Below are 57671 nucleotides of genomic sequence, written 5' to 3'. Positions count from 1 at the left end.
ATTTAACACTAGTTTTTGGCAGTCTATTATGAGAGCCCATTAAAAAATGTTAATAGACCTCTAATAAGACAAAATAAAAAAGCTGTATAACCTTTAGTTTAATGGGTTTTTTTGAAAAAATCGTTACCTTTTGGGGATTTTGAAATTTTTTGAAGATATTAGACTGCTGAATTCCACTAGGCGTATAGGGTTGTTGGAGTTTCTTAGGGGTAACAAAATTGATTTTTGCTTCGGGTAAGTTGGGCGAGTGTTACCCCGTAAACGAGTAAAACTAGAGAAATAAAGCATTACCCCGGCTAACGAGTCTGCTGAATGAGTGAATGAGAGAAAGATTTGAGAGTTTACTCGAGGATCTTGAAGGAATGGAACGAATGGTTTGTGCACTCCATGCAAAGATATGTGGGGTTGGGATTTGCATATTTACGAAAGGGAAATTGGAAATTAGCGAGATGCTGAGAGAGTGAAATGATGGATAAATCCCGAATAGAACGAGGGAAGTATGGAGTGGGTACCGGGCCTATTTTATGCGAGGAAAGGATGTTCAAAATGGGGGTAAAGCAGGAAAGGATTTATGATCAAAATGATGTATTATACGAAATTTACCGTATGAGAGGATTAACAATTGGTCAGTTGTGTGAGGTGATTTTTCACAGTAAGCATTATGCGTACAAATTCTTGAAACGTTTAAAAGACAAAGAGTATTTAACAGATTGGATGGATATGAATGGGAAGAAACGAGCTGCAAAGATATATATGTGTACTGATAAGGCAATATATGCTCTTAGAAAAGCTGGATACATAGATAACGGCATAGAAGCGCGCTATAATGCTCCACTTAGAGAAAAAATGAAGTATACAGTGCTGACTAATGAAGTGTATGCAGCTATGATGCCCTATGGAATTCATATGTTGGATTCTCGTGAATGGAAACGAATTTACGAAATGGATAGGAATGCACTAGTTAGAGGAGGCTTGCGAATGGCTGACGGGCGGGAATTGGCACTTTATCTCTTTTTTAGTGAAAATCAATTAAGTGGAGCAAAATTAACTGCGGCCTTATTAAAAAAATTTCAGCATGAAATATTAAAATTTGCTCAATCAAATAGAATTGCAGTAATTTGTTATGATGAAAAAATATATAAAACTGTAGTAGATGAAATCACAAAGCATCCTAATTTAATGGTATTCAAAGAGTTATTAATCATCCCCTTCGGTAAAGATGATTTTGGGTATCATTTGTTACATTTAACTAGAAGTAATGTTGAACGTAGATCTGATTTAGAAGAAATTTTAAACGCTCGTTTATATGACAACCACCCTTCTCTAGCTGGTAATAAGCAAAATTTTGCTGGATATGTTGCTGACTATGGGAGTCATGAAACGTACATAGTGGATTTTCTAAGCATGAACTATCCAGTCCTGCACCATTTGATGACGCATTATCATCATGAGAACTTTGTTAAAAATGGTCGTGAAGTTCAAATTGTATGTTGGAAAGCCAGTGAGAAGGAATTAGAACGGAAATTTGCTCGTTATCCTCATGTGAAGGTTATTTCTGTATCATTAAGAGAAATTAAAGACAAATATATGCCGAGATTGGGGAAAAGGAAGTTGCATGAACTTATATGAGCCTCGGCTTTGTTAAAGATTGTGTATATTCAATCCTGATGTTACAATTAATTGAAACAATGATAGTGAGAGGAAGATTAAAGTGGATTATTCTTACGTTGATTTAGAAAAAAATATGACCTTCACAGATGATCAATTACACTATTTTAGACATAAACTTGATGAGAATTCTATACGTTGCTTAAGGTTGGTGGCTGAAGCTACAGGTCCTTACGGACTCTTGCGTACTAAAATGCCGGACTTTAAAGAAAATCGGCGTATCTATGATATGGGATTTAACACCTTAGAATCACAAGGTTTTATTCGCTCTGAGGGTTTTGGAAACATGAGACCTTATTTTATAACCGTTCGGGGTGAACAGCTTCTTAAATTGCTAGCGAATGAAGAAAAGTGACAATATAGAAATCCAAAGCCAGCCTCTTTATATAGATGACTGGCTTTTTACTTAATTGATATTATTATCCCGTCAAATTAGAAATCTATTTCATCAATTTCTTCTTCGATCCCGCCGACGATTGTCTTAGATACCTTTAATTCGCCCTTTGGGATGATTTCTGGTTCAATGGGTACCTTCGTATTAGGTTGGATTGTTAGAGAGCTTGAGTGCTTAATTTGAGCCTTTAAATCGGTCATTTGTTTTTCAACACTATCGACTTTAGATATTAGTATAGTTAGATGATCAATTAACTTATCCATCATTACTTCTTTTTCCACCAAGCTTACTATATAAGGAGTCAGCCTTCTAGTGGCACCCAATTGTTCAAGCTTGTCGTATACGTCTTCTGGCATTTTGTTACCGGTTAAAGTCAATCTCTTTTGCTCTTTCATCGGGCAACCCTACTTCACTTGTTTTTTCGTTCGTTCAAGCTCAATATCTCAAGTGCGGTTACATTAAGAGTACGGGCAGCTGGACGGAATACTTCAGAAGAGTCCTCTGTAATTAACTCATTCAAAATGTGATGATTATTTTCTGCAATATCTTCATTTGTCATTCGTTCTACGCAGTCTTTAATATAAGGAGCTAAGATTGGTGCTAATCCTCCAAAATAAATATATTTAATGACGCCCTTTGAACTGCTGAATGTTTCCATCACCTTGTATACAAGTAAATCAGCGTATTCTTGCAGCATTTCAGTGATTGGTTCAGTTAAATCGTATTTTTTCCCTGTATTAGGGTTTTTTAGAATGTATTTCGAATTAGTATAATTCTCAACAATAAAAGTTTCTAGAGAACGCAAATCGGAAAAACGTTCAATTAGTTTTTCTTTTAGAAGTTTTTCTAAACGCCCTAAGAATGGTTGGATTTGGATGACTTGAAAGCTATCTTTTGATACAGGTGTAGACAAGCCTTTAGCCAGTCGGACAGCATCGGTAGATCCCCCACCGATATCAATTAACACGGTCTCAACGTCATCAAATTTTTTGGCTTCAGCACGCTTTTCAATAATTGTTACATCTTTATCCATATCATTCGTAATTTTGTACTTTATTGCCCAGCGTCCTACTTCACTTTCTATGTAACATTTAGCATTTTCAACTTTTATAGTAAGTTCTGTCTCCATACCGGCTGTAAGCAATGTAACCTTGTGCTCTCCGATAAAACGATTCGCCATTTTTGATTGGCCGTTTGAGAACTTTTCTTCCTTTTTCAGAAGCCATATTGGTAACATCATTTTCATTTGGTCAATTTCAATTTCTGCTACATTTTCGCCATTAGGATTTTTCACTTTGTAGTAGTATGCCATTGCTGCCAGGAAAATAACATAGGGAATATCACTTTTGATTTTATCGTGCATTTGGCCAACGTGTGCATTTGCATATGGATTGTTTTTGGCGATATTACCCACTAAGAAGTAACGATCCTCACCATCTATATTTGTTGAAATTAGCAGTCTATCTAATAGATCCTCTACATCTTCTACTTTATTTGTAAAAACGCTATTTGCCTCTTCTTTAGATAACTCTGCCACACACGCTAAAATTTCATAGTAAAAGCTATCGGCTAAAAAATTGTCAGTTGAATTCCCGAAATCGGCGTTTAATCTCTCTATTTTCATTCATTTCCACTCCTTGTTATAATTCAAGTCAACAACGTTGTTGATTATTGATATAATTATCTCATATTCAGCATATAAATCAATAGAATTTCTGTATTAAACTCACAACGTTGTGTATTTAAATGGTAGTTCAATGATGCTGCTTGGATTTTAGTACACAACATTGCGTATTTGTGAGTTGTATTGTTGCTGCAAATGTACTCATGAAGATTATTTGCGGAATAAACTACTAAAAAAGCCTTTTTTCTCTTTGGTAGTTGAAATTGTGTCTTTCATAGTCTCATACTCATCCAATGCTTTATTCCGCAGTTGAACTTCTAATTTAAGGTTCTCACTTAAATTCGCGTTTTCATTCTTGACTTCCTGCAACTCTTTCTTCGTTTCAACTAATTCTTGGGTTATTAATTTGAGTTGATTGACTAATTCCATATTAAAATCTCGAATATTATTAGTTGCTTCTAATACTTCTGCTGTTTTCTCATAGTTTTTCTCTAATTGCTTCTCGATTCTAGTTTTGGTTTGATCCACTATAAATTCGGTTTCTATCCCTCTGAACGCCATTTCGGCAGCGTCCCAATCCATTTTTTTATCTACAATTAACTTTTTTAACTGTAACACTTCTTCGATATTTTCTTTTGTATATCTACGATGCCCCTTTTTTTCACCTAAGGTCCACTCTGTATCCAGATTAAATCGGTTAGCCCACTTATTCAGTGTGGAACTTTCTACACCGGTGATTTTACTTACTTCTTTTGGTTGGTAAAGTGTCTTTTCTTCGAATTCCACGATTTAAAACCTCCTTTAATAGTTTGTTATTGAAAAATATCCTTTAAAACCTAGTGTTAAAATGATTTGCGAATTTAATTGATTCTTGTTTTTAAAGTAATATGCCTTCTTGGTTTGTTTATTGTTTTTTTTGAGATAAAAGAATATTTTTCGAGAATTAAATAAAATGAATTTAAACGAAAGTTTATTTGATTCCTATTATATAGGAGTTTATATGATTTGAGAATTTGATTCGTTCGCAATTTTTAAAAGAACTTCATTTCTCGTATTGTTTCTGGATTTACAAAAGAGTGAAATCTATATAAAAAATTGAGAATTAATGCGCGAATTTTTCTGAGATTTATTTTGAGGAATCGCTATTTTAGTAATATAAGAAGATGCTACTTTTTATATTATCGCACTTTATTTGTTGATTTATCAACGCTTATCAAGAATCAGGAAAATGATTGATTCTTAAATTATAAAAAGGTAATGATTCCTACTTTTTTTCTTGAATGATAATTTGTTTGAGATTTTAGAATTTAACAAGGGTTGTAAGCTTTTCGAAGGTTATGTATAACAAAAATTGAATAATGACGATAAACCAAAGAGAATCTGGATTTTAAATTTTAAATTCTATTTAGATCCTCAGATACGTAGGGATGTGGGAATGTTATGAAAAAATGAATATCGAAATGCTTGAACAGCATAAGAAACTAATTGTTAAAGAGTTAATGCTTGAAAATGTTCCACCTGTTTTATATAAAGAAGAAGCAGTACAATTTTTGAAAGAGCATGTAGATAAGTATAAGTATAGTATTCCAAAAGGCCTTCAGGGGTATTTTTGTTATGAAAACATCCCTGATCTTTTTAAAGAAACTGGTGTTGTTTGTATTATTAAAGGTAAAAATCCCATAGGGACAATTGCCCATGAATTGTGTCATGCTAAACAATATGAAAATCATAATGCATGGCTTCATATGGGACCTATGAAAAAGGCTTTGTATTATTGGGGATACTATTTTTATCCTGCAGAAATTGAAGCAAACTCTTATGCTGGAAAGTATCTCAAAAGTGTTAACCGTAAACTCTTTATAAGGTTCAAGGTGTCTCGAATAAAAGTGTTTTTGAGTACAAAAATTATTATGCTATTAATTCTGGGCCTCCTTATGGCTGCAACTTTGAAAATTATAATTTCGATGTAAATCCTTGAAAAATCCTTGAAAGCTGACTAAAAAAGGTCAGCTTTTCATTATTGTCAGTTACAATAAAGCCTCCTTCATATAATCTTTAGTTAATTCAGAGATATGGGGAGCGATAAAATGGATATAATCTTATTTCTTCTTAGATTATTCTTAGGACTAGTAGGAGCATTATATATTGTCAGTTTTGTGTATAGTTCAGCTAAACCTAACGGAAAAAAATATAAATTTATTTTGATGGGAATCATCAGTTTCGGATTTTCTGTCACTTTAAGCGCGATGGGGTATTAAATGAAATAGGGAAAAGGGGGCTGCCAGGTGAAGACAGATAAGGAGAAAATAAAGGCGAAATGGCGTGCGTTCAAAATTAATAAATCTCCTAAAATTATTACTTTTAACAAGAAGAGCTACGTTAGAGTAGTTCGTTTAGCAGATGAAGGATTTAATATAAAACCATATAAGAGTTTTAATGGAAATGGAATATTAAAGGAAGAAGATTTTGCACATAATGGTTTCTTTTATAATGTTCAAATAGAGGGTGAATATGGAGAACAAATAAATGATCTACCACTTGAACAGCTTATTATACCGGATACGAATGAGAACTTGATGGAAGGATGTTTTTGCTATTTATATGAATTTGATTTAAGTGAATCAAAAAAGAGATCATCAGTTTTAGGTTTTCGTCACAATCACAAAGTGAATATAGGATATCTTCCTATAGAAGAAGTAGTGTGGGTCAGTAACATAAGGGCAAATTTAAAGGGGAAATATGTTGCTGGAATGCATGATTCAATTTTAGAACGATCACCTTGCAATTATGATTGGGTTAAAATGACTGTTATAAACATGATAGAGAGATCAAAGTCATATCTATGGTCACATTCAAAGGTGGAAGAAAGTATAAGTCAAATATATTTGACGGAAGAACAAAAAATGAAATTGAAATTCGTTTGGTGATATTGTGAGTGAAATGAGGAACAAAGATAATGATAAGTATTTTTTGTACACTAGCATAATTCTATTACTTATAATTATCATTTTAAGTATATGGATGATAAATGGAGATTGTCATCAAGGCAGTAGTGATACTCAAGAAAAAGCTAAGTATGCGTTTAAACAGGAAAATATAAACGTTGTTGTAAGTAATCCGGGCTTATACGAAATCAACACTGAAGATCTTCAGCAACTTTTAGAGAAAAATTCAATAAGTTATGTGTATATTGGCCGCCCAACGTGTCCGTATTGCGCTAAGTTTCAGCCAATATTAAATCGATTTTTAGTAGGGAATGGACGTTCGATGCCTTACTTTAATACTGATAATGTTAAAGACAAAGAACAGAATTTGTATGAATCTTTAGTAAAAAAGCTTTGTGTTACTATGATTCCTATCGGATTGAAGATTAATAAAGGTCAACTTATAGATCGATATATTGATGGATTCGATGAGCCTGGATTGCAAAATTGGTTAAGGAAGAATAAGTAAAGAACCTGTATAAATAAATACAGGTTCTTTACTTATTCAATGCTTTATTTCCCGACAGTTCCAACCAATAAGCTTGCTATTGCTAATAAAGAACATGTGAAAAAAGTGAATATATTCAATATAATATTGATCAACTTTATCTTACCTTTTTTGGATAGGGTACCAAAAAGAATTCCTAATATGGGGGAAATTATCATTGATATAAATAATACTCTCATAATTACATCGGTTTCTACAGCCCCGTTTACATTAATTAAATACCAACGTGAGAGAAAAGTCATCAAAATTGTTAAAACGAAAAAAAACGATGAAATTATATTTTTAAAATCCATAGAATTTTACCTGACCTTTCTATTAAAATGTCAAAATAATACAATATTCCTATTTATTATTGGAAATATAAGGAGTAGTCTTGTCCGTATGGATGAGTTTGATACTAATATTATCAAAAATATCCAAAAATATCATCTTGGGAGGAATTATAATGGCCAAAAAAAGTCTAGGGAAACTCTTTTTAACTATGTTAATAGCTTTATGTGGAATTATCGTATATCTATCACCCACAAAAGCAGATGAAGCAGCTACGAATACTCCTACAAGTAATTCATATCAGTCAAGTGACATTTTAGACATGGTATCACCTAATGACTCAAATCTAGAAGACTATGGACTTACAACTAATGCGAATAATGAGGTCATATCGATTCCTGGAGATCCATATGCAGCTTATAATGATGAACAAAATCCGAATACAAGAGCAGTCCCACCAGGTGACACCGGAGGTTCTGTTTATACATATCCGGGTTCTAATATTACCGCAAGACGTGGTGATATATTAGTAACAGATACTACTGTTGATGGAAACAGTAATTATGTCGGACACACGGCTGTAGTAACATCGACTAACACTGTTTCAATGTCTGGTGCTACATATGGTCCGAATTTAGAAGCGCTCTCAACTTTCTTGAAAAGAAAAAATGTATATGTAATTAGACTTGCCGATGTTAATGCAGCTACAAATGCAGCTAATTGGGCTTCTAGAATGTACAATGATACAAGTGTAAAAATAAAATATAGTGTATTAGGTTCAATTGGAGATCCAGATTCATTAAGCCCAAGTTATTGTTCCAAATTCGTATATCAAGCCTACAATAAAGGGAATAATAAAAAATTATTAGCAGGTGTTGGCGTGAATGGCTTAATTATTCCGAGTCAACTAATTGATAAAAATAACTATCCAACCAATACAAAACTTGTTTATAAAAAAGGAACAATGGTTTCAAACTTTAATTAATAAATATTATCTGAATGTAGATTTGAGATTGAAAACACCTTCCATTGAAAAATCAATGTGAAGGTGTTTTTATTTGTTTTTTATTTACCTTTATAATTTTTACTGTTCTTATCTGTAATAAATATTATATCTATTTAATTCTGTCAGTTATTTTTATTTGGGCTTTTGTTAGTCTTAGATAAGAAATTACTTCTAAAGGGGTGCGGTTTTAATGGAAGATATTAGACAAAAACTTGAAGAAAATAATCTAGAAAAAACAAATTGGATACTGCTTAAAAAAAATAAAAATTTAGAAGAAAAAGTAGCTCAGTTGAAAATGGAGTTAGCATTTCAAAAAGATGAGGCGATGTTAGCACGACTGGCTACAAAAGAATATTCTACGGCTCTGACAAGATTGAAAAATCAAATGGTTGAACTACAGAAGAGGCATTCAGGAGTCAACTTAGAAAGAGTTGGAAAGATACTGAGATTAGTTAAAAACAAAGGTTAAAAAGGAAAGGAAGGTGGAACTTCTAATGAGAAGCATAATTTACAAAGCTAACAATGAACGAGAATTAATTGAAGGTTTAACCAATTGCTGTTTTTTATACAGCAATATATAAATTCAAAAAACAAAATTGGTTGCTAAAGTAAAAAAATATTGAAGTATGAGGGCCTTTCATAAGAAAGGCTTTAAACATATTTTTGTATTGTAACAATTAATTGTAACATATCGAAAAGTATTATATAATTGAAATAGGTAATAAATGGAGGAGGGTGGGGGAGTTATGAATGATTTTGAAAAAACATGGGTTACATTGGAATTAATGGATGCGTTAGAACCAAAGGATGAAGATGATAGACAAGGCTGCCTGACAGTTTTTTGGTGGATAGTAGGTACATTCTTATCTTTTTGTGTATTAGGCAAATTTGGATTTGAGCCTCATGAAGTGTGGGGTTTTATAAAAAAACTGTTTTTTCCCTCCTTTTGGGATTATCAGGGGGATTACGGCTACGATCAATCGACGAGGATCGCTTTGGTTGTCATTTCAGGGATAGGTTTGTTTTTAGTCTATTTCATTATTGGTATAGTCATTGAGTACATATCGGATTTTGTAAAACGATTTGATAACTTTATCTTAAAAGTAATTTCTTTATTGGTTTTTCTAGTGGAAAAAAGTGTTTTGTATTTATTCATTATTAATCTGTTTATTTTGATATTTCGTTTCATTTTTCATTGCTGTGCAGCATTTCTTGTGTGGTTATGGTGAATACGATTAAAAAATAAAAATAATATGCAAAAAGCGCCTATTTTAAGGGTGCTTTTTTTTCTGTCAGTTACTTTTTTTGAACACTCATTTAAGCTATGGGTAGTAATCGAAACACAATTATGAATGAAGGGATGAAGTATACATGGCTAAAGAACAATTGACTGAATTTAGCGTAATGCTCAGAAAGAGAATAGAGGAGTTTGGGGTGAATTTACCAACCTTACATTATATAGATCAGCTAACTCCAGATACACAGAATATGATCTATAAGTATTTAGTAGAAATTATGGATGATGAATTACTGTTTGTCATCACAAGATGCAACAATGAGGAATCGGAAGAAAAATTGAAAATGATCATTGATAGCCAATCGTACAAATTAAATTAATCAGGAGATGAATCAAAATGGGACTGATTATAGGTCTAACGCTCATTTTTAGTTATGGAGTCTCGATTGTATCAGCCATTATGGTTCTTCCCTTTATTTGGCTTGTTATAGGTGTTATATTGGCCGTTTTAGGTGGCAGCTGGCTCTTTGTCTATAAATACAACCATAAAAGTGTACCGGCTATTGCGATCTTTACAAACGGAGTGTTTACTGCACTTGGCCAATATTTGGAGAGTGTTTTTCCGGCCAGTTCCATTTTAATCAATACTCTTGGGATGGTTTTGACCATTTTTATGATGTTGCTTTGGTATTACTGGAAAGAAGGACAACGACATGTAGAAGTTAGAGTAAAAAAAGAGAAGGTAATCGATGAACCAGCTGAAGCTAACTCCATTTTTGAGAGGTTACGATTTTTATTATCTCTTAGAAAACGCCAAAAACAATTGATGAAGGAAAAACAGTACCCTTCGGTTCTCGCATTTCAATTTGCTTATGTGGAACATAAAGAAAATGAAATGAAGAAAGAAGAAAAAAATGCATTGGATTTCATATTAGGGCAGGAGGTGGAACTTAAACGCAATGAGTATGATCAAAGTCCGATCGATTAAAAAAAGAAACAAAATGAAGTCTGAACCTAAGCCTATTCGTTGGGGTGGTGATGATCCCTTTACCCATACCCTTTGCGTGGGACCAACCCGTTGCGGAAAAACCGCAACTGTCCTAAAACCGTTAATCTATAGTATTTTACTAGCCAAGAAAAAGGGAATCCCTGTTGGACTCTCTGTGATCGAGCCAAAAGGCGATGTGGCAAGGTTGGTGAAAGAAATGGCGCTAGAAATGGATTTGTATGATGAATTGGTATATATAGATCCATTGTATCCTGATGAAACACATCGCATTAATGTCATGAAGGGTGACAAAAATGATGTGGCAGAAGCGACGGTCGCTGTTCTTAAATCACTATTTGGAAAGCAAGATCCGTTCTTTGCGACGGTCCAGGAGTTATCCAGCCGCAAAGTCACACTGCTCCTTAAAGAGCTCTATGGAGATAATATGGACATCATGGATGTACTGGCCAATCTAAGAGATGAGGGATTGCTTAAGAATAACGTAGAACGTCTTCGTCAGATGCAGGGGACGAATGATCTCGTTCAATTCTTTGATAACGAGTTGTTGGGAAGCAGTAATTTGGCGGAAAAATACCGTCAGTTCATAGTTGGTTTACGGGCACAGCTTGAAAATATTACTTCAAATGAGCATCTAAAGACCATTTTGACAGGGAAAAGTGACATTGATTTGGATTGTCATTTCCTGAACGGACATATATTGGCAGTCAATACAGCCTTGGGTAAACTAGGTCGGGCAGGAGATGCCTTTGGAATGTTCATCGCTATGCACCTGCAGCTGGCTACATTTCGAAGACCGGGAACTGAACGTACACGTATTCCTCATTATGTAATCATCGATGAGTATAGCCGATATATTAATCCTGACGTGGAACGATTTCTCTCTATTGCGGCAGAATATAGGGTGGCCTTAATTGCAGCCATACAATCTTTGGGCCAATTGGAATTAGAAAGTGGCCAACTCTCAGCCAAGGCGATGAAAAAAGCCATCTTAACGTCTACCCGAAACAAGATCATCTTTGGCGGCCTTGAATATGAAGATGCGGATGAAGTTGCCAAAATCATGGGGAAGAACGTCATTAAAGAGCGTTCTAGAACGTTTGGTGGAGGTATCTTAGACAATATCCTTCCAAAACATTATAAGGAAGAAGAGAATGAAAAGGAGCGCTTTTATTCTACGTTCGTAATGGATGGACTGCCAAGGTTTCACTATATTCATAAATTGCTGGTGAACGGAACTCCACAGGAACCAGGAATTGGCGTAGGTACTTTTGTCCCTCGTGATTGGAAAGAACAGTTGGAAACAGAACAAAAGACAATGAGAAAGCCATCTATCCTTGACTGGAGGAAACGGGCTGAATATGAAGTGAAACAACAGCGCTTGAAAGAGGCTGAAGGGCGACGTAAGAAGATGGAATCACTTAATCCATTTGGAGAGGAAGAGGAGCCTTTCATTCCGATGAATTCGCTGAAAACTGTGAAAAAAACAATTTTTATTGACGAAGATCAGTTGATTTCTGTGCCTATACAGGCCGCGTTACCGGAGATTCCGGAAGAAAAAATTAATCAGGATGAACATGTAAATAGGCCGATAGCTAAAACGCAGCTCAAAAATAATAGTGAGAAAACTGATATTGTTTTTTCTTTGGTAAAAGAGCGAGAGGAGGATCCATCAGTAGATCTGACTAATGGGAATAAAACAGAAATGAAACCAATTCAAGAGGCTATTTTACAAGAAAAGCCAATAAACCCATCGGAGCTGCCTCCTAATCCATTTACTGAAGTGTTACCGAAAAATACTTTATCAAAGTCATCGACTATAGAGAGAAAAGCGAATAAGGTCGAATTTGAAGCCCCAGTAAGAGAAGAAATAAGCCAAAACTGGCAAGAAATTTCGAAGGAAAAAGAAGGGCTCTTATCCTTATCAAAGGATGAGGGGGCATCAGTTGAACCGATAGAAAAAAGAGATAATCAAAATATTGAAATAGAGGAAGAAGAATTTTGGTGATTCGTCTGAAGACGCATCATTTTAATAAATAATTCTAAAATCGAAAGGGAGTAAATGGAATGAGTCATGTATTAAATGTATTAGTAGAGGGGTATGACGCCGAAAAAGCCAAACATATTCAGTTAGAAGAAGACCAGGTAAGCCAAGATTGGATTGATATTTATTCTTCTCGTCAAAATGGAACTATTCTTCAATCAACGGTCAGAGGAGTAGAAGAAAAAGTATATTCTTATGCGGGTAATAAAAAAATGGCATGTGCTGTTATTGAAATTGGAGAAGTAAGAGGGTTGATACCTTTGGAGTTTTTAGGCGCGACTGATCGGAATGAAGCCCGACAGTATATTGGTGAAAAAGTAGCCTTTATGGTGATCGCCATCGATAAAAATAATGACTTTTTTGTTGGGTCTCGAACGGCTGCCCTGGAAGAAATGAAAAACATCACCCTCAAAAAAATAGCTGTGAATGACATTACGATAGGGGTTGTACGCAAAGTCTTTAATTCGGCCTTGTTTGTTGATATTGGTGGATTAGAAGTAAGGGTACCAACTAGTGATGTTTCGTATGGCTGGATTGATACGTTGCATGATTTTTACAAGGTCGGAGATCATGTCAAAGTTCGTATTATGGAAATCGACAAACAGAATAAAGAGGTGAAAGTGAGCATCAAGGCCACAAAGCCAAATCCATGGGACACTATTTCTAAACATTTTACGGAACAAGCTGAGTACGTGGCTAAAGTGTCAGGAATCAGCGAGTTTGGAACATTTGTAGAGTTGAAAGAGGGTATTTCGGGTCTAGCACAACATTTACGTCATGAAGTCCTTAAAAAGGGCGATAAAGTCCTTGTCAGGGTCATGAAAATTCGCCCAGAAGATCACAAGATCAATGTGAAGGTTGTTAAGGTGCTTTCCTAATGAGTTTAACAGGGATGCAGGATAAGAAGCTTAGTCCTTTTACGATGAGCCTTAAAACCGAATTGAAATGGCAGACCCTGACCACTCGTGAACAACCCATTCAGAGCGCCTTATTAAATTGTTCTCCAAGGCTTGAAGACTTCTGTTTGGACTTATCCGCCGTCGGTGTTATAGGCAGCGTTCAAGCGCTTAAATTATACTTTAATAACGATAAGAGCAAGTTGAAGAAAGCACATGAACTGAAATTTATAAAACGTCATGAAATTCTGAGAGGTAATAAACTGATCCCTTTGTATACATTGGGAGCAACAGGTTTATTTCTTGTAGGAAACCCCTTGGAGGCGAACTATTGGAAAGAGTACAATGCTCAGGAAGTCCTTCGCTGTTTAGTATTTTTTCAATTTCTATCGCACATGAGACAAGGTAACAATAAAATAGATGTTTTGCCAAGCAAGCAGCCATTTACAGCTGCCATCAGGATGAATGAAAAATTGTTTGATATTCTGATTGTGCGAGGGAATGAAAATCAAATCAATCAGCTCTTTCGATATGAATCTGAGAAGCTACCTAAGCGAATGTTGGTAATTGTAGAAGAGATAAGTCACCTTATGCCTGTTCAAGAACAAATGAAGCCCTTTTTAAACCGTATTCGGTTGACAACAGATCTTGAATTAGCTTTGCCACTTAATCAAATGTTCTATAAGTTTCATGAGAATGCATGGATTAAAGAATATATTTAGGCGCTATTTGTACTTAGAATGTAGAAAATGCTGGATGAAAAATCGATATAGTGTATTTAAACGAGCGTTCTGTTTTTTTATTAAATTTCTTGTTTTTTCTTGTTCATGGATATTTAAATTGGTAAAATACGTATATAATCTTTTTTCACTTTTAGTTTCTCTCTTTTGAAACTGAGAAAAAAGGATGAACTTCATTTTGATTTTTTTGGATAGAAAACGCCTCTGCGGAAACAGGGGCGTTTTCACTTTTTAATTAACTACTTTTGTATTCGTATATCAATAACGTCTTTAATGGATATATGTTCATACTGATTAAAGCGATCTTCTACTATAAACTGCTGAGTATGTGGATTTACATAACGAATGTGGCCAACCATTATATACGGTTTATGCTGATCAAAATACGTAATGACCACTTCCAGGTGAAATTCCATACTCGTAAAAATAATAGTAATAGTTTCTTCTAATTGCTGTTTATCCAATCTGATCTTGTTATATTTTTCCTTCACCTTAATTCCCATGTTTAAAATTTTCATTTCTATATTCGTCCCACCTTTTAGAGAACGCTTGTTCTTAAATTGTATGTTAAATATTATTTATAAGCAATAGTTCTTTCTAGAAAAAAAGAGCCTTAGAAGGCTCCACTCTAATCATTCTTAACGTTTGGCTCTTTGGTTGTGATTTTCTTTAGAACAAGGAGTAAAAAATAAAGAATGAAGATGTTCATTAAAAGGTTAGGTAATCTAAAGTTCATTTTATCAATTAGATTTAAATGGAATAATAAGATCTTATACTCACCCAATGAATGACCATAATAGATTATCCAAGGAAAGGGAAATCCAAATCCTTCATTAAAAAGTGGAACAAAAAATCCTGCTAATAAAGCAATTAATAAGCTTGTGAGTAGTAAAGTAATATGTCTCATTATTCACCTCACCGAAAAAAAATAAATTTTATATCACTTATTTATTTTGTAAAGAAAAATTCCACAAAATTGATTACTTTATGAATTATTCGGCTTTAAGAATGGTACATTTAGTTTTGTTCCAATCTCTTTTTCTATTCAAATAACGAATGAACAACAGTTTATCATAGCTATTATTTAGACTTTCTTTTATATAGTTAACACAACAATAATACTGAAAAAAAGGTATTTACAAAGCTTTGTAGAAAATAATTAAGAGTTTCTATTAAATAGTAAGGTATGAATTTGGACAAACAAACTAGGGACTATAATTGTGAATAATAACATTTATATGTTAATACATACGGCCGTGGTACGGAAGACAGAGGGGGCGTAAAAATGATGTGACCTTATTATGGATAATTAAGTTTAGGTGCATAATACTATTCTATTTTAAGGAGTAAGTATGATTAATAAAAAAAAGCTCGCATTTTTTTCATTACTTTTTTTAATTGTTTTCAGTATTATTGGAGATGCATATATTTATTATATTGATGGGAAGGTTTTTGAGAGTGATTTTAAGTATGAAACAGACATAAAGAATAGGGATTTAAAACAAGAATATGTTCATGATTTGAAGAAATACAGTAAAGATTTTAATTTAAAAATTTATGTTATTTCATCTGTAGTCACTTCAAAAAAATCTGCTATATATACAGTGTACTCCGCAGACGAAAACAAAGAATTTTTTAAAAATCGAATACTAATAAAAAAAAATAAATCGAAATTCAAATCGTTAGTTAGTGGCGAAAGGGAAATCGTATTTAAGTCACTCAATGATACTATTTATTTAAATGAAAAAAGCTATTACGTCTTTGGTACCAAAGCAAACGTAGAGAAATTACGATCAGTAACCAATGATAAATATGGAATGAGTAAACCAGAAGACAATAGCTACTCAAACGATGCCCTTTTTATGATTGCTGGCGCTTGGATATTCATTTTTTTAATTATATTAATATATATTTTTTTTGAAGTTAGTAACTTTAAAAAAGAAGCTTTGATTAGATACCTAAATGGCACTGATAAAAAAAATGTAGTAATTCCATTAATACTTACAAATTCATTTACAATCGTATGTGCAGCAATAATAGGAATGTTAATTGGAATGACAATAACGGAACCATATAAGTTTATGTTCATATCGGTTATAGCAGTAATATTTATTATACTTTGTACAAATAGCTTTTATCTTTTACTTTTCAAATTGGATGTTAAAAAGACGTTTGTAAGAAGCTATTACACGTTAGGCTATAAAATATTAGCTTTTTTTGTATTATCAATAATATCCATTACATCGATTTTGATTTTGACATTCAATTTTAAGACAATACACGACGCAACACTAACTATTAATCAGAAAGATAGTTGGGAGAAGTTCTATGGTTATGATAATGTTTTATTCTTTTTTAAAGATTATACCGAAGATACAAATATGGAAACGGATGAAAAGTACGCGGTTCAATTTTATAACAAGAATCTCGACAAGTATCAAATGCATCTTTCTTTTGATTTTTCAAACAATGGCGGAATCTCTTCAACTATTGTGAACACTGACGAACCAATCGTATACTTGAATAAATATGCTAAAAAGGATATTGAAAACTTAGATATTAATCTAGATCAATTAAAAAAGGATACATATTACATTATTTCTAGATATTCAAAAGATGAATTGAAACAGAAAGGTATATATGATGAAGTACACTATGTATTAAATAAAGAAGATGGAAATTTTGAGACAGTTACTATTCAGGACCCTTATAAAATATTGGTATATGATATCAATATGGTGAATTTAGCTGATAATTACAAGAAGAACCCGATAATAATTCTTGATACCCACAGTGAATTGCCTAGTAAAGAATTAAGCGGTTTTGTATTTAATTCATTAGTTAAGTTTAATAAAGAAAATGACTTTAATAACTTTATTAAAAATATAGGATATCAGAATGAAGTGTATTATAAAAATAATATTAAAGATTTGTACTTAAAAAAACAGGCAGAAAAAATTTTAACACTAATAATAAATGTTATTTTAAGTGTAATGGTTATGATATTGTTTAATATTTCCTTGTCGGCAATTTTAAAAATGGATTTTGATTCACGGGCAGTTGAGATAGCGATTGATAAGATATTTGGAAAAACCTTATTAAAGAGATATAAAGCATTATTCAGATTGTTAATAAGTGCTTTTATTATAGGTATAGTTACTGCATTAGCGGGAAAATTGTTATTTCAAAACTTCTCTTTATTATATGTAGTTTTTGCTAGTTTAATTGTATTTATTAATACCAGTGTCATTCTTTCATTGTTTATAAATAAATACGAAAAGATCAGTATACCACGTGTATTAAAAGGCGGGCTTTAAAATGATAAAAATCGATAATATATCAAAGGTTTTTGGTGAACATATAGTATTCAAAAATTTCTCTTGTTCTATAAAGCAAGGTGATTTTGTTGTATTTAGTGGGAACAGTGGCAGTGGAAAAACAACACTATTAAATATGATAGGTGGAATAGAACAGTTCGACTCTGGCAAAATTATTATTGATGATTTAGATTTATCGAATAACAATGACATTATTAAACTATACAGAGAAAAAATGGGATTTTTGTTTCAAAACTTTGCTTTAGTAGAATATAAGACTGTTGAGGAAAATATCCTTATGATCGATAAGAAGTATCGTAACGATATAACCATTGCATCGGTTTTGGACAAAGTTGGATTAAGCGGGTTTGAAAAAAGAAAGATATTTACCTTGTCTGGCGGTGAACAGCAAAGAATTGCCATTGCACGCCTGTTAATGAAAAGATGTAGTATAGTTTTAGCGGACGAACCAACAGGAAGTTTAGATAGCTATAATGCTAATATAGTTATGAAACATGTCAAAGAGCTAAATGAATCAGGAAAAACAATTATTATGGTTACACATGATGAAAAGCTAAAAAAGTTGGGAGGATATATGATTGAATTATAAGAAAATTTTTATTGTAATCATCACCGGAATTATCGTAATTTTCGCTTTATATTTCTGTATTCATAGTTATGCAAATGGCAAAGTAATAAAACGTTATGCTGAGGGATTTAAAAAAAATCCTTTAGGTGATTACTGTAAAAATACATCAAATACGGTACTCTGTGTGTATGATGCTCCATTATTCAAAACATATACCAACCTTTCAGTCAGCAATAGTACGGATAAGATAGATTTAATTATATGGGTACCACTTTATGGAGAAAATTTAAAGTTTGGTTTAGTAATCACGGATGATGAAGCTAAAGAATCGTATGAAATTGAAGTAGATAAAAATTTAGAAACAAACGAAAAAGAGTATCAGGATATTCTTAAAAAGAATCAAGATGCTATCGATGCACTAAAATCCGTTGTAAGAGAGGAATGGGGTACGGATTTATAAATTAAGTTATTCTAGGTATTAGCATAGTCAGCTAAGTTCGTTTTCTTTGATACCTTTTGGAGCTAAAAAGTAGTTTTTTTACTTATTTCTTAGCTCCAAATGTTCTTTTATTTTACAACAAATATTAATTGATTATTTAGCAATCTTTCTAATTTAATATAAATTAAAAGAACCAAGTTCTATTAATAGAATTTGGTTCCTTTAATTTATATATATCTAAAAATTCAGATATTTAATAACTTTTAACTTCATTTGGTATGTAACTCACTACACCCTCATGAAAAATAAAATCTAATAATTAGCGTGTAAAACTATAGTAAACAGTACCAGAGTGATGCTGGATCTCAGCTTTTGCATAACTACCAGCACTGCCTTTTAAAGTTTGTGCAGAACCGGTATTTTTAACATATGCAGAATGAGATTTGTCCTTTTGAAAAGTATGCGTATAATCTTCATTAATCAAGGTTGTATTATACCCAACTTTAAAAGTTTCAGTGGATGAATTTATCCGAGTTGAAGACCAATCGTTTGAGAAACTTTTACCTAATGTTGCTGAGTCAGTTGAATCAGTCGCAGCATGCGCCGAAACCGTACCAACCGACATTGCAAGAACTAATGCTGCCATTACAGATTTCACTTTTTTCATAGAATACCCCCCCCCCTCTTTAAATTTAATAATTAGACAAAAGAGATAAATATCCTTCTTTTTTTAAAAATTGCATTTATTTTCGTGAGGGGCGGTAGTTGTATAAGACAATATTCCTTGGCATAACGAGAGGGCAGGAAAAAGAAAGTTTGTAAAAGCGAAATAGGAAATAAACATTTAAAGATTTGGGTGAAGATTATTATGTTAAACAAAAACAAGTTTTCATTGTCCGTAACTCAGTAGGTAGACTTGAAAGCTTAGGTTATTAAGTAGCTCGCTTATTATCTTTTTATGGGTGTATCGTTGGAAATTTGCATTTTCTTGACGCTACCCCTATTTATACTGAATGTATTGTCTTGCATCCATTTTCTATCTGTTCTATACTGACAATAGTTAATGAATTTTGAAAATCCCTGTATCTTCCCACCGTTAGGTGAGCAGAAGAAAGTTGGATGTGCGTCTGTTGTTATCTCGAATGTTTCCACCTTATTTGGTGTGCAGAACAATGGAGATATGAAATGTGTAAATGAGTAAATAAATCAAAAGTCTAATGATTATACCTGCTATAGGTGTACCCATTGGGCTTTTTTGTTGTCAAAAATTAAATAAGTGTTATCTAAAACCCAATGAACCCTCGTTTATTGGGCTTTTTTTATATATCAAAAATATCAAATGGAGGTCATTAACCATGACAAAACTAAAAACATTTACGGAAGAACAAAAATCACTTATTTGGACGACTAAACTTCAAGCTGCAAGAGCGACCGAACATGATTCGCGTGCATTTATTGAAGTATGTGAGGAATATGGTCTCAATCCATTGCTTGGGGATATCACCTTTCAGCGATTTGAAACGAAGTATGGACCAAGGGTTTCGTACCTAATTTCAAGGGATGCCTATCTGAAATATGCTATGCGACAAGATGATTTTCAAACTATCTTATCGGGCGTAGTAAGGGAAGGCGATCATTTTGAAGTGGATGTCGTAGAAGGCGTGCCAATTCATAAATTTGGAGCGAAAAGAGGAAAGATTATTGGTGCCTGGTCAGTTGTTAAGACGAAAACACGTGGAAATACGCTTGTTTTCCCTGACTTTGCTGAATATCATGCAGCCCTTTCCCCTAAAAATCCAGTTTGGAATACCATGCCGTCTGCAATGATCGAAAAAGTGGCTCAAAGTACAGCACTTAAGCGTACGTTCCCGTTGGGTGTGGTTTTCTCATCTGAAGATGACATTATCCAAGATGACTTCACATCTCAAACAACGAGTCAACAGAATGTGGAAGCTTCGAGTTCCTCTGTCTCTATGGCGGATGAACTGGAAGCAGCTCGTAAACAAAAAGAGAGTAAACAGAAGGATCAACCATCTAAAAGAGAAGCTGCCGAAACCGAGAAATACGAAAAGGAAGTAAAAAAGCCTTCTGAAAAAGTGAAGCCGGCTCAAACTAAAGCTGAAAGTCAACCTGCAGAAATACCTGTAGAGAAACCGAAGGCTGAAGAAAAGCCCAAGGCTCCAATTTCTAAGGAGGATTTTGAGCCTCCTATCATTCCCATTTCGGAAGAAGAAACGGATGCTGGTCAAGTAGATGAAAAGCAACCAGTGAATCCTCCGGTGACAGAGGAACAGGTAGAAAAGGCTGAAACATCCGCGATCCCATTAGAAAACGTGCTTGAATTTGTGAGCGCTCATATGGGTGTATCAGGAAACCAAACGAAGTTTTTGCGTGTTCAATACAAGCAAGGAAATGAACAGCGAGAATTATTCGCTCGTGGAGACGATAAAATCGCTCTTTTCGACGAATACGTGCCTGGTACTACTTTTATGGCTGACATTGAAGAGATTAATGGGTTTGCATTCGTTCATACGGCCAAAGCAGTGTGATCGTAAAGGAGATGAATATCATGTGCTTACCGTCCATTATTGACATTGCACAAAAGCAAGGGTTGGAAATCAACCCTCGCTCTCTTCATAAAAAAGAGGTTTACGCCAAGTGCCCTTTTTGTTTAAGTGATGCCAATAAAAAAGGGAAGTACAAACTGTCCCTTAATCAAGATGCGAATGTCTTTAAATGCTGGGTGTGTGGTGAACATGGAGGAGTATTGGATTTTGAATCCAAATTGACTGGTGTGTCTTATTTAGAGGTTAAGCAGAAATACTTTGGTCAAAGAAAAGATACACATCCTGTTGATATGCTTTCACCAAATCAGCTGAAAGAGATTGGCTGGGCTGAATATAAGCGAAAAAACCGGGTAGATTTTTTTAAGAAGCGAGAAGCAGTCATCAAAGAATGGAAGGACCATGAGCGTTTTGAAAAAATGAAACATTATGCCATGCTGCAGGTTATTTCATGCCTTGAAAATCAAGAGGACCGAAAGGAAGAATTGCTGGTTTATTTATCAAAGTCATGTGAACAATCACAAGTCAACATGCTGTTTTCTTTTATTATGGCTGAATTTATTAAAGAGCCTGAAGAAAAGGCTGAATGGGTAGAAGAAGCGATACACATTGCTCGAGCTGCCTGGAAGACATGTTTGTTAACACATGATTTTGATTTTGATCAAGTGCTGTTAAATATCATTTTTTTGCTTTATACAAAAGAAATGACCATGAAGCACATGAAGATAAACGGCCATTTAAATAGAAGAACATCGTAAACAATCCAGTCTTAAAAGGGAAAAACAACTCCCTTTTAGGGAGTTTGTTTGAGGTGAACAAATGGATAGTCATCTAAAAAAATTACTAGAGCAGCCGGTCTCTTTTTCGAGACTGACTTTATTTGAGAACTGCCCTTACCGGTGGTTTCTTAAATATGTTAAAAAAAAGGAAGAGAGCGACTCACTGCCCTTACTATTAGGGAAGGCAGTGCATAAAGCCATTGAAGAAAAAATGCTTGGAAAGACGGATAAAGAGGCTCTTTTAGAAGGATGGTCCGAAGTGGACTATTATCCGTTAGATTTGGTGGAGTATGAAACATTATTCCGTCGGTCAAACGTAGTTAGAGGAGAAGCTCACAGTCTGAACGTTGAAGTGGAGAAACACTTCACATTGCCTTTAGACCCGAAATATACCATTCGTGTCCAGGGGTATATAGACGTATTCAAGCAGATTTTCGGGACCTATTCATTTACGGATTGGAAAACCAATCGTTTCATGTATGATCCCATGGACAATAGGCAGTTGGCTTTGTATGCCTGGGCTATATCGCAAATGTACAACGTAACCGAAGTGTCAGGGACGTTGTTTTTTTTGCGCTATTTTAAGGACAATGCCAAAACGGTCTTATTTAAACAAAGGGAAATGGAAATAGCTCGGCAATGGGCATTCAATCTTGCGATGGACATCCATGCAACGTTAATTAACTTCTTTGAACAGAAGAAATCGTTAGCGGCCTGCTTTCCGGCAACATCAAATCCCGGCTGCAGCAATTGTCCATTCTCCGTTCAATGTATCAGTACGTATCCACATATATCAAAAGGTGAAGGAGTGTTTGTCAGATGATGAATAACACAAATCAAAAAGTAGAAAAGATGCAGGTAGAGGATGCAGTAGCGATCGCGCAACAATTGGAGCGATATGAACAAGCCGTTAAGCAAATGAAAGAGAAATTAAAGGCGTATGTAGAGCTTAATGGACCTATTGAAGCGAACGGTAAAGTGTGGGATCACTTTGTTTCTGCCTCCACCTGGGAGTTTAGTGCAGAACGTCTGAAGATTCTGGCGGGGATGATTGCGGTCGATGGATTAAATCCATTTGATTATCTTTCTATTTCAGCCAAAGACTTAAAACGGTTGAACTATAGCGATCAAATGCTTAGTCAATACGGTTCTCAAAAGACTGGAAATAAGTCATTCAGAAGTGTTAAAGCAGAAAACTATCAAAAAAAGTAAGAGGGAGATTTTTAAATGTTAACGATATATAAAAAATCTAAAAATGTTGCAGGAAAATTGTTCTATTCAGCTGTCTATTCAAAAGAAATTCTAGGTGTGATGTATGGAGAGGGTGAATTCCTTCTTCATGCACGCATCACGATTTTGAAGAAGACATCATCCTTTATGGCTGGCGTAGCCTTCAGACAAGATGATTCGCTACACTTTGTGGCCAGTCATCCACAAGTGATGGCTCACATTGAAGCAGAGGGAGCTGTGCCGTTAGTTCAAGGCCGGCATCTTTGTTTCTTTAAGGACAAACGAAAAATGAATGAGTATCTAAAATCTACAAAGCTTTAAAAATCGAAAATGTAAAGGGGAATGATGATGACTAGTCAAACACTTACAAAAGAAATCGTTGGAAAAGGAAAATTCACATCTTTAAAAGAGCGAGGTTATATGTGATGACAACAATCGAAAAGTTCTTAGAAGGAAAAATAAATTCGTCACAACCACAGACACGCTATGTAGCGATGCTTTTATTATCTGCTAGAGGCCGGGAAGATCTTTTAACGACTTTTACGTACGAAAAGATTCAGCAAGCCTTATCAGAGCGTAGAATGCAGAAGTGGGGGCAAATACGATGAGTAGAGAAGAATTCCAAAAAGTATTAGCAGAAATAGACCAAGTTGTTGCAAATAAAGAACTTGTCTATCCGTTTTAATTTTATCCAAAAAAATCAATTTAGGGAGTAATCAAAAAGTGAAAAAAAATCATTCATTAATAAATAGATTACAAGGCTATTTTAATGCCAATAAGAGTGAATTTCTAAAAGTTTTGAAGGAAAAAGGAAAATACCTAGAATGTTGCCAGGAGAAAGGCTTTCTGTATGCCATCACGATTGATGCATATCAGTTGCAGTATCGTGTGACAGTTGGTCTTAAAAATGGATTAGTGCGAATACATTCATTGAAATGTTTAGCTGAGGACAATTTAATAGAATTTCAAGAGTCATTTAGATAATGAAAATCTTAAAGGAATGAAGTAATAAATATATGGAAAAAGAGATAGAAAAATAAAGTAATCTATATAACGAAATAGAACAATGATTGTCTGAAATATAAAGGATTTAAAGAGTGAAGTAAGGATGCTAGATTAAGCATCCTTACTTTTTTTGGAGATTATTTGGAACTGTCAAGTGAAAAGAGTATAAGAAGGACTACATTCTTTTAATATAGCATATAAAACAGGGATCATAGATACGGTCTGTACAGGCGTTAGAAGAGTAATGTTACATCTTTATGCAAATCAAATGTACTCAAAACAGGAACCGTGTTTAATAAAGTATACAGAGAAGAAAATACAGTGGCAATCGTATCCTAACGCTGGAAGAGTAAAATATTCTTTCGCCAGAGGAAGTCAGCAATCACTACAAATGTTACGGCTCTAAAAGGAGCAAATAATATACTGATTGCGGTTTATGGTGAAGTTTCCCAGGGAGGGAAAGATGCTGCCTTTCATTTAACGAAATATATAGTAAATGAAAACACAAGGGGTATTTCGCACGGCATATCAGATTTAATAACCGATTATGACGTCAAAGGTTTCGAAATCATCGGTAATATTTATGACAATCCAGAACTTTTGGAAACAGAAGAGTAAGTTTGTAACTCAATTTTCAAATAATCATATGGATAAAGAACTAAGCAGTATATAAGGCGAAAAGGTAAAGTGGTGAATGGAGTGCAGTCTTTAACAAGTCAGAAACAAATGCTTGAAAATCAAACAGTTGTAACAACGGTTGGTTTGTGGATAGAGGCATTTGGAACCTTTTTGTCTGCTATAGGTAACACTCCTACCGAAGTGCTATATGAGGAACTATTGTATAACATAGATGCTATTGGTGATGTCTTGCAAGTCGGGGGAACTGCAATACAAATAGACGATGAAAAATATTATACATTGAATAAGTATGGCAATATTGTTATTGCGGGAGGAACATTAGAAGAAATCTATGCAAATTTTAGACCAGATAGAGGTTCTGAAAAACAGGAACTTTTATATACTCAGTCTACTGCCATCCAAGCACTTGGAACCAACCAGTCTCGCACTTATTGAATCAATAAGTCAAAGTGATTCATTGATAGGCTTATGTGATGTATATGCAGACGCTTTGCAAATCATTGGATTAAGTATTGAGAGTATTTCAGGAATTTATGAAGGAGAAAAAGGCCAACTAATAAATTCTGTTGGACATTGGATACAATTTTTAGGGGCAACTCTTGCAGCCCTTTGCCAAGAAATCAATAATCCATTTTTTACAATTAAGCGTTTGGACGATTCCTTAGATAAATACAATTATTCCTTTTATTTATCTTATAATTTATATAAATCTTGAGATAAAAAGCCAACACTGTATTAAGTGCTGGCATGATAAAGCTTAGTTACTGTTTTCCTTAATCGTTTTCTTAGGGGAATTTAATAAACATTCACATAGTTTATCAGTACAACTTGATAAGTTAGAGATGCTTTCCGTTAATTTTTGAGAAGGTTCAACTTTTGCCGCTAGTTCCAGTATATTTCTTTCGATTCTTTTAACTAAGTCAATTAAATCAATATTTTTAGTAGTGTGCATTCCATTTTCCTCCTGAATAAAAGTATATGTATATATATGTGAAAAATCTGTCTATGTTCAAAACTTCCGTTGAAAGATGAACGAATCTGAACAAATAATGCGAATATGTATACACTGTTATAGGTGATTTAGATGGTGATCAAAGAGACAGTTACAGAATTAACAACTTTTGCTTTATGGATGGAAGCAATCGGAACAATCCTATCTGCGATTGGAAATACACCCAGTAACTTTTTTACTCAAACATTTTTGAATGATCTAGATAACATAGGGGATATTCTTCAAGTTGGAGGAACAGGAATTCAAATCGATGATGAAAATGTATTTTCCTTAAATAAATTAGGAAATTATATTATTGTCGGAGGGAACTTAGAGGAAATAGGTGCTGATTTGATCCTAGAAAGAGGTTCAATCTTACAACAGACTTTGCTTAACCAGGGAAATGCGATTCAAGCGGTCGGAACAGGATTAGCTCTAATATATTCGTTGGAACAATATCCTTCATTGTCAAATATCGTTGGTTTATACGCTAATTTACTTCAAATAATTGGTTTATTGTTCCAAGTAGTAGCAGGTAAATTTCCATCGGGTAATACTTCAGGTACTATAATAAATACGATTGGGAACTGGCTGCAAGCAATGGGAGCGGTATTGGCGGTAATAAGTCAAAAAATTGAAACGGCACATCCTACTAGTAGTTTTTCAAACTCAAAGCAAGATAAATATAACTATGGTTATTATTTGCAAAACACTAGCGCATGAAATTTTTATATCACAATTGAAAAAACCTATCCCGGGATTTGGATAGGTGAGTTAAAAAAGGTAATTTAAATGGAAGGTATGTATATTATGTGGTTTTTTCCTCCTTTGTGAATAAAAAAGCTTCCTCCGTTTTAAAGTAAAAACAAAAAATCATTCGGGGAATGGTTTCTTGCTCCTCGATTTGCATTCTTATCTAACCCCTGCTTAAGCATTATATGCATATAAAGGAGCTTTGGAACACTTGGAACACCCATTGATAAATTAAACAACCTACCCAATGATCTGGATAGGTTGAAATGAACAATGGTGATGTAAGAGAAGTAATGTATTATATGCAGTTTATTATCCCTTTGTGAATAAAAAATCCCATCTATAAAAGATGAGAAACGGGATTTAAACTTAAAATACCATATTTTCACGAAGGACACTACACTTTTTATCTTGGAAGGGAAGCAGTATTCCCCTCCTTCTGATATACAGCACTTAGATGATGTTGCTAAATACATTATTACCTTTATTTTGTTGTTTATGCAGTGAAAAACAACCGAAAAGAAATTTCCTTGGATAATAAAAAAATTCCCGCCATTTCAAAGTAAATCGGAGGGAATTCTATGCCAATACCAATATATGCATCGGGCAAAATAAAATGACAGTTTTAAACTCTTCCCTAGGTTAAAGGAAGAGCTTGAGCGAAGCAAATTATAGTTGTTATCAGCAAATCCCGTAATGGTGTAAGGAATTGCTGATAATAGGTGGTCATGGCTGACCTATTTAAATTTTAACCATTCGGTGGAGTTTTATACGAAAAGCCATTCAAAAATCGAATGGCTGGGCAAGAAGCTTTTAGGAGGAGCTTTGAACTACTTTAACAAAGGTATCCATAATACAACATATGCAATCGCAATCAGATGGAAAATTGATACAAAGTTTGTCCTTTAGACAGCTTTTTCTTTTGCTACTAACGTGGCAGGATAGTTCAATAAGGAATTCTGAGTTTAGGATCGATTTAATATTAGTTTCGATGAACCGTATCATAAGTAAGTGCGGTTTTTACTAAAATAGGATAATTAAATGTGGTATCAACATATATACAAAGTTTCTTAATAGCAAGATTTAATGCTAAGAGAAGCTTTTATTTTATTATCTATAGCGAATTAGGATGGTATCATAATGATTAACTCTCGTCACAATTGGATGTAGAGTTTTTTTATTGCAAAGGAGTGGAAGTCGATTACGTGGAAGCAGCAGAGTATAGATAGTAATATGTTATCATTTAAGCATTTAAGTATTTAAGCATATAAGCAGTATCTCCATACCAGTTCCATATCTGTAAGTTATACTATAATATGAGGTGATAATATGGCAACAATACTAATAGTAGAAGATGACAAAAGAACTAACGAAGCTATTTGTGAATATTTAAAACCAGCAGGGCATGAAGTGATTCCTGCTTATAATGGTTTAGATGCTCTGGAGTATTTCAAACATGCAAATATAGACATAATTGTGTTAGATATTATGCTTCCTCAAGTTACAGGGCTATCTATTCTGCACCAGGTCCGTCAGACTAGTTCCATACCTGTTCTGATGCTTACTGCAATTGAGGACGAGAGTACCCAGGTTACGTGTTTTGACGAGCAAGCCGACGATTATTTAAAAAAACCTTTTTCTATGGTTTTACTTGGAAAACGAATTACGGCGCTATTGCGGAGAAGTGGTCAGACAAAGCCACTAGATGTGATAACCATTGGTGATGTTACTGTTAATTTCTCCGGTTATACAGCAAGTGATCAAGATGGGAGAATTGATATCACTCCAAAGGAAATTGATTTGCTCCGACTTCTAGTTGAGCATAAAGGACTTGTTTTAACACGTTCCCAAATTTTAGATGTTTTATGGGGGGATGAGAATCCTATTATTGATAGAACAGTGGATACTTACATAAAAAATTTACGTAGAAAGCTCCGACTAAACTGTATTGTAACAGTTAAGGGTGTTGGTTATAAATATGAGGTATAAAGATGAAACGTCTAAAACTATTTCATAAATTTTTTCTTTATACATTTAGCGTTATGCTATTCTTTGTTGTTCTTATACACGGTTTAATTTACATACTTGCTCCTCAGATGCAGCTAGAGTTTACACCTACAATGGATGTGTCTGGTGATTTGACAGTTACCATTGCTCGAGAAGAGATTGTTACAGAAGCAGTGCAAAGGGCTCTGCCAATTTCTTTGAGCTGCTCCCTGATAATGTCAGTTATGTGTTCATTCTTGCTAGCTAAAAGGATTGCTAATCCTATTCAATCAATTTCTATTTCCACCGAGCGAATGAGAAAACTAGATAAATCAGTGAGATGTACGATTCAGTCAAAAGATGAGATTGGCTTATTGGCAATGAATATTAATGAGTTATATTTAAACCTTATGTTCACAATCGAACAATTAGAACGTGAGAGGGATTATATTAGTGAATTAGAACGATCAAAAGTCGATTTCCTGCGGACTGCATCCCATGAGTTGAAAACACCTGTAACTGCATTGAATGCCACGCTTGAAAATATGATACTCGGTGTTGGTAAGTATCAGGATTATGCATTTTATCTGCCAGAGTGCAAGGAAATGGTCGAACAGCTGGCTACTATGATTCATGATATTTTGGACACTTCTAAATTGAATATGATAGTGCAGCAGGAACAACCGGTTGAAACTGATTTATCAGAAATTATAAAAGAGCTTTGTGAACCATATAAATTGATTGCAGAGGCACAGCAAATAACATTTTCCTTAAGGCTTCCTGAATCCTTGACTGTCAATATTTTGGTGAAAGAATTTAGCAAAGCAATATCAAATATTCTTGCAAATGCTGTTGCATATACAGAAGCGGGTAAATCTGTATCTGTGTATATATCTGAAAATACTTTGATAATTGAAAATGAGTGTGTCCCAGTCGATAAAGGGGAAATACCCCGTCTATTTCTACCATTCTATCGACCTGACTATTCACGAAGTCGTGATAGCGGTGGAAATGGTTTAGGTTTATATATTGTAGATACTATTTTTAAATCGCTACAAATAAAATATACCTTTGCTCAAATGGAGAAACAAAATGGAATGCGGTTCACAATACAGCTATGATTTCTTTATCAATCATTTAACATAACTTTAGTTATAATTTTAAGCAATCTGACAACAGATTGCTTTTTTAAATTTATTACTACTTGATATAAATAATATTTTAATTTCATATGTGTTCCACATTGAGATGTTATCCTAGCGATAGTTGATGTAGGTAATGAATATTTGCATCTACATAGGAGGTATCAATAGATATGAATTTTACAAAACGAGCAATCTTATATGTCACAAGAAAAAAGGGGAAAACAATCCTTTTATTTGCTATTTTACTTATTATGGCAACATTTGTTTTAACCGGACTATCTATTTGGAGAGCATCTGAAGTTGCGCAGTTAGGACTGCGTCAAAGTTTGGGAGCTAGTTTCAATGTAGGGGTTGATTGGAGTGATGATAACCCATATATGGTCAAACAACGACTAGATGAGAAACAAACTGGCAATGATGAAAAGCAATCAATTAATTATTTGATGTATTCTAGAAGGCAGTTCACACCAGAAATTGTAAATGAAATTAGAAAAATAGATGGAATAAAATACTGCGATGCATCTACAGAAGGACTTGCTACTTTCAAAGGCTTATCACTGTTTGCAGGTACAATTCCTATCGATGAAACTTATCGTAAGCAGACAAAAGTCCAAGGAGTTTGGAAATTACAAGAGAATGAGCTTTTTACATCAGGTGCACTTTCTTTAGTTGAGGGTGAGTACATAACTGCTAATGATGCTAAGAAAGCTGTAATAAGTCAGGACTTGGCAGAAAAAAGTGGCTTGAAAATAGGAGATATGTTGACCACACATAGCGTAAGTGGGAAAAAAGTCGAAGTACAGATCGTAGGTTTTTTTGCGGCAGCTAAAATTGAAGGTATCACAGATATGGTTACGGGCTACGATAAAATACAGAATCGGGTTTTCGTTGATTTGGATACAGCTATTCATATCGAGGATAGTCCTGCAGTACAAGGATTTAGTGTAATTAAAATCACTGTGAATGATCCGCAAAATATGGAAGAGGTCGTGTCCAATGTCAAAGAGCTATCCTCAATAGATTGGAAAGCGTTTACAGTGGATGTGAATAATGAAGCATATGAAAAGGCAGCTCAACCTCTAATGGCATTGAGCGAATTAATTATTACTCTCTTAGTTGTTATCATTGTCGTAAGTGCTATCATACTAGCTTTAATTCTTACGCTATGGACGAAGACACGCATTCATGAAATTGGTGTTTTTCTATCAGTTGGTATTAAGAAATCTGCTATTTTCGGGCAGTATTTGTTAGAAGTGCTAATGATTGCTGTAATTGCTTTTGGAATCTCCTTTTTTACAAGTAATGCTATTGCAGACCAGATTGGTGATCGACTTTTATCACAAAGCGTACATGACGAATCGATGAGTCAGTCGCAGGAGGGGGAAACTACAGGGGCCATGGGTAATTCAGTTTCTATCGGTAGAGATGAGAATTTAGCGAATCCAGCTACTGATATAGGTATTCATGTTTCTGTGGGATTGGACAATCTAGGGCTACTCTACTTAATTGGGTGTTTTATCATAATCATTGCTGTTGGCGTCTCATCTATTACGGTTATGCGACTGAAACCAAGAGAAATATTATCAAAAATGAGCTAAGGAGGAAAGAGCATGTCAATAATAGAATTTAAAAATGTTTCCTATTCCTATACGAAAGGAAAGATGATATTGTCCGATATCAGTACAGTCTTAGAATCAGGGAAAATTTATGCGGTTTTAGGTCCATCAGGATCAGGCAAAACAACTATGCTTTCGCTGTTGGGCGGACTTGATACCCCAACAGAGGGAAATATCTTATTTGATGATAAGGACATATCGGAAAAAGGGCTTGAGTACCATCGAAGAAATCGCGTTTCGCTTATTTTTCAAAACTATAACTTGATTGATTACATGAACCCTATTGAAAATACGCTCTTAACAGCAAAGCAGGATGTTCAGCCCATTTTAGAACGTTTGGGGCTTACGCAAGAAGAAATGCGACGTAATGTACTACAGTTGTCTGGTGGTCAGCAACAACGAGTTGCTGTTGCTAGAGCTTTAGCAAGTGATGCACCAGTTATTTTAGCTGATGAGCCCACTGGAAATCTGGATGAGGAAACTGCTGCAGAACTTACAGATATATTGAGAGAAAGTGCCCACCAATTTGGAAAATGTGTCATTGTGGTGACACATTCGACAGATGTGTCAGATAAAGTCGATGTTGTTTTAGAGTTGAAGCATAAAAAATTGAAAATGAGGGAAATTATATGAAAAAACTAATTAGTATATTTACTACATCTTTGCTTTGCTTAATGGTTTTCTTAACGTTATCTGCTTGTTCAGAAAAATCTAGTAAGGAGAATGAAAAAACTACGCCATCTTCTGTGGAGATTAATGATGAGAATAAAGATTATTTACAACATTCCGAAAAATCAGATTCATATGAGTTGAATGTACAATTCAAGGATTCAAATAATAGTGAAGGAATGGAGTTAACTCCGAAGAAATAAAGAAAGAGTCAATTAAAAGAATATACGTATTTTAGAATCAATTAAATCATTTGTAAATCAACTAGATTTTGCTGTATCAGCAGTAGCAAGAGATTTAATTATTAAAACTATTAAATTTAAAGTACTTAAATAAACAGGTGCATTACTTTAATAACAAGAGCTTTGATCAGCTCTTGTTTTCTTATGCAACAAAATGGGCAGTTTAAAGGAAGAATAATCTTAGGAAACACAAACTTGAAAATGAATATTTAAGAATTTTTTAAGCTTCAAGGAGATAAACACATTTATTGTATAAGAATTAAGCAACAAAAATGTAGCAAGGTTCTTATATTTTTAATTGAATAACTTTATTATTACTTTACTGTTATATATTTATTGGTTCATACGTAAAAAACCAGGCGGAAATCCTAAGTTTTTATAAAATTAAAATTTATTAGTTTATTTTAGTTTTTTATTTTTTTAACCATTCTCCAATAGAATTAGCGTTTAATCTTATTTCCTCAGCTAAGTAGGATAATAAATTACTCCAGGATATGCGTTCTTCATAAGGATTATTTTGGTTAATAAATTTCATAACTTTTTTTAGTTCTTTCATTCGTCCTGGATCAAGATTTTGTTTTAAATATTCTTTTACATATTTATTAATGAATTCAGAGTCTTTTAAAGTTACATCTAAGAGGAGAGCTGTTACCCTAGCCGGAGGTAAATCTAAGGCATAGGAGAACATTTTAATATTTTCTACTGTTTCTTGATGAAAACGAATTGTAATTCGCTCTCTATCAGGGGAAGTTTCTCGTTTGGGAAATGGCTGGTTCTCATTTGATCCAATATAAAGAGTATTATTGACTCTAATGGTTCTTTTAAAGCGCAAAGATAAAAAATCATGTAAATGTCAACATAAATATGTACACTTTCGCTTGGATAAGGATGTACAGAATTACTCGTTCTCTTTTGCTAAATGATCCTTTAATCGGTATGAATCACCTATCATAGGCACAACTGTCGCATGATGTAAAATGCGGTCTAATATGGCATTGGCCAGTTTAGGTTCCTGAAATATTTCATCCCACGCTTTGAAATTCACATTGGTTGTTAAGATGGTACTTCTTTTTTCATATCTTCGATCAATCAGCTGGAAAAACAACTTAGCGTCTTCGTGATCAATCGGTAAATAACCGATTTCATCGATGATTAACAGTCTGTATTTGCTGTAATGCTTCAAACGGCTCTCTAACCGATTTTCTAATCGAGCTTTCCTCAAATTTTGAATCAAGTCATGGCACTTAATAAAATAGGTACTCGTCCGTTTCTTTGCTGCCGCAATCCCTATTGCTGTGGCCAAATGGGTTTTACCGACACCACTTGGTCCTAAAAACACAATATTTTCATTCTCCTCGATAAAACGCAATGTAAGGAAGTCTAGAATCTGCTGTTGGTTAATCGATGTTTGAAAGGTAAAATCGAAATCTTTCACCTCCTTAAAATGAGGGAAAGCTGCGACCTTCACCATCGATTGCGTCATGTTTTTCTCCCGTATGTCTATTTCATACGCAGTCAACTTGATTAATGTGTCGATAAATGACATCTGATGCTTTACGCTGAAGTCTACGATTTCATTTAAATGTAAGCTCATTTGCTTTAACTTTAGATAGTCAAGATTCCATAATAATTGTTGATAGTTTGTAGTTGGATTCATTATTTATACACTTCTCCAATCGTTGCTAAATTCCGTTTTGCTAAATCGTCGATTTCAGGATAATGAGGGGTGGAAACAAGTAAGCTTGCCTTATAATGTTCCTCTTGATAATTAAGTTTAGCGTTACTAATTGGATGTTGGGCGATCAGTTTCATGTTATAATAAATCCACAAGTAGTCATCATACACCTGTAAGCCTACTTTTTTTCCTTGATATTCTGGTGGTACAGAGTATTGATTCGATTTGTAGGAAATCATGTTTGATGCATTGACTTTTACATGTGTATGTTTGATGCGATAGGAATCTCTTACTTTGTCAGTTGGTAGCTGGAGTAAGTGGTTCCTTTCTTTTTTGAATTCCATAATCGGTATTTTCCCCGTTCCTTGATGGATCTGGTGATTCATTCTATTCCCTAAATCCTGTATGAATAGATGAAGTTCCTCCATTGTCAGTTGACCTTGGTACGCATGAATTTCATCAAGGAGTTTCATTGTGGATTCAATTTTCCCCTTGGTTCTCGGTCGTCCTGCAATACATGGTTTGACTTTAAAATCAAAGTCCCTCGCAAACTGATCAAATTTCGCATTCACTTTCCCAGGTTGATAATCAGTCCTCGCTTCATCCATTACCGTTTTCATATTATCCGTAAGGATTTCAGCTGGAACTCCGCCAATTGCTTCAAAAGTATCTGTTAAAAAAGAAAGTAAGGTACTCTGTGACTTAGAAAGACTTAATTGAAATGTTCGGAATCTGGAATTTGATAAAATGAAAGCCGCCACATTGACTTCTATCTTTTCTCCCTCTTTGGTTTCGAATAAAATGTTTTCCTTCCAATCTAATTGGGCCTGCTTACCTGGTGGCGTTTCAAATCGGACTGTCCCTTTGGGTGAAGAAATACGTTTATCCTCTTCAAAGTAGGCATTAAATTCAGGTGTACGAGCTATATACGCACGGAAGGTTGAAGCTCCACATTCCAATCCATGATTGTCTTTTAGGTACTGCCAAAGCATACGACGGTAATAAAATACCTGTTTTGAATCTTCTGATAACAATGCGGCTATTATTTCATAATAAGGATCAATCTTTGAGGGCTTTTCCCTTTTTCTTTTTGGGATAAAGCCATTTAGATATTTATCAATTGTCCGCCGATCCACACCCAATTCCTTTGCTAGCTTACTTTTATTGATTTTCATTTTCATATGCTCCATAATCTGTTTGAATTTCGGTAAGTCTGAAAGACTTTTAATCTCAAAATCGATATCAATATTCATTGTTATGTACATACTAATCCCCCCAAGATTAGTATGTAGATTCATATCAAATTTGTACATATTTATTCGAGCAATACTGTACATATTTAAATTAGCATTTCTAAAATCAAGAGCTTTTCGTGATGTTAGGCCATATTCAATGATGCTTTCAGCAACATCTTTGACTGGTGAATTCGTTATGTAGGACAACCTATAAATGCTCTCTTTTAGATTTAAAGGTATTGTAGGTTTCACGTCACATTTTTTATCAGATCTAATTTTTCTTACCTTTTCCTTCTCCATATGAAAACCTCTCCAAATTTTTTAGATTATCTTTAGGACTGAGTCACTGAGTCCGCGATTAATAACATCATATGAAAAGGGGAGAGGATTAATGTATATATCGCCCTTATTATGTTAATAATGGGCAATATCATATCCTCGGGGAAGGAGCAATTAAAGATGACTAAAAAAGAAGCTGCTAAACTGGCCAAAAAAATAATTGAAAATTCCGATAAATATAACTTACCTATGAGAAAAAAGAAAACTAAAAAATGATTAATGGCATTCTTAAATCTTATACATTACATAATTTAAATCAAAAATAGCTCTAGGACTCAATTTTTAGTCCTAGAGCTATTTCATAAGAGCCTTACTGCAATGTAGTAAGGCTTTTATATTTCCATAACAAAAGTTAAATATGTTTATAGTATCACTTTAAATCTATGAATGATTCTTAAGCCATTCCATCATTTTATCTTCATTGTCTTTATACGATCGTTTGGATTCTCCTTTAATAAATCGTAAAAGTGTAGAATAGGGTACACCCATGTCTTTAGATGCTCTTTTAGCATTTGTTTTGTTTTTCTTTATGGCCTTTTTAAGATTATCCGGACTTAATTCAATGGTTGTATTAACTGTAGGAGTATTTGGTTCAAAATCAAATGATTGTTGTTCGGAAAGTACGGCTGCAGACTTGTTTTTATTTACCGTATGAATTGGCTTACCTATTATGTCTTGTCCATGAATCATGTTTAACAATTGGTTATTAAAGAGATCGATTCTTTTTTTATTTTCTTGTTTAACAGCTTCATTAGGTTCGATCATGATATTAAGCTTGGACCAATAGTTATTTATCCAGCCTTTTTTACCAATTTTTTTATGATCAATTTCTTCAGTGTAGTTCCAGCTATCAAAAATCTGATCTTTTTGTAGATCATCCAGGACATTTTCAAAGCGTTCCATCATTTTTATACCTGTATAACGCGACGATATTTCCATGTGCTTAATTAAAGTGGCTACTTTAAATGGTTGATAATTTCGCTTAATGGATTGGATTTTCCACTGATAGCTTAAATATCTAATTAAACGTTTATGTTCTCGTTGGTGATAATGACTGTATTGAAAGATTTTTAAGGCTAAAATTCCTAATGTACCTTTAGTTCCATCTAAAAAAGGAGTAAGGAGTTCAGAGGGTTTGATTTCAACTGAATATATACCAAGGTTTTTGCCTGTTTTAGAATCACTAGCAATACTAACTTTGCCGACGTCAAACATTTTCTGGAAGTCCTTGATGCGTATATCCTCGTTTAATTGAGTATCTTCATTATAAATTTGTACAGATTTATCATCAAGCATAACCCATATACTTGTAAGTGCCCCAATACGCTGCATTATTGAATAGCGATCTTCATTTCGAAAGTCGAACTTATCACTATTTTGTTTTACCTTTTTAAGTTTTTTTAGAGCCAAGGCATAGTCACTATGAAAGGTGATGTATCCATTTTTATTTTTCGGAGATACCATCCATAAGTATGTAATTAAATCGAAAAGATCGGCTGTTAATTCATCTAAAGAATTAGTAGTACTATCAATTAAATCAAACCACAATTCTTGTTTTTCAATCAGCATTTCCTGCTCAGTTAACTTTGATCCTTTTATTTCTGCAAGTCCTCGTTGATTACCTTGATAATCGGTTACAGGAGCTCTTAAGGTACCATCAGAGTCTTCTTTAAAATTCTTTCTCTTAGTCACTATATCTCGTACCATTTGGTATTCGACACCAGCATTTGTATAAATAAATTCACTTTCTAAAAGCTCATTTATACCATCTTGTGAGACTGCATGCGTTTTTATACTATCATTTGAACTAGCATTGATAGCTTCTGAAACTATTTGTATGATTGTACCTTTGTAATTTATAACAGCTTCTCGAATCATTAACTTAGTAATGGGTTTAGAAGGGTATACCCGTTCAGTTAAAAAGGATAAAAGCTTTTGAAAACTATGGCTAGTGTATAGGTCATCCTGCCATTCCTCAATAACTTCCGGAAAGTCGTTAATAAATAGGAACTTACTTTCATCAAATAAAACATCGCACAAGGTGTCGTTTTCAAGTATCAATGTATCGGTTATATTGTAGTTCAAAATGAGTACACCCACTTTCAAGCAAATCATTAATTTAAATATCAGAAAAACACCATTTTATACCGGAGTGTGTAGAGTAAAAACACCATTTTAAATAGATATGGATTATTGCCATATGCTTTGAATTTATCAGCTAAACACCATTTCATAACGGAATGTGTATATTATAAATGCCGTTTTCTATTCATACTATATCTAGTTTGAAAGGAATATAAGTCTTAGTTTAAGTTTAAAGGCACCATTTTGCAACGGGATGTGTAGAGTAAAAACACCATTTTCATAAAAAATCTCATTTGATAGCGCAATGTGTATAGCAAAAAAATCATTTCGCAGCGAGATGTGTAGAGTAAAAACACCATTTTGCAACGGGATGTGTTGGGTATAAACACCATTTGGGGCGGAATGTGTTGGGTATTTACAAGGGTATAATTCTGTTTTTAAGTAAGTATATCAAGGGTTTGAAGCATTATTTAAAAGTTACCCCCTTAGAGCAAGTCTTATTTTTCATCTACGGAATGTGTATAGAAAAAATGATACTTTTATTAAGAAAACACCATTTCGTAACGGAATGTGTTGGGTATTTTTTAGGTGATGATGTGTTCTGAACCCTTGACAGCATTGTCTTTTTTTCTGTTTATTAAAATCTATACCTTGGTGCAAAAAAACACCATTTTACAACGGGATGTGTATCAAAAAAAAATTTAAAAGTTTTTTTCTAACCCTTGGGGCTCTAAGCTTCAAGGGTCTTTTTTGAAATGGTGTTTTTCCTCTTAGAGAAGCCCTTTTTCAAAATTCGAGTTTTGTATACTAACAATAGCTTAAAATACGTCATTTTTAGTCATAGATAGAAAGGATGTGAGATAAATGGAAAACATTCGCCAAACTCAATCTATTATCAGCCCAATTGAGATTATGCAGCTTATGACACATAATAGTCTTTCGCTTTATAAGAAGAAGGGGACAAGGGCACCAATCAATAAAGTGAAAGTGTATGAGAAGCAGGAAGCGAGTAATACCTACAAAAAAGGTGTTGTCTTTGTATCTCCTTCTAAGGAAGCCTTAACTGATGGGCAAGGCTTTGTTGTGACGAGTTATGAAACACTTTCTGAACAAGGGCACCATTTATCTCATTGGACTCCTAATACCTATAGAGGTGGCTCATATTATGACTTTAAAAGAAGATATATGAAAGGTCACACTAAAGAGAATCTTAAACAAGTGAACGTGATTGGGTTTGATATCGATCGAAAAGACGTTGATCTTTATCAATTATATATTGGTTGCGAAGAGATGAATTTACCGCGGCCAAACCTTTTATTAGAAACGCCACGAGGTTTCCAAGTATTCTTTATCTTGGAAACACCATTTTACATACATGCACAACATAATTACAAAGCTTTACGAGTAGCTGAGCGTTTAATACATAATATAAGAGAAGCTTTATCGGACTATGCACCGATGGATTTTGGGTGCGTTCCATTTGGGTTTTATCGCATTCCTAAAGCTGACAATATACTAGATTTTCATGACGAACTTGCGTCAACAGATCTTTTGTTAGCCTGGTCTAAAAAATATGAAGAAAAGAAAAACAAGCAGTTTTTACGTGTTATTTATGGTGGCCAAAATGCATCCGGTTCAGTTGATTATACAAATGCAGCTTGGTACCAATCATTGATAAATGCTAGAGGAATCGATAAAGGTCATCATTCAGCAAGCAGAAATAATGCTTTGCTTACTCTTGCCTTGGCTAACTATGCCAGTGACCGTTCATTTGAAGAAACCTATGATGTACTGGATCAATTTAATTCTAATTTGAATCAACCTTTACCTATACGAGAGTTTGAACGCACATTAAAAAGTGCTTATAGTGGCAAGTATGCTGGTGTCAAACGTTCATATGTAGAAGGTTTATTAGAGCTGTGGACAGATGGAAAAGTCACATTTCAAGGGGGCGCAGGCTGGTACAAGCATAAAAAAGCACGTGAAGATCGTGAGCGTTCTCATTATGAAGAATGGGAACAAGATATTCTAAACTATATAAATGAGCATCTAAGTCCTGCACAGCCTTTTTTAGCAGGTTCTTTAAAGCAACTGTGCAAATTAATAGGTATATCGTTATCTTCTTTTAAAGAGGTTCTAAAGCGTTCTCGTAAACTATTCTATGTTTCAGTGGGCCGTGGAAGAGGTGCTTATACGAAACTATCATCTCAATCAATGTTAATAAAACATGTTTTGTATGTGAGGAAAGATAGATCTGTCCAAAGCACATCCCAATCGGTACAAAAGGTAATATCAATATTACCTACAAAAGAAGCTGTATTAATAGCTAGGAATTCAATTGAATTAATTGACTGGAAAAGAGGACCGGATAAATCGCATTTAATACAGAATACCGTTTAAAATTAAATGAGTCAGTCTGCCCTTACATATCTATATCCTTTTGGTCTTTGTATATTTAAGTGTCTAGTGTTTTTGAGCTATTGAGAAGTTTGCATGCTGTTCTAAATTATCTATAGTGATTCTATTATATTTGGTGGTTTGTAGGCTATCCTACATGTACTGGTATTGGATTATTATTAGATAATAGTGGGGGAATTATCTTTCACCTACTACTTATAGAAAAATACTTGAAATTAGTTGGTTTTTTGATCTTGTATAACAAGCGAAGCTATGACACTATTAGCAGCTATCACCTTCCCATAATTTTCCGAAAGTAGCATGTATTCTTACGAATGAAGGGGATGTTAGGGAGATAGTAATTACTCTATATAATGCTAATACTCCCAAAAGGAGGCTTATCTTTCCTTAGACATAACTAGATAAATTAACAAATATCAATTTCAGCTATTTCTGTAACGATTATGTATTTGCTATCTTGGTTTTAACCGTGCACATTTGCATCTCTTTAGCATATAGTGGTAACATAAGTGATATCTTATATAAGTATTTAGTTATAAGGGGAGGACAAAGAATGGATAAAATGGGCCGTATGGTTACTTTATTAAAGGCTGTTAGTGATGCCAATCGGTTGAAACTTCTTGCTTGCTTAAAACAAGGAGAAGTGTGTGTCTGTGATTTAGTGGAAGTCTTACAGATATCCCAGCCAGGTGTCAGCCAACAATTAAAGAAATTAAAAGAAGCAGATATTATTCTCGAACGTAAAAAAGGGACATGGAAATACTTCAGACTGAACGATAGTCAAGAGCCATACATCCAATCCTTCATTGATGAATTGGAACCTATTCAAGTCATCAAGTGTTCTCCTCACTGTTAAAAAAGAGGAGGGAATGAGAATGGCAGAAAAAAGTATAACAAAGAAACTTTCGTTTCTGGACAGATATCTCACGCTCTGGATTTTTGTTGCCATGGGTGTTGGTATCTTATTGGGGGTTGCTGTACCAAGTTTTAAAAATGTATTGGATACATTCTCTGTAGGGACGACATCTATCCCAATTGCTATTGGATTGATCATCATGCTCTATCCTCCGTTGGCGAAAGTGAAATATGAAGAAATGTGGCGAGTTTTTAAAGACTGGAAAGTATTATTGCTATCATTATTCCAAAATTGGCTTCTTGGACCTTTCTTAATGTTCTTTTTGGCTATTCTGTTCTTACATGATTATCCAGAATACATGGCTGGCTTGATTATGATTGGTTTGGCCCGTTGTATTGCAATGGTTATTGTATGGAATGATCTAGCCCGAGGTGACCGTGAATACGTGGCAGGCCTGGTGGCTTTTAACTCGATCTTCCAGATTGTGTCTTATTCTGTATTTGTGTATTTCTTTTTAAATGTTTTACCTGGCGTTTTTGGTATGGAAAACATGGCTGTGAGCATTTCTATGTGGGAAATCACTAAAAGTGTGTTGATTTATCTTGCTATTCCATTTGTAGCAGGTATTCTTACTCGAATCATAGGTTTGAAAATAAAGGGGAAAGAATGGTATGAAAAGTCCTTCATTCCAAAGATTTCGCCTCTAACTTTGATTGCTTTGTTGTTTACGATCGTTATGATGTTCTCTTTAAAAGGGGATAAAATTATTGCCTTGCCGATGGACGTGATTCGAATTGCGATTCCATTATTGATTTATTTCTTGATTATGTTTGCCGTTTCTTTCTTTGCATCCAAGAAAGCAGGCGCTTCTTATCCCGTTACAGCTTCCCTATCCTTTACGGCAGCCAGTAACAATTTTGAACTGGCAATTGCCGTTGCTGTTGCTGTCTTTGGTATCAACAGTGGAGAAGCCTTTGCGGCTGTTATTGGACCATTAGTGGAAGTACCAGTCTTAATTGCCCTGGTCAATGTGGCCTTAAAATGGGAAAAGAAATATTTTAGAACTATCAAATTGTAAGTATGCTTTCAGGAGGAAAAAAGAGTATGACACAGCGAAAAACTATTTACTTTCTTTGTACAGGAAATTCATGTCGCAGCCAAATGGCCGAAGGATGGGCTAAAAAATATCTGAATGACACTTGGCAAGTGAAAAGCGCTGGCTTGGAAGCACACGGATTGAATCCGAATGCCGTTAAAGCTATGAAAGAGGTCGACATTGATATTTCCGTCCAAACATCAGATATCATTGATCCAGCTATTCTAAATAATGCAGACTTGGTAGTAACTTTATGCGGCCACGCCAATGAGCATTGTCCAATGACTCCTCCTCGCGTGAAACGTGTGCATTGGGGATTCGATGATCCAGCAAAAGTAGAAGGTACAGATGAAGAAAAATGGGATTTCTTCCAACGAGTGCGCGATGAAATTGGAGAACGTATTGAGCGTTTTGCACGCACGGGGGAATGACAAATACCTAGCCAAGGGATTCTCTAAAGGAGCGCGGTTTATTAACAAGTGGACTTATAATGACACCAGTTTTTGTTGAGTTTATTTTTTAATTTATTTATGCTAAACTGACAATAGTTAATGAATTTTGAAAATCCCCGTATCTTCCCACCGTTAGGTGAGCAGAAGAAAGTTGGATGTGCGTCTGTTGTTATCTCGAATGTTTCCACCTTATTTGGTGTGCAGAACAATGGAGATATGAAATGTGTAAGTGAGTAAATAAATCAAAAGTCTAATGATTATACCTGCTATAGGTGTACCCATTGGGCTTTTTTTGTTGTCAAAAATTAAATAAGAGTTATCTAAAAGCCCAATGAACCTTAGTTTATTGGGCTTTTTTATATATCCAAAATTAAATAAAATGGAGGTCATTTTTATGACAAGTCGCAAAGAATTTTTAGAAGGTATGTCTGCTGTTCCAAACGATCAATATTCTTCAATTATTGGTTACCTTACTTGGTATTCAGTAGGAGATGATTTGTATAATCGGGAAGATTTGCGCAAAAATATGCTGCAGAATGAGGTGGAAGAACATTATTTACCAAATCCTATTCGTTCTGCAGATGCATTTCGGAGAGCGACAAAGGCGATTGAAACAAAACGTTTCCGCGAGGAAGAGACGGCAGAAGAGTATCGGAATTATATTATTCGTGATGTAGTTTCAACACGGAATAAAATTCAGAGAAATATTGTCGTAGAAACGGTAAATCAAAAAGGGGAACGTCTGGATTATGATCCGGAAGGGGCCAAACTGTATTTTGATAAAAAATCGGATATGTTTACTTTTGATGCAATTAATCCAATGGCGGAAGAATTGGCTGAAGAAGCGCAGAGATATTTTAAATGCTTCTTAACACATCATAACGGGGCCAGTGTTCGTGCATGTGTGGTGAACTACTTGAATGAGTTAAGTCCAACACCTGTACGTCCATCAGGCGGTGTCTATTTTGTGCCTATTCAATATGCTGCTTCTTTACGAAATATCGTGCATTTTGTAATGGACCTTCCTCGGGGGGAAAGTCACATGATTCCTTTAGTGAATGATGAGGATAATCGCCAAATGATTAAAGATAAAGTGAAAGATAATCTTCAGAAAGTGTTGGAACAGTGTCGTGCAGCGATTCATGACGAAGGGAATAAATTCCAAAAAGGCCAAGTGAAGGGAATAGTGGATGATGCTCGGCGTGTGGTGAGTCAATTTAAGGATTATCGAGAGCTATTGAAAGATACAGTCAGTGATCTTGAAAGTTCTGTTGAATTGGTCCGTCAGTCAATCACATTGGTTATGCAAAAAGGGGATCAATGATGAAAAAAGCAAAGAGATCTCCAGCTACTACAGTCACTAAAAAATATAGGCAAGCTCTCAGTTTATTTAACCTTGGCTTTATTAGCGAAGAAGAGCTGTTAAAAAAATTAAGCGAATTATATTCGTAAGGTAAAAAGGAGATTGACTTATGAAAAAAATAAAAGAGATCCAAAATTATTTAAATCAAACATTTATGGAGAGAGAAGACATTATAGAAAGTCTTTTTGTATCTGTTATTGCTAGACAACATATGCTGTTGATTGGTCCTCCAGGCACCGCGAAATCAGCTCTTATTATGGAGTTTACGAAGCAATTAACGGGCATAAGCTATTTTCAATGGCTTTTAACACGATTCAGCACTCCGGAGGAGTTATTTGGTCCGGTCAGTTTGCAAGAGCTGGAAAAAGGAGTTTATAAGCGTAATACGGCTAATAAGTTACCTGAAGCGAACATTGCATTCTTAGATGAAGTGTTTAAAAGTAATTCGGCTATTTTAAATGCCCTGCTGACGCTTATAAATGAGCGTTTGTTCTACAATAATGGAGCACCGGTTCAGTCACCCTTAATATCAGTGATTGGTGGTTCAAATGAGTACCCTGAAGAAGACGGTTTGGAAGCTTTATTCGATCGATTTTTATTACGATTCGAACTGAATTACATCCAAGATGATACAAATTTCATGGCGATGCTTCAAGGGGATCATTTATATGTGCAGCCTCCACAACCGTTAACTTCAGATGAAATCGTTCAAATGCAAGATATGTCTGATATGGTGACCGTTCCACAAGAAGTCTTAAAAACGCTTATTCGTATACGAAAAGAGTTACAGGATGAAGGAATACGTCCTTCGGATCGTCGGTACAGACAGTCTTTGTCCTTGATTAAGGCAAAAGCAGCGTTAGATGGTCGAAGCAGTGCGGTTTTAAAAGATTTAGACATCTTAAAACATGCACTCTGGGAAACAGAGGACCAGATCTCTAAGACAGCTGAAATCATAGAAGCCTACACGGTAGATACGTGTCAAAAAGAATTGGAACGAATTCTTTTGATTGCGAAAGAGACGTATATGACTGTTCAAAATGACGGTTCAACGGAAGTGGGTATGGAAGCTACGACTAAATTAAAAGCTTGTTTAAATGAATTGGTCGTATTGGAGAATCAATATCCCGAACGTTCCGAAGAAATTCAAAAAATGAAAAAGAGAGTTATTGAAGCACAAGAAGCAATTGGCCAAGTGTTATTAGGTCTGTGATGCGTCTTGTTGCTAAATAACCATTGAAATGGGCTACTCAAAACGAGTGGCTTTTTTAAGTCAAAATAAAGAATGAATGGAGAAATGAATATGAATGTATTAAAAGTGTTGAAAAAAGGACTGGAGGCGGTGTCTCATGGTTAATATTCGTCGTTATTACAAAGAGGAGGATTCCGTCCTCAATACAGATACCTTTGATCGGGATCGATTTATTCAATTGACGGAATTATCCAGTAGACTAGGTGAATTGGTCCAAACACAAGTCATAGATAATCGGGATTTTCCTGCGCTAACAGGTGATATGTGGGCGAGCTTATTCAAAGCGAAGCCATCCCTTAAAAACCTGGAAGGGAATCAGCCGAAACGTCCCATGAACTATCAATATATGGAGCGTATTCTTCAAGACGGAGAGTTTCAAAAGATGAGAAAAACAACCATGTTAGATGATTTTTCATCAGCGATCGGTTCGATGCGCTTAAGTGAAAAGGTCTATGAATGGCTTAATCAACAAAAAGAAAAAGATGATGCGTTGAATGAGCTTTTAAATCAGTTGAAATCGAAGCAGCAGGACATCGAAAAACAAGAACGAAAGCAAGAAGAGGCTCAAAAAAAACATGAAGATATGAGTGATCCAGCTGGACCGGATAAAAAGAAAGCTGAAGCACAAGCGAAACGGCATCAAAAGAAGATGGACTCCTTACAACAGGATGTAAAAGCCCTCCAAGATCAGTTGCAGCAGGCCCTTGCAGGTGCATTAGATGGACAACCTCTATCAAATGCCATAAAGGCTGCCGCAAATGAAACAAAAGAAGCCAAGGATGACGTTCAAAGTCTTCTGGCAGGTGGGGCCGGTAATGGAGAAGCTGACATGAAGAAGGTGCCCTTAAGAGATCAATTGTCCCTTGCGGAGCAATTAAGGAATAACCAAAAACTGAAGGCGATTGCGGAATGGGCAGGAAAGTTCAAGTCGATTGCGCGTAAAAAGCAAAAGTCGAAGCATATAGAATCTCTTGATCGTAGTGGCATGACATTAGGAAGTGACATTGAAAGATTGTTGCCCCAGGAACTAGGTATGCTCATGATAAAAGGCACTAAGCTAGATTTCTTGAAGCGTTTTTCAGAGTCGCAGGTCATGATGTACAGCCCTAAAGGAAAAGAGACACTTGGTAAAGGTCCTATCGTCATTGTAATGGACCAGTCAGGCTCTATGAATCCGTTGGATTATCAGGCAAAAGCGTTTATTTTATCGCTGGCCATGATTGCGAAAAAGCAAAAACGGGATTTTACGGTGATTCCTTTCTCCAATCGAGTGGAAGAACCTTTTGACTTTAAAAAAGGAAAAATCACTTCTGAACAATTAGTGGATTTGGCAGTGCGTTTCTTAGGAGGCGGTACCATTTATGGATTAGCATTAAATAAGGCTAAAGAGGTTATTTTGAACCAAAAGCGTTATAACAAAGCAGATATCGTCTTTGTGACGGATGGTGATCCTCAAGATACCGGTACCTTACTGAAAGAATCCTGGTTGAGAGATTTTCAGGATTTTAAGAAGGAAACGGAAACGACTGTCATTTCGCTGTTGATTGGACATCATGTGGAGCAAAAATGGGTTGACCTTTTCTCAGATAAGGTAATCCATGCAGCTGATTTTCAAGATGAAGCCAGTCATGATGTGTTTACAATCTAAAAAAATGAAGGGGGTACCATTGATTCAAAAGTATGAAGAGAATATCACGTATGACGAAGCCAAAATGGAGTTATTCGTTAAAGAGGATCGCTTACTACATTTTGTTGTAAAAGACCTTATCAATAAGGGCGGGAAACGCTCAGAGGTCCTGCAGAGTGTCTTTAATGGTTATATTCTGGATGATTTCGACATGGTACATGAATATCAAAAATACGAAAAGGTGAGCAAGGATCAGTAGATCCTTGCTCTTTTCTTTGGAAACGTAAAGGGAGGGGGACATTTGAAAAGTACAAAAGATGTATATTTTGATGGGAAAGAATATGAGGAATAAAGAAAAAAGTTGCATGATGAGATAATCGAAATGTTCCATATTGATAAGGGAGTTAATCCTAAAATTAAAACCCTTCAAGCCATCTTACTAGGTGGGGGATCTGGATCAGGTAAATCGAAGGTTGTGGTTGACGTTATTGGAACAGATGGTTTTGTAGTAATCGATGCTGATGAAATAAAAAAGGTATTGCCTGAATATCAAAAGGCAGTCCAAGCGAACATTCCACATGCTTCAGATATTGTTCATAAAGAGAGTTCTGAGATTGCCAAACGGTTATTTAATGAGATGGTTAATCGAAAAGAATGTTTGATTTATGACGGGACCATGAAAAATAGAGAGAAGTATAGAAAACTAATCAAATTATTATCGGAGAATGGGTATATTATTCAAATGATTATAGTAGATGCCGATTTTAAAATAGCTTTGGAAAGGGCTGATAATCGATATGAAAAAGAAGGAAGGTTTGTTTCAGAAAAAATTATCATGGAATCAAATAAAGCTGTTGCTAAATCATTCTTAGATTTGAAAGATGATGTGGATCAATACTTGGTTTTCAACAATGATAGTAACACTGAAAATCCCAAGTTAATTGCTTATAAAAATATAAATGAGGAACTCGTCGTCTTAAATGAACGTTTATATGCAAAATTCAAACAAAAAGCAAAATTGTTTTGACATATATATACAAGGCGTTATAATTGATAAAAATGGAGGGATGCAGTATGGACATGAATGAATATGTATTAAAAAAATTTAAGGAAAACGCGCCTGCTGCAGCAAAAAAGTGGCGTGAAGAACGTGAGGGAATTCTGAAAAAACCTTTTTCTAGACCTAATCGCGAACAAGCAGAAAAAGAAGTGGAAGAATTTTGGCGTTCAGTTGAAGAGGATAGAAAGAGAAATAATATCACATCTATATAAACTAAATGGCTGCCTAAGGGCAGTCTTTTTTGTTTCAACATCAAAGATGAATTCTGATGCGAACGGGGCAGGATAGCTGTACAAAATGTTTCTTGCTCATTTTTACTTCAAACGGTATCACCCACATCAATTATAAAGATGTAGATTTACTTAAAAATTCACTTCTGAGCGTGGTAAATTTTAATCTCATAATGAAAGAGGAACTAGCTCTAAATACCAACGTGAATTAACAGTCGCTATTAAATGGGCACGTACTACGGCTTTACTTACATACGTATCTGACGAATAAGTGATACAACCTAAAAGCACAATCGATTTCATATCCGTTGTGCTTTAGTTATTCCATATAACAGACATCTTGAGTTATTAAATAGTATTATATCCTAGATAAAGATTACAGACTTCCTTAAGATATTTGGAGGCTAGCACTTTTAAGGAAGTAACCAATCCTTTATTAGCTAACATTCGTCTAACATTGTCATTGATATCCTATTATTGTCTTAACTAATGAAAAGGATGATTTAATGGTGAGAGTACTGATTATAGATGGTAATTTATACTGGGCTTTAACAATGAAGAGAAGATTAGAAAATATAGGATTTCATGTGGAACTTTCAAATAAAGGTATGGATGGGGAGGAAAAAGCATTTGCAAAAGATTATGATGTTATCCTTCTCGATATAAATCTTCCTGATATAGATGGTTTGGAAATCATATCATTCCTTCGTAATTCGAAAAGAAATACCCCTGTTATCATTAGTACAGCCTGTGCTAATTTTGAACAAATAGCATTAGGGCTAGATTTAGGTGCAGATGATTTTCTGATAAGACCATTTCAACTTGATGAATTACGTGCTAGAATCCAAACAATTGTTAGACGCTTCCGCGGACACACTAGGTTGCTTAATAACATGAATCAATTGGATATTTCATCGTTTAATTTTAATAATAGAGAATCTTGCTAGTAGATGCTTTTTAGAAATGGTGACTAATTATGCAAGTCTTCATCAGTACAGTAGAGATACGCTCTGCTGTATTTTTTTGCTTGTATAAAAAATCAAACATCCTATTTTTGTGATCAAATTGGAAAAAAGTTCAAGAATTTTTATTGAACAATAATCTAGAATAAGACTTAACGCACAATCAAACGGTATTCTAACATTCTTTTTGTTATGGTTATAACATTTGATAAAAGGTGGAGGATTCTTATGAAATTGTTACTAGTAGAAGACGATGATTTACTTTCCAAATTTGTAGCAAGAGGTTTAAAAAAACTAGGATATGCTGTTGACCATGCCTATGATGGGGAAGAAGCTCTTCAACTTTACGAAATTAATAATTATGATTTAATGATACTTGATTTAAATATACCGAAAATAGAAGGAATAGAAGTTTTACGTACCATTCGAAAAACAGACTTAGATTTTCGGATTTTGATTCTGTCTGCCCGAGATAAGGTGGAGGAAAAAATTAATGGATTAGATAGTGGATGCAATGATTATCTAACAAAACCTTTTGATTTTGGGGAGCTTGAAGCACGTATCCGTAACCTACTTCGCCGTCGAATTCGAATAGAGGATACTAAATTACATTGTGGTAATCTAAGTATGGATACTGCAGCGAAGAGTGTAGCTTACAAAAACAAAATCATAGAATTGACGAAAAAGGAATATTCCATTTTAGAATACTTGATGTACCATCAGGAAAAAGTGGTGAGTCCTGAGGAACTAATTGAACATGTATGGGATAGCGATACGGATCTTTTCTCTAATTCATTTCGCTTCCATATTCATTCCCTTCGAAAGAAGTTGGCAAATATCAGTGGGGATGATGGTTATATTGTTACTCTTCGTGGGCAAGGGTATCGCATCTGCGATCCGGCGAAAAATCTACTATGATAAAATGGTCCTTACGTATAAAAATTACGTTCTTTGTTGGACTAATTTTAATCATTGCATGTTTACTCTTAACATTCAATTCCCTTTATTCTGCGAGAGGTTATTATGGTAACCTCTTTATTGATACCCAAATAGAAAAACTACCTGATCCTAGAAAAGACGAAAACTTGGAAGCAGATAGAATAATGGAAATCGAATCTGTACCTAATGACCCGTATTCATCAACAACAAAGGAATTTTCTGCCCAAGGTATCATAGTCATGTTTTTAACAATTGGCATTTCGCTTCTCTTTACCTACTGGGTAACGGGGCGTATGCTGAGGCCATTGACTAACTTGACAAATTCTATTCGTGAGATTGATGAGAACAGCCTTAATCAAAGAGCACAGGTACCTAAATCTGAAGACGAGGTGTTTTTACTGACAAAATCGTTTAATGGAATGATGGATCGCTTGGAGGAGTCATTCGTTATACAGAAGAATTTTGCCTCCAACGCGGCACACGAATTGAAAACACCGCTGTCTGTCATCTACACAGCTCTTCAAGTAATGGAAATGGATGAAGAAACGAGCATTGAGGAATACCAGGAATTCACTCAAGATACAAAAGTCTGTATAGAGAGACTGAGAAAAACAGTAGATAGCTTACTTGCATTGGCAAATGAACCGGTTGAAAGTGCAAATGATATCGTTGAGGTGAAAAGTCTGCTAAAACAGGTAATAAAAGAACTTTCTCCAAAAGCAGAGGAAAAGAAGGTAATTGTTTCTCTTACAGGAAAAGAAAATCAGTTAATATGTAATAAAACTCTTTTATATCGAGCCCTTTATAATTTAATAGAAAATGCTATTAAATATAATCGAGAAGGTGGAAAGGTTGAGATTCGCCTTTTTATTGAGGATGATAAGAGCAGAATTGAGATTATAGATACTGGAATAGGAATGTCAGAAGAGGATATGCACCATATCTTTGAGCCTTTTTATCGGGCAGACCGTTCAAGATCACAAAAAGTTCCTGGGTCAGGACTTGGTATGGCAATTGTAAAACTAATAATTGAACGGTATCACGGACAAATTCTTGTGAAAAGCAAGATTGGACAGGGTACATCAGTAACAATTTTTTTATAAATACACCTTCCTTTTAAAAACTAATCTTGTTCTAACAGTTGATTATGTATGATAAGGCTATAGTCAAATGAAAAAGCATAGCAAAGCATTTGACAGGTATAAATAAAGCCTTCTAAGGCTATACCAAATTTAATTTTGAAAGGAAGTTTTTAATATGATGAAAACTAAAATCTCGGGTATCTTAGCAGCAACTGCATTGGTGGGGGTATTAGCAGTCCCTGCTATGGCATCTCCAAATTCTAACACTAGCGTTATCGAGTCTGCTAATAGTAATACAAGTCTCAATCAAAAAGTTAATGTTACAGAAAGTCAAAAACAAGCCTTTAAGGAAAGCATGAAGGCAGCTGGTTCATTAAAAGAAAAAACACTTAAGGATATTGATAGTGGAAATTTATTAGTGGATGATCAAGCTGTTGCAGAGTATCTTCAAGATCCAAAAGGATATACTGATGCACATAAACCTGTCGATGGTGCAAATAAGATAAAAGATACTGGTGGAAAAGCATCTGCTTATTTTCAAGTTGATGGAAAATAATCAAACAAGTGTAATAGCAGAAGATCAGACTGTCAATTTGGCGGTCTTTTCTTATGCAGCTAAAGGGGCAGAATAGTTCAATAAGGGATTGTTGTAAATTTACAAAATGTTACAATTGATGTAGTTTAGCAATCACACTAAAAAAGGGGATAAACAATGAATTTATTACTTGGGATAACTGTTGGATTCATCATAATCGGATTTATTGTTAACGTTTTTATAAAAAGGAATATAGAAAGGAAGAAAAGTTCAACAATCCAAACTGTTTGGTGGATAGTGGGGACCACAGTTTGGGGGATAACGAGTATTTTTCTCGTTGTATGGTGTTTTTACAAAATTTACTGAGTCTTTGGCCTAGTTAGAGGTAGTAGTTTATTTTTGTGAAGTAATGTACTTAAACAAAAGGGGCAGTTTATCGCAAGAAGGATTCAAACAAATCATAGCGAAAAATTAATTCTAAGTGCAATCATTCTTAATTAATTAATTAATAGTAGTAAGGAGTAAGCAATATTGAGTAAATTTCTATATCTAGTAAATCTAGTGGCTAATTTTTTTATGTACCATTTCTTAATACAATGGTTTACCAATACTGTTGTGATTGAGAATTATTTTTTTACAGGTGCAGCGTTATTAATGATGTTTGTCTTGCCTGTAATTACAACTGAATGTACGTTTAGATATTTAAGAAATAAATAAAACCTGAAGATTTGTTTCAGACATTATGGTTCTAAAATTCCAATTAAGATTGTCGGTCGAGAGTTCTTTTTTGTTAATTACACAAAACCAGCTAATAGTTTGTCAAACATTTCGCTAAATAATTAGATTATGGAATTTGTTTTTAAAGAAGGCTTACCCTAAAGTCGAAAATATTTAAATGAGCTGTTATCCAAGACTAAGACTTTATAAAGGAGCCTTTTTTCCTTACATACTTATGGCTTGTTTACGAGATTCATTCAAATAAAAAATCTTGTAAACAAGCTTTTTTGTTTAGACACATTTTTTTATCGTACATATTTAAAAACTCCAGACATTCTCCACATGAGATTCAGAAGAACAACAGGTCAGCTTGTTAGTATAAACATATCAAATATTTGGAGGTTTTATTTATGAAAAAAAGAAAATCAATCATCTTATCGACGGTTTTATTATTATCCTTTGTAGGAGTGCTAGCAGGTTGCCAATCAAATGAAAATGAAGATGATGCAACAAATCAAGGCAGTAGTGGTAGCGTTCAGCAGAAAGATAACGTAGAGGATTTTGATGCAAGCGAATTTGATTCAATCGAAGGTGAGGATGGATCGGGTATTCTTTTACCTAAAGGAACGAATCCTGAAGAGCTTGATAACCTAGAAGGGAATTAATCAACATGAAATTACTTAATTCTAGAAAGAAACTATCTATATTTATAATCTGCTCCCTAGCTTTTATAGGGGGCGGAGGTTTCTTTCTTAATAAAGAAAATGCCAATAAGCAAAATACACAAGAAATTATTCCATATAATGTGGGAACTCTGTCATCGGAAGCACATGGTAACGATAGTATGAATTTAACAGGGAGCATAGTGGCTAATAATACAAGCGAGATTACGATTAATCCTTCACGTGGCAAGGTAACGCAACTTTTTGTAAAAGAAGGAGATAAGGTTATTAAAGGGCAGAAGCTCTTTCAATATGCCAATCCTGATGGCGACTTCGCTATTCGAGAGTCAGAGCTAAATGTGAAAATACAAGAGAAGCTTTTAGCACAAAAGAAACAAGATAAAGTACAAAAAACAAAAGAATTATCAAATAAAAAAAAGGATATGCAATCAGCTGTTGAACCAGAAAAGAAGGTAGTAAAAGAAGAAGTCTCACAAATGACAGCTGAATTGTCAGATTTAGAATCAGAAATTGAAAACGTAACTTTAGAATTAGAAAAAGCACAAATGGTTGTCAAAACAAATAAAGAAAAGTATGGACAAACGATAGTAGTAGCTGAGTTTGATGGCGTTGTTAAAAAGATCAACAAAGAGCAAATGGAGAAATCAGACGGAAGTGACATTTTTATCACGATCATTGATCACTCTAGTTTATATGTTGAAGGGACCGTTAATGAGTTTCAAAAAGATAAAATTCAACTGCAACAAAAGACTAAGATAATCGAAAGAGGCAATCAAAATAAGTCTTGGGATGGAGAAATTACGACAATTGGAAGCATAACAGTTGAAGATGATGGAAATAATAATAGCGAAGAGAATCCTAATATGAGTAAATATCCATTCAAAGCAAAATTCAAAACGACGGAAGATGCGCCTAGTATCGGCAAACATGTTTTTGTACAAGTTATGCCACCAGAATCGAATGATATCAAAATACCACGCGAATATATTGTCAAAAAAGATGATAAAACATATGTGTGGAAAGTTGAAAATAATAAGGTAAAGAAAGTTGAAGTGGAGACAGTTGAAATCAAGGGTTCGGAAAACGTAGTTAAAATTGTAAGGGGCTTGACGAAGGATGATCATCTTGTATTTCCATTTCCAAATTTAAAGAACGAAATGGAGGTTGGTAGCAATGTTGTCGTTGAATAATATTTGCAAGTCTTATCCTCAGGATGATACGGAGATACCGATTCTTAAAAATATTACGCTTTCTATTGAAAAAGGTGACTATATATCTATCATGGGACCATCGGGATCAGGTAAGTCTACTTTAATGAATATTCTTGGATGCCTTGACCGACCTTCAAGTGGCACATATGAACTTAATGGCAGAAATGTAGAGGAAATAAATGATAATAATTTATCAGATATTCGAAATGCTGAAATAGGCTTTGTTTTTCAAAACTTTAATTTACTACCTCGATTGTCCGTTTTACAAAATGTTGAGCTACCTTTACTTTATGCAGGTGAATCGAAGGATAATCGGCAAAAGAAAGCGCTAATCGCGTTGAGAAGAGTGGGGTTGGAGGAGAGAGTTCATTTTCTTCCGACAAAATTATCTGGAGGACAGAAGCAAAGAGTAGCCATTGCTCGAGCGCTTGTGACAGAGGCAGAGTTCATTCTTGCCGATGAACCAACAGGAGCGTTAGATACCAAAACAGGTGCTCAGATTATGGACTTACTAACAGAGTTAAATGAGCAAGGGAAAACGATTATTCTTATAACACATGAACAAGAAATTGCTGATTATGCTAACCGTCATTTAATCATTAAGGATGGGAAAATAGTGAGTGATAAACGGAAGGTATTAGCATGCTAGAAACAATTAAACTTTCTGTGCAAGCTATTTGGTCACATAAATTAAGATCACTATTAACGATGTTAGGAGTCATTATAGGAATTACAGCGATCATTTCTATTTTTAATATTATTGAAGGGAATTCTGTGGTTATGAAACAACAAATCGCAGGAGGATCTAATAATACAATGGAAATCGAATATGGTGGTGAAAGTAAGTTTAGTAAAGGTATATTAACAGGTGCAAATGAGAAAAAACCGGCGTATATACCCGAGATAACGGAAAAACAAATGAATGAAGTTAGAAATATACCAGGAATAAAAAATGCTGCTTTGCTTTATAAAAAATCACTAACGATTTTTCAGCAGGAAAAATCGATACGTGCTGAAATAATAGCAACAACGCCTAACTATTTTGATATGAAAAAGCACTCTATAATGCAGGGAAGATTATTAACCCAGTCGGATATGGACAACCTTAATCAGGTTGCCGTTATTAATAAAGTAACTTTTGATAAGTTATTTCCGAAAGGTGATGGTATTGGTCAACATATCGAAATAAATGGGAGTCCATTTAAAGTAGTTGGTGTCGTGGAAGAAATAGAAGAAGCGAATGCTTCCTCTCAGTTTAATCCAGTAGGTGCCATATTTGTTCCTGTTGGACAATGGACTTCTTTTCATGAGAAGGTAGATCCAGAACCAACTGTATTAGTTCAAGGCGAGAATACTGATCAGCTTAAATCTATTTCTCAAGAGGCGATTAACCTTTTGCTGACCTTTGTTCCTAAATCAGATTACATTTTCGGCGTAAGAGATTTTTCGGAATACGAGAAGAATATGGAACAGATTAATAAATCACAGTTATTTCTTTTAGGTGGTATAGCTAGTCTTTCCTTAATTGTAGGCGGAATCGGTGTCATGAATATTATGCTTGTATCCGTAACTGAAAGAACAAGAGAAATCGGTGTGAAAAAAGCGTTGGGTGCAAAGCGAAAAACGATTCTTTTTCAGTTTTTAATCGAATCAATCATATTGACTCTTATCGGGGGAATAATAGGTATTGTACTTGGGTTAATTGTTGGTAAAGTATTGACAGTATCAATGGGCTATCCGTTCATTATCTCTCTTTTACCTATTTTCGGAAGTTTAATGTTTTCTTTATTTATTGGTGTCGTGTTCGGAATTATGCCTGCATTTAAAGCTTCGAAATTGAATCCAATAGAAGCACTTCGTTATGAATAAATAGGATTAAACGTTGAGAACCATAAGCAGGAGGGTCACTTTATGGAAAAGAAAATACTAGTTGTGGAAGATGATTCTACAACTAGTTCAGTGATAGAAAATTTTTTAACGCACAATGGATATACTGTAACTTGCTCTTTTGACGGTGAAAACGCTTGGGAACTAATTACAAATCATGAATTTGATTTAATTCTATTAGATGTCATGATTCCTAAAATAGATGGATTAGAGCTATTACAGAAAATTCGTGAAGATAACACTGTACCAATTATCATGCTGACAGCTTTATCGGATGAATACACACAAGTAGTAAGCTATGAACATTTAATAGATGACTATGTAACAAAACCATTTTCACCAACGATTTTAGTGAAAAGAGTCGAAGCCGTGTTAAGAAGGGTGACAGATAAAATCAATACAACACATAAAATGACGTTTGGAAATTTGGTCTTAGATTTCGATGCTCATTTAGTTGAAAAAAAAGGTATAAGAGTATTACTTACCAAAAAAGAGTATGATATAATCGCGTATCTATTTCAAAGGATGGGAAAGATAACGACTAGAGAGCAATTATTAGAGACTATTTGGGGCTATGGAAGTACCCCAGGAGATCGAACTCTTGATAGTCATATCAAAAATATACGAAAGAAATTACCAGAGCTTAAGATAACAACGATTGTAGGAATAGGATATATGATACAGGGGTATTTAAGTGAAAATTAGAACGAAAAATTTTATATATACTTCTTCTATTGTCGTACTAATTGTATCTTTAGCCATTTTAATTCTATATTTTACTATGCCGAAGTACTATTACCATTTTAAAGAAAATGAGTTGGAATCTTTATTAAAAACAGTGGAGGAACGAATAATAAAACCTCCACAAGATCTCCTATTATTCACCTATCTTGATAATCTTAAAGTAGAAAAAAATATAATTATTACCATTAGAAATAAAAACAATGAATATGTTTATCCAAGAAAACAAAAGATTGAAAATCAGCTAATGTTTCCAATGGATGACGAACAAGAGTTAAATAAATTCAATAAAAGCTTAGTAAACCAAGAGCTTGATGAAGAAATAATAGATGGAAAAAATTTTATTGAGCTAAAGAAAATTATTACTGATGAAGAGGGTAAACAGTTTCTAATCAGTCTGTCTTACTCACTTCAACCGATAGATGATACGAAATTTGTATTATTAAAAATATACCCATGGATACTAGGTATTAGTTTTTTAATCGGCGGCATCTTTACGTATTTATATTCTTACTTTTCAACGAAAAGAATTAAAAGTATCTCTGCTAACACAAAACAAATGACTAAATTGCAAAATGCTAGATTAAATAAGGAATATGGAAAGGATGAATTAGCCGAATTAGCTCACAATATAAATTTTTTATATTTAAATTTAGTTAGAACAATTGATGATTTAAACAAGGAATTAGAGCTAACATCCAAGATGCAAATTCAAAAATCAGACTTTTTAAGAGCGGCATCCCATGAACTGAAAACACCTATAACGGCTATGCTTGGGGTCGTTGAAGGAATGATTCATAATATTGGAGATTTTAATGATCGTGATAAATACTTAAAAAAATGTCATGACATTCTAAATGAACAAACACAGCTAGTGAACGAAAT

At 34.5% G+C, this 57671-nt stretch carries 64 protein-coding genes and 1 pseudogene (1 of these 65 only partly in view); 55 read left to right on the top strand and 10 right to left on the bottom strand.

Annotated elements, in window-relative coordinates; all coding sequences use genetic code 11:
* Nucleotides 1–546 precede the first annotated feature (546 nt).
* Together ABC357_RS17445 and ABC357_RS17440 are read left to right on the top strand one after the other, a co-directional pair.
* The gene (locus tag ABC357_RS17445) at nt 547–1629 is read left to right on the top strand and encodes a MarR family transcriptional regulator (protein ID WP_412888880.1); all 1083 of its coding nucleotides are present in this window, start codon (nt 547–549) and stop codon (nt 1627–1629) included.
* An 82-nt stretch (nt 1630–1711) separates the two neighbouring features.
* Nucleotides 1712–2023, top strand: coding sequence for a hypothetical protein (locus ABC357_RS17440; RefSeq protein ID WP_412888879.1), 312 nt, complete (start codon nt 1712–1714; stop codon nt 2021–2023).
* Nucleotides 2024–2100: 77 nt separating this feature from the next.
* On the opposite strand, the gene ABC357_RS17435 is transcribed toward ABC357_RS17440, so the two are convergent.
* The 3 genes from ABC357_RS17435 to ABC357_RS17425 form a co-directional block, all read right to left on the bottom strand.
* The gene (locus tag ABC357_RS17435) at nt 2101–2457 is read right to left on the bottom strand and encodes a hypothetical protein (protein WP_412888878.1); all 357 of its coding nucleotides are present in this window, start codon (nt 2455–2457) and stop codon (nt 2101–2103) included.
* 14 nt (nt 2458–2471) lie between these two features.
* Nucleotides 2472–3686 (bottom strand): Alp7A family actin-like protein, encoded by a 1215-nt coding sequence (locus tag ABC357_RS17430; RefSeq protein ID WP_412888877.1) that lies wholly within the window; start codon nt 3684–3686, stop codon nt 2472–2474.
* 210 nt (nt 3687–3896) lie between these two features.
* Nucleotides 3897–4472, bottom strand: coding sequence for a MerR family transcriptional regulator (locus tag ABC357_RS17425; protein WP_412888876.1), 576 nt, complete (start codon nt 4470–4472; stop codon nt 3897–3899).
* A 662-nt stretch (nt 4473–5134) separates the two neighbouring features.
* Here ABC357_RS17425 and ABC357_RS17420 point away from each other — a divergent pair.
* The 12 genes from ABC357_RS17420 (at nt 5135) to ABC357_RS17365 (ending at nt 14359) form a co-directional block, all read left to right on the top strand.
* Nucleotides 5135–5656, top strand: a complete 522-nt coding sequence (locus ABC357_RS17420) for a hypothetical protein (protein WP_412888875.1) — start codon at nt 5135–5137, stop codon at nt 5654–5656.
* A gap of 117 nt (nt 5657–5773) precedes the next feature.
* Nucleotides 5774–5944 (top strand): hypothetical protein, encoded by a 171-nt coding sequence (locus ABC357_RS17415; RefSeq protein ID WP_412888874.1) that lies wholly within the window; start codon nt 5774–5776, stop codon nt 5942–5944.
* Between the two features lie 27 nt (nt 5945–5971).
* Entirely contained in the window at nt 5972–6613 is a 642-nt protein-coding gene (locus tag ABC357_RS17410) for a hypothetical protein (protein ID WP_412888873.1), read from the top strand.
* A 13-nt stretch (nt 6614–6626) separates the two neighbouring features.
* On the top strand, nt 6627–7139 hold the full coding sequence (locus tag ABC357_RS17405; protein WP_487247127.1) for a DUF6568 family protein: 513 nt from the start codon (nt 6627–6629) through the stop codon (nt 7137–7139).
* 484 nt (nt 7140–7623) lie between these two features.
* Nucleotides 7624–8433: a hypothetical protein gene (locus ABC357_RS17400; protein WP_412888871.1), complete on the top strand. Its 810-nt coding sequence runs from the start codon at nt 7624–7626 to the stop codon at nt 8431–8433.
* A 211-nt stretch (nt 8434–8644) separates the two neighbouring features.
* Complete coding sequence (locus ABC357_RS17395) at nt 8645–8923, top strand: hypothetical protein (protein ID WP_412888870.1); 279 nt, start codon at nt 8645–8647, stop codon at nt 8921–8923.
* A gap of 277 nt (nt 8924–9200) precedes the next feature.
* Complete coding sequence (locus ABC357_RS17390; protein WP_412888869.1) at nt 9201–9683, top strand: hypothetical protein; 483 nt, start codon at nt 9201–9203, stop codon at nt 9681–9683.
* Between the two features lie 142 nt (nt 9684–9825).
* Nucleotides 9826–10071: a hypothetical protein gene (locus ABC357_RS17385; protein ID WP_412888868.1), complete on the top strand. Its 246-nt coding sequence runs from the start codon at nt 9826–9828 to the stop codon at nt 10069–10071.
* 17 nt (nt 10072–10088) lie between these two features.
* Nucleotides 10089–10679 (top strand): hypothetical protein, encoded by a 591-nt coding sequence (locus ABC357_RS17380; protein WP_412888867.1) that lies wholly within the window; start codon nt 10089–10091, stop codon nt 10677–10679.
* Complete coding sequence (locus ABC357_RS17375; protein ID WP_412888866.1) at nt 10651–12705, top strand: type IV secretory system conjugative DNA transfer family protein; 2055 nt, start codon at nt 10651–10653, stop codon at nt 12703–12705. Before ABC357_RS17380 ends, ABC357_RS17375 begins: the two co-directional genes overlap by 29 nt.
* 59 nt (nt 12706–12764) lie before the next feature.
* Entirely contained in the window at nt 12765–13619 is an 855-nt protein-coding gene (locus ABC357_RS17370) for a S1 RNA-binding domain-containing protein (RefSeq protein ID WP_412888865.1), read from the top strand.
* Complete coding sequence (locus ABC357_RS17365) at nt 13619–14359, top strand: hypothetical protein (protein WP_412888864.1); 741 nt, start codon at nt 13619–13621, stop codon at nt 14357–14359. The genes ABC357_RS17370 and ABC357_RS17365 overlap by 1 nt, the downstream gene beginning before the upstream one ends.
* A 257-nt stretch (nt 14360–14616) precedes the next feature.
* Here the strand turns inward: ABC357_RS17365 and ABC357_RS17360 are convergent, their stop codons facing one another.
* Nucleotides 14617–14895, bottom strand: a complete 279-nt coding sequence (locus ABC357_RS17360) for a YolD-like family protein (protein ID WP_412888863.1) — start codon at nt 14893–14895, stop codon at nt 14617–14619.
* Between the two features lie 834 nt (nt 14896–15729).
* On the opposite strand from ABC357_RS17360, the gene ABC357_RS17355 reads away from it, so the two are divergent.
* The 3 genes from ABC357_RS17355 to ABC357_RS17345 are packed head-to-tail and all read left to right on the top strand — an operon-like array spanning nt 15730 to nt 18743.
* The gene (locus tag ABC357_RS17355) at nt 15730–17694 is read left to right on the top strand and encodes a hypothetical protein (RefSeq protein WP_412888862.1); all 1965 of its coding nucleotides are present in this window, start codon (nt 15730–15732) and stop codon (nt 17692–17694) included.
* 1 nt (nt 17695) lies between these two features.
* Nucleotides 17696–18304 carry an ABC transporter ATP-binding protein gene (locus ABC357_RS17350; RefSeq protein ID WP_412888861.1) on the top strand — a complete coding sequence of 203 codons (609 nt, stop codon included), beginning with the start codon at nt 17696–17698 and terminating at the stop codon, nt 18302–18304.
* Entirely contained in the window at nt 18294–18743 is a 450-nt protein-coding gene (locus ABC357_RS17345) for a hypothetical protein (RefSeq protein WP_412888860.1), read from the top strand. The genes ABC357_RS17350 and ABC357_RS17345 overlap by 11 nt, the downstream gene beginning before the upstream one ends.
* Nucleotides 18744–19041: 298 nt before the next feature.
* On the opposite strand, the gene ABC357_RS17340 is transcribed toward ABC357_RS17345, so the two are convergent.
* Complete coding sequence (locus tag ABC357_RS17340; RefSeq protein ID WP_412888859.1) at nt 19042–19389, bottom strand: mediterrocin family bacteriocin; 348 nt, start codon at nt 19387–19389, stop codon at nt 19042–19044.
* A gap of 688 nt (nt 19390–20077) precedes the next feature.
* Between ABC357_RS17340 and ABC357_RS17335 the strand changes: the two genes are divergently transcribed.
* From ABC357_RS17335 to ABC357_RS17290, 10 genes are all read left to right on the top strand, one after another.
* A complete protein-coding gene (locus ABC357_RS17335; RefSeq protein WP_412888858.1) occupies nt 20078–21271 on the top strand; it encodes a recombinase RecT in 1194 nt (397 codons plus the stop codon).
* A 20-nt stretch (nt 21272–21291) separates the two neighbouring features.
* On the top strand, nt 21292–22044 hold the full coding sequence (locus ABC357_RS17330) for a hypothetical protein (protein WP_412888857.1): 753 nt from the start codon (nt 21292–21294) through the stop codon (nt 22042–22044).
* A gap of 61 nt (nt 22045–22105) precedes the next feature.
* On the top strand, nt 22106–22888 hold the full coding sequence (locus ABC357_RS17325; protein ID WP_412888856.1) for a PD-(D/E)XK nuclease family protein: 783 nt from the start codon (nt 22106–22108) through the stop codon (nt 22886–22888).
* A complete protein-coding gene (locus ABC357_RS17320) occupies nt 22885–23277 on the top strand; it encodes a hypothetical protein (protein WP_412888855.1) in 393 nt (130 codons plus the stop codon). Before ABC357_RS17325 ends, ABC357_RS17320 begins: the two co-directional genes overlap by 4 nt.
* A 15-nt stretch (nt 23278–23292) precedes the next feature.
* A complete protein-coding gene (locus ABC357_RS17315) occupies nt 23293–23616 on the top strand; it encodes a hypothetical protein (RefSeq protein WP_412888854.1) in 324 nt (107 codons plus the stop codon).
* Nucleotides 23617–23717: 101 nt separating this feature from the next.
* Nucleotides 23718–23903, top strand: coding sequence for a hypothetical protein (locus tag ABC357_RS17310; protein ID WP_412888853.1), 186 nt, complete (start codon nt 23718–23720; stop codon nt 23901–23903).
* A gap of 115 nt (nt 23904–24018) precedes the next feature.
* Nucleotides 24019–24279 carry a hypothetical protein gene (locus ABC357_RS17305; RefSeq protein ID WP_412888852.1) on the top strand — a complete coding sequence of 87 codons (261 nt, stop codon included), beginning with the start codon at nt 24019–24021 and terminating at the stop codon, nt 24277–24279.
* Nucleotides 24280–24654: 375 nt separating this feature from the next.
* Nucleotides 24655–24918 (top strand): YopX family protein, encoded by a 264-nt coding sequence (locus ABC357_RS17300; protein ID WP_412888893.1) that lies wholly within the window; start codon nt 24655–24657, stop codon nt 24916–24918.
* Nucleotides 24919–24999: 81 nt separating this feature from the next.
* Nucleotides 25000–25374, top strand: a complete 375-nt coding sequence (locus tag ABC357_RS17295; RefSeq protein ID WP_412888851.1) for a DUF6944 family repetitive protein — start codon at nt 25000–25002, stop codon at nt 25372–25374.
* Between the two features lie 22 nt (nt 25375–25396).
* Complete coding sequence (locus ABC357_RS17290) at nt 25397–25654, top strand: DUF6944 family repetitive protein (protein ID WP_412888850.1); 258 nt, start codon at nt 25397–25399, stop codon at nt 25652–25654.
* A 42-nt stretch (nt 25655–25696) separates the two neighbouring features.
* Here the strand turns inward: ABC357_RS17290 and ABC357_RS17285 are convergent, their stop codons facing one another.
* Entirely contained in the window at nt 25697–25891 is a 195-nt protein-coding gene (locus ABC357_RS17285; RefSeq protein ID WP_412888849.1) for a hypothetical protein, read from the bottom strand.
* A 132-nt stretch (nt 25892–26023) separates the two neighbouring features.
* On the opposite strand from ABC357_RS17285, the gene ABC357_RS17280 reads away from it, so the two are divergent.
* The 6 genes from ABC357_RS17280 (at nt 26024) to ABC357_RS17255 (ending at nt 32302) form a co-directional block, all read left to right on the top strand.
* The gene (locus tag ABC357_RS17280) at nt 26024–26653 is read left to right on the top strand and encodes a DUF6944 family repetitive protein (RefSeq protein WP_412888848.1); all 630 of its coding nucleotides are present in this window, start codon (nt 26024–26026) and stop codon (nt 26651–26653) included.
* A gap of 1359 nt (nt 26654–28012) precedes the next feature.
* Nucleotides 28013–28672, top strand: a complete 660-nt coding sequence (locus ABC357_RS17275) for a response regulator transcription factor (RefSeq protein WP_412888847.1) — start codon at nt 28013–28015, stop codon at nt 28670–28672.
* Nucleotides 28673–28674: 2 nt separating this feature from the next.
* Nucleotides 28675–29790, top strand: coding sequence for a sensor histidine kinase (locus tag ABC357_RS17270; RefSeq protein ID WP_412888846.1), 1116 nt, complete (start codon nt 28675–28677; stop codon nt 29788–29790).
* Between the two features lie 194 nt (nt 29791–29984).
* Entirely contained in the window at nt 29985–31412 is a 1428-nt protein-coding gene (locus ABC357_RS17265; protein WP_412888845.1) for an ABC transporter permease, read from the top strand.
* Nucleotides 31413–31424: 12 nt separating this feature from the next.
* Complete coding sequence (locus ABC357_RS17260; RefSeq protein ID WP_412888844.1) at nt 31425–32063, top strand: ABC transporter ATP-binding protein; 639 nt, start codon at nt 31425–31427, stop codon at nt 32061–32063.
* The gene (locus ABC357_RS17255) at nt 32060–32302 is read left to right on the top strand and encodes a hypothetical protein (protein WP_412888843.1); all 243 of its coding nucleotides are present in this window, start codon (nt 32060–32062) and stop codon (nt 32300–32302) included. The genes ABC357_RS17260 and ABC357_RS17255 overlap by 4 nt, the downstream gene beginning before the upstream one ends.
* Before the next feature lie 451 nt (nt 32303–32753).
* Here the strand turns inward: ABC357_RS17255 and ABC357_RS17250 are convergent, their stop codons facing one another.
* The 4 genes from ABC357_RS17250 to ABC357_RS17235 form a co-directional block, all read right to left on the bottom strand.
* On the bottom strand, nt 32754–33173 hold the full coding sequence (locus tag ABC357_RS17250) for a hypothetical protein (protein WP_412888842.1): 420 nt from the start codon (nt 33171–33173) through the stop codon (nt 32754–32756).
* Between the two features lie 66 nt (nt 33174–33239).
* Complete coding sequence (gene istB, locus ABC357_RS17245) at nt 33240–33998, bottom strand: IS21-like element helper ATPase IstB (protein ID WP_412885551.1); 759 nt, start codon at nt 33996–33998, stop codon at nt 33240–33242.
* Nucleotides 33998–35281, bottom strand: coding sequence for an IS21 family transposase (gene istA / locus ABC357_RS17240; protein WP_412885845.1), 1284 nt, complete (start codon nt 35279–35281; stop codon nt 33998–34000). Before istA ends, istB begins: the two co-directional genes overlap by 1 nt.
* A gap of 690 nt (nt 35282–35971) precedes the next feature.
* Complete coding sequence (locus tag ABC357_RS17235; protein WP_412888841.1) at nt 35972–37675, bottom strand: hypothetical protein; 1704 nt, start codon at nt 37673–37675, stop codon at nt 35972–35974.
* 864 nt (nt 37676–38539) lie between these two features.
* Here ABC357_RS17235 and ABC357_RS17230 point away from each other — a divergent pair.
* The 22 genes and pseudogenes from ABC357_RS17230 to ABC357_RS17125 all read left to right on the top strand — a co-directional run.
* Nucleotides 38540–40075: a primase C-terminal domain-containing protein gene (locus tag ABC357_RS17230; RefSeq protein ID WP_412888840.1), complete on the top strand. Its 1536-nt coding sequence runs from the start codon at nt 38540–38542 to the stop codon at nt 40073–40075.
* Between the two features lie 571 nt (nt 40076–40646).
* The gene (locus ABC357_RS17225; protein WP_412888839.1) at nt 40647–40949 is read left to right on the top strand and encodes an ArsR/SmtB family transcription factor; all 303 of its coding nucleotides are present in this window, start codon (nt 40647–40649) and stop codon (nt 40947–40949) included.
* Nucleotides 40950–40968: 19 nt separating this feature from the next.
* A complete protein-coding gene (arsB, locus tag ABC357_RS17220; RefSeq protein ID WP_412888838.1) occupies nt 40969–42027 on the top strand; it encodes an ACR3 family arsenite efflux transporter in 1059 nt (352 codons plus the stop codon).
* A gap of 26 nt (nt 42028–42053) precedes the next feature.
* Nucleotides 42054–42476: an arsenate reductase (thioredoxin) gene (gene arsC / locus ABC357_RS17215; protein ID WP_412888837.1), complete on the top strand. Its 423-nt coding sequence runs from the start codon at nt 42054–42056 to the stop codon at nt 42474–42476.
* Nucleotides 42477–42891: 415 nt separating this feature from the next.
* Entirely contained in the window at nt 42892–43821 is a 930-nt protein-coding gene (locus tag ABC357_RS17210; protein ID WP_412888836.1) for a DUF6744 family protein, read from the top strand.
* Entirely contained in the window at nt 43821–43949 is a 129-nt protein-coding gene (locus ABC357_RS17205; protein ID WP_412888835.1) for a hypothetical protein, read from the top strand. Before ABC357_RS17210 ends, ABC357_RS17205 begins: the two co-directional genes overlap by 1 nt.
* Before the next feature lie 20 nt (nt 43950–43969).
* A complete protein-coding gene (locus ABC357_RS17200; protein ID WP_412888834.1) occupies nt 43970–45073 on the top strand; it encodes an AAA family ATPase in 1104 nt (367 codons plus the stop codon).
* Between the two features lie 136 nt (nt 45074–45209).
* Complete coding sequence (locus ABC357_RS17195) at nt 45210–46760, top strand: vWA domain-containing protein (protein WP_412888833.1); 1551 nt, start codon at nt 45210–45212, stop codon at nt 46758–46760.
* Between the two features lie 19 nt (nt 46761–46779).
* Entirely contained in the window at nt 46780–46998 is a 219-nt protein-coding gene (locus tag ABC357_RS17190) for a hypothetical protein (RefSeq protein WP_412888832.1), read from the top strand.
* A gap of 123 nt (nt 46999–47121) precedes the next feature.
* Nucleotides 47122–47766 (top strand): zeta toxin family protein, encoded by a 645-nt coding sequence (locus ABC357_RS17185; protein ID WP_412888831.1) that lies wholly within the window; start codon nt 47122–47124, stop codon nt 47764–47766.
* 47 nt (nt 47767–47813) lie between these two features.
* The gene (locus tag ABC357_RS17180; RefSeq protein WP_412888830.1) at nt 47814–48011 is read left to right on the top strand and encodes a hypothetical protein; all 198 of its coding nucleotides are present in this window, start codon (nt 47814–47816) and stop codon (nt 48009–48011) included.
* Between the two features lie 56 nt (nt 48012–48067).
* Nucleotides 48068–48300, top strand: a pseudogene (gene rpsR, locus ABC357_RS17175) (30S ribosomal protein S18).
* A gap of 235 nt (nt 48301–48535) precedes the next feature.
* On the top strand, nt 48536–48976 hold the full coding sequence (locus tag ABC357_RS17170; RefSeq protein WP_412888829.1) for a response regulator transcription factor: 441 nt from the start codon (nt 48536–48538) through the stop codon (nt 48974–48976).
* A gap of 243 nt (nt 48977–49219) precedes the next feature.
* On the top strand, nt 49220–49909 hold the full coding sequence (locus ABC357_RS17165) for a response regulator transcription factor (protein ID WP_412888828.1): 690 nt from the start codon (nt 49220–49222) through the stop codon (nt 49907–49909).
* Nucleotides 49910–50094: 185 nt separating this feature from the next.
* The gene (locus ABC357_RS17160; RefSeq protein WP_412888827.1) at nt 50095–51033 is read left to right on the top strand and encodes a HAMP domain-containing sensor histidine kinase; all 939 of its coding nucleotides are present in this window, start codon (nt 50095–50097) and stop codon (nt 51031–51033) included.
* A 154-nt stretch (nt 51034–51187) separates the two neighbouring features.
* A complete protein-coding gene (locus ABC357_RS17155; RefSeq protein ID WP_412888826.1) occupies nt 51188–51568 on the top strand; it encodes a hypothetical protein in 381 nt (126 codons plus the stop codon).
* Nucleotides 51569–52674: 1106 nt separating this feature from the next.
* Nucleotides 52675–52929 carry a hypothetical protein gene (locus tag ABC357_RS17150; RefSeq protein ID WP_412888825.1) on the top strand — a complete coding sequence of 85 codons (255 nt, stop codon included), beginning with the start codon at nt 52675–52677 and terminating at the stop codon, nt 52927–52929.
* A 5-nt stretch (nt 52930–52934) separates the two neighbouring features.
* The gene (locus tag ABC357_RS17145) at nt 52935–54137 is read left to right on the top strand and encodes an efflux RND transporter periplasmic adaptor subunit (RefSeq protein WP_412888824.1); all 1203 of its coding nucleotides are present in this window, start codon (nt 52935–52937) and stop codon (nt 54135–54137) included.
* Nucleotides 54121–54807, top strand: coding sequence for an ABC transporter ATP-binding protein (locus ABC357_RS17140; protein WP_412888823.1), 687 nt, complete (start codon nt 54121–54123; stop codon nt 54805–54807). Before ABC357_RS17145 ends, ABC357_RS17140 begins: the two co-directional genes overlap by 17 nt.
* Nucleotides 54801–56027 (top strand): ABC transporter permease, encoded by a 1227-nt coding sequence (locus ABC357_RS17135; protein ID WP_412888822.1) that lies wholly within the window; start codon nt 54801–54803, stop codon nt 56025–56027. The genes ABC357_RS17140 and ABC357_RS17135 overlap by 7 nt, the downstream gene beginning before the upstream one ends.
* 42 nt (nt 56028–56069) lie before the next feature.
* A complete protein-coding gene (locus tag ABC357_RS17130; RefSeq protein ID WP_412888821.1) occupies nt 56070–56750 on the top strand; it encodes a response regulator transcription factor in 681 nt (226 codons plus the stop codon).
* A protein-coding gene (locus ABC357_RS17125; RefSeq protein WP_412888820.1) for a sensor histidine kinase crosses the window boundary here: on the top strand, nt 56740–57671 show its 5' portion. 499 nt of this gene lie beyond the right edge of the window; 932 of the gene's 1431 nt are visible here — the first part of the coding sequence; its start codon is at nt 56740–56742; its stop codon lies beyond the right edge, outside the window. The genes ABC357_RS17130 and ABC357_RS17125 overlap by 11 nt, the downstream gene beginning before the upstream one ends.

This window comes from Bacillus kalamii (genome assembly GCF_047238185.1).
Lineage (GTDB): Bacteria > Bacillota > Bacilli > Bacillales > DSM-1321 > Bacillus_AD.
This window is presented reverse-complemented; position numbering and strand designations above follow the sequence as displayed.

Bases quoted from the DNA above. Each gene is read 5' to 3' on its own strand.
- ABC357_RS17135 (WP_412888822.1), top strand. From the start codon at position 54,801: ATGCTAGAAACAATTAAACTTTCTGTGCAAGCTATTTGGTCACATAAA.
- arsC (WP_412888837.1), top strand. From the start codon at position 42,054: ATGACACAGCGAAAAACTATTTACTTTCTTTGTACAGGAAATTCATGT.
- ABC357_RS17320 (WP_412888855.1), top strand. From the start codon at position 22,885: ATGATGAATAACACAAATCAAAAAGTAGAAAAGATGCAGGTAGAGGAT.
- ABC357_RS17380 (WP_412888867.1), top strand. From the start codon at position 10,089: ATGGGACTGATTATAGGTCTAACGCTCATTTTTAGTTATGGAGTCTCG.
- ABC357_RS17265 (WP_412888845.1), top strand. From the start codon at position 29,985: ATGAATTTTACAAAACGAGCAATCTTATATGTCACAAGAAAAAAGGGG.
- ABC357_RS17375 (WP_412888866.1), top strand. From the start codon at position 10,651: ATGAGTATGATCAAAGTCCGATCGATTAAAAAAAGAAACAAAATGAAG.
- ABC357_RS17260 (WP_412888844.1), top strand. From the start codon at position 31,425: ATGTCAATAATAGAATTTAAAAATGTTTCCTATTCCTATACGAAAGGA.
- ABC357_RS17205 (WP_412888835.1), top strand. From the start codon at position 43,821: ATGAAAAAAGCAAAGAGATCTCCAGCTACTACAGTCACTAAAAAATAT.
- ABC357_RS17315 (WP_412888854.1), top strand. From the start codon at position 23,293: ATGTTAACGATATATAAAAAATCTAAAAATGTTGCAGGAAAATTGTTC.
- ABC357_RS17350 (WP_412888861.1), top strand. From the start codon at position 17,696: ATGATAAAAATCGATAATATATCAAAGGTTTTTGGTGAACATATAGTA.
- ABC357_RS17335 (WP_412888858.1), top strand. From the start codon at position 20,078: ATGACAAAACTAAAAACATTTACGGAAGAACAAAAATCACTTATTTGG.
- ABC357_RS17370 (WP_412888865.1), top strand. From the start codon at position 12,765: ATGAGTCATGTATTAAATGTATTAGTAGAGGGGTATGACGCCGAAAAA.
- ABC357_RS17255 (WP_412888843.1), top strand. From the start codon at position 32,060: ATGAAAAAACTAATTAGTATATTTACTACATCTTTGCTTTGCTTAATG.
- ABC357_RS17340 (WP_412888859.1), bottom strand. From the start codon at position 19,389: ATGAAAAAAGTGAAATCTGTAATGGCAGCATTAGTTCTTGCAATGTCG.
- ABC357_RS17390 (WP_412888869.1), top strand. From the start codon at position 9,201: ATGAATGATTTTGAAAAAACATGGGTTACATTGGAATTAATGGATGCG.
- ABC357_RS17385 (WP_412888868.1), top strand. From the start codon at position 9,826: ATGGCTAAAGAACAATTGACTGAATTTAGCGTAATGCTCAGAAAGAGA.
- ABC357_RS17405 (WP_487247127.1), top strand. From the start codon at position 6,627: ATGAGGAACAAAGATAATGATAAGTATTTTTTGTACACTAGCATAATT.
- ABC357_RS17270 (WP_412888846.1), top strand. From the start codon at position 28,675: ATGAAACGTCTAAAACTATTTCATAAATTTTTTCTTTATACATTTAGC.
- ABC357_RS17150 (WP_412888825.1), top strand. From the start codon at position 52,675: ATGAAAAAAAGAAAATCAATCATCTTATCGACGGTTTTATTATTATCC.
- istB (WP_412885551.1), bottom strand. From the start codon at position 33,998: ATGAATCCAACTACAAACTATCAACAATTATTATGGAATCTTGACTAT.
- ABC357_RS17355 (WP_412888862.1), top strand. From the start codon at position 15,730: ATGATTAATAAAAAAAAGCTCGCATTTTTTTCATTACTTTTTTTAATT.
- ABC357_RS17130 (WP_412888821.1), top strand. From the start codon at position 56,070: ATGGAAAAGAAAATACTAGTTGTGGAAGATGATTCTACAACTAGTTCA.
- ABC357_RS17275 (WP_412888847.1), top strand. From the start codon at position 28,013: ATGGCAACAATACTAATAGTAGAAGATGACAAAAGAACTAACGAAGCT.
- ABC357_RS17325 (WP_412888856.1), top strand. From the start codon at position 22,106: ATGGATAGTCATCTAAAAAAATTACTAGAGCAGCCGGTCTCTTTTTCG.
- ABC357_RS17420 (WP_412888875.1), top strand. From the start codon at position 5,135: ATGAATATCGAAATGCTTGAACAGCATAAGAAACTAATTGTTAAAGAG.
- ABC357_RS17430 (WP_412888877.1), bottom strand. From the start codon at position 3,686: ATGAAAATAGAGAGATTAAACGCCGATTTCGGGAATTCAACTGACAAT.
- ABC357_RS17165 (WP_412888828.1), top strand. From the start codon at position 49,220: ATGAAATTGTTACTAGTAGAAGACGATGATTTACTTTCCAAATTTGTA.
- ABC357_RS17330 (WP_412888857.1), top strand. From the start codon at position 21,292: ATGTGCTTACCGTCCATTATTGACATTGCACAAAAGCAAGGGTTGGAA.
- ABC357_RS17395 (WP_412888870.1), top strand. From the start codon at position 8,645: ATGGAAGATATTAGACAAAAACTTGAAGAAAATAATCTAGAAAAAACA.
- ABC357_RS17140 (WP_412888823.1), top strand. From the start codon at position 54,121: ATGTTGTCGTTGAATAATATTTGCAAGTCTTATCCTCAGGATGATACG.
- ABC357_RS17195 (WP_412888833.1), top strand. From the start codon at position 45,210: ATGGTTAATATTCGTCGTTATTACAAAGAGGAGGATTCCGTCCTCAAT.
- ABC357_RS17160 (WP_412888827.1), top strand. From the start codon at position 50,095: ATGGAAATCGAATCTGTACCTAATGACCCGTATTCATCAACAACAAAG.
- ABC357_RS17435 (WP_412888878.1), bottom strand. From the start codon at position 2,457: ATGAAAGAGCAAAAGAGATTGACTTTAACCGGTAACAAAATGCCAGAA.
- ABC357_RS17400 (WP_412888871.1), top strand. From the start codon at position 7,624: ATGGCCAAAAAAAGTCTAGGGAAACTCTTTTTAACTATGTTAATAGCT.
- ABC357_RS17280 (WP_412888848.1), top strand. From the start codon at position 26,024: ATGGTGATCAAAGAGACAGTTACAGAATTAACAACTTTTGCTTTATGG.
- ABC357_RS17225 (WP_412888839.1), top strand. From the start codon at position 40,647: ATGGATAAAATGGGCCGTATGGTTACTTTATTAAAGGCTGTTAGTGAT.
- ABC357_RS17285 (WP_412888849.1), bottom strand. From the start codon at position 25,891: ATGCACACTACTAAAAATATTGATTTAATTGACTTAGTTAAAAGAATC.
- ABC357_RS17230 (WP_412888840.1), top strand. From the start codon at position 38,540: ATGGAAAACATTCGCCAAACTCAATCTATTATCAGCCCAATTGAGATT.
- ABC357_RS17180 (WP_412888830.1), top strand. From the start codon at position 47,814: ATGGACATGAATGAATATGTATTAAAAAAATTTAAGGAAAACGCGCCT.
- ABC357_RS17185 (WP_412888831.1), top strand. From the start codon at position 47,122: ATGTTCCATATTGATAAGGGAGTTAATCCTAAAATTAAAACCCTTCAA.
- ABC357_RS17210 (WP_412888836.1), top strand. From the start codon at position 42,892: ATGACAAGTCGCAAAGAATTTTTAGAAGGTATGTCTGCTGTTCCAAAC.
- ABC357_RS17415 (WP_412888874.1), top strand. From the start codon at position 5,774: ATGGATATAATCTTATTTCTTCTTAGATTATTCTTAGGACTAGTAGGA.
- ABC357_RS17155 (WP_412888826.1), top strand. From the start codon at position 51,188: ATGATGAAAACTAAAATCTCGGGTATCTTAGCAGCAACTGCATTGGTG.
- ABC357_RS17145 (WP_412888824.1), top strand. From the start codon at position 52,935: ATGAAATTACTTAATTCTAGAAAGAAACTATCTATATTTATAATCTGC.
- ABC357_RS17365 (WP_412888864.1), top strand. From the start codon at position 13,619: ATGAGTTTAACAGGGATGCAGGATAAGAAGCTTAGTCCTTTTACGATG.
- ABC357_RS17200 (WP_412888834.1), top strand. From the start codon at position 43,970: ATGAAAAAAATAAAAGAGATCCAAAATTATTTAAATCAAACATTTATG.
- arsB (WP_412888838.1), top strand. From the start codon at position 40,969: ATGGCAGAAAAAAGTATAACAAAGAAACTTTCGTTTCTGGACAGATAT.
- ABC357_RS17360 (WP_412888863.1), bottom strand. From the start codon at position 14,895: ATGAAAATTTTAAACATGGGAATTAAGGTGAAGGAAAAATATAACAAG.
- istA (WP_412885845.1), bottom strand. From the start codon at position 35,281: ATGTACATAACAATGAATATTGATATCGATTTTGAGATTAAAAGTCTT.
- ABC357_RS17170 (WP_412888829.1), top strand. From the start codon at position 48,536: ATGGTGAGAGTACTGATTATAGATGGTAATTTATACTGGGCTTTAACA.
- ABC357_RS17445 (WP_412888880.1), top strand. From the start codon at position 547: ATGGGGGTAAAGCAGGAAAGGATTTATGATCAAAATGATGTATTATAC.